The organism is Belnapia mucosa (assembly GCF_016775475.1).
In the GTDB taxonomy this organism is placed as follows: domain Bacteria; phylum Pseudomonadota; class Alphaproteobacteria; order Acetobacterales; family Acetobacteraceae; genus Belnapia; species Belnapia mucosa.
The window spans coordinates 1-48,230 of sequence record NZ_JAEUXJ010000021.1 but is presented as its reverse complement, the minus strand read 5'-3'; the positions used below and the strand labels follow the sequence as shown (position 1 = coordinate 48,230).

Genomic DNA, 48,230 nt, shown 5'->3' with positions numbered 1-48,230 from the left:
GGTCTGAACTTTGGGGGTCTGAACTTTGGGGGTCTGAACTTTGGGGGTCTGAACTTTGGGGGTCTGAACTTTGGGGGTCTGAACTTTGGGGGGTCCGAACCCCCGAAAAGAGGGGGGTTCGGACCCCCTTAAAAGGTTCGAACCGCCCTCTCTTTGGGGGAATTCGAACCAGCTTGCAGCCGGGACATCAGCCAAGACCGCCGTTCTCCCCATAGCCACCGCCACCCGAACCTCGAAGTTCGGACCAGAAGTTCGGGTGCCTGGACTCACGCGCACGCACGCGCGTGCGAAGGGCGCCGCTGCCTTGAATGCCCCGCTTGTGGGGACGGACGATGACCCTGAGAACCAGCCCAGGCGGCGGAGCGGTCATCTGGCCCACCGGCTCAATCACGCTCCCCGCCACCCTGGGTCCGGTGGCAGCCGGCCGGTGCCGGCGGATCGTGTGGACGAGCCAGAAACGCAAAAAGCCCCATGACCTCGTTCTGAGGTCATGGGGCTCATTGGGCCCTCCGCAAGGTAGGGTGAGTGTGGCTACTCGGCCTGGCCGCCAGGCTTGGCCCGCCGCCGGTGTTCGAGCACGGCGCCCTGGAAGGCGCGGAACTCGGGCATCCGCATGAAGCGGACGAGGTAGCCACCACGGGTCAGCTCAGCGTGGCAGGGGGCGCAGATCAACCAGCCATGCTCGGGCCGGTTGAGCCCGCGATGGAAGAAGTGGTCGAACTCGGCGCCAGCCAGCGGCTGGCCCGCCGCGTCGAGGACAGGGGTCTGGTGGCAGCAGGGGCACAGGCCCTCGAAGGGCTCGGTGGCCACGACCGCACGGATGATGACTTGGCTGCGGTCGGAGAAGTTCCGCCGCTTGCCGAGCAGGAGGTCCTGGGACGACAGCAGCAGGAACATCAGGTCCGCCGCATGCCGGTCGACGGTGTCGAGCCGGCGGTGCAGGGCGCGGAACTGCTGCAGGAGGTGCTCCAGCAGCGGGTCCTCGCCCGCCTCCGGGCCGTCGAGGTGCTCCATGGCGGCGCGGACCACGACGTTGCACCAGAGGTGGAACTGCGGCGAGAGATACCGGGCATAGGACAGCGCGAGCTGCCAGTGTGCCCAGGTCCCGCCGAACCGTCCCCGCCAGGTGGCGACTAGGCCGTCGCTGTCGCAGACCAAAATACCGTCCTGGCCGGCATTTTCGGCCTCGGCGCCATCGACCCCGGTCGCATGGGCGTCGGCATAGGCGCGAAACCGTCCTGTCTCGTCGAGCGCCAGCCAGTCGCTGGGGCGCCTGTTCTCCGGGGCACAGGCCGCCTTCTGTCAATGCTGAGGTGGGTCGCCGATAGGCCGACAGGATCGAACGCAAGCGGAACGAGTATGTTTCTCCGCAGCCCTAACAGAATGAGTCGTGTCGAGAAGCGGGTAAGCCGTCCACCCTCTCATGGCGATCCGGCCATCGGTTCGCAGCCATGGCCCCAGCCAGGAGCCCCCATGAGCGACGATCCAGGTACCCCATACGACCCGAGCTTGCGTGTGTTCGCCAGCATGCACCCCGGCGATGACGGCGCCAGACGAGGCCGCATGTTGAAGGCAGACGTCACCACACGGCGGTTGCGAGCCCGCCAGATGAGCGAGCGGGGAGATCGTCATGGCGCCGAGCGTGAGCGCTATGATGCCGCCTACCTCGAGCGCCAGGCCGACCGCCTCAGCGATCCGCTCCTGGCGGTTGGCAGCCCGCTCAGTCCAGGCATTGGCGGCGAGGTGGTCTCGGCCGATCCCGAGACGCCTTCGCTCTACCAGAACGAGGTGCGGCAACCGCCTGATCTCCTGGCCGCCGAAGCCACCGAGCACCGCCTGGCCCTCACGGGCAAGGTGTCTGGCCCTGCGCTGACCCTCGCCCTGGAGATGACCGAGAGCATCGGGGCGGAGAATGCGGTGGAGCGCAACCTGGCACACCAGATCGCGGTGATGCATGAGCTCGGATTGACCTTGGCTGCCCGGGCGAGCGGCTTCGCAGTAGACGTTAAAACCTGGGCCCCCGAACAGCGGCAGCAGGTCCAGAGCATCGAGGCCGCCCGGATGGCGCGGGCTGCGGCACGGGCCCTGGAGGCGTCTCAGCGCGGCATGCTGACCCTCGAGAGGCTGCGGAACGGCGGCCAGCAAGTGGTGACGGTCCAGTATGTGAACGTCCAGGAGGGTGGGGCGGCTGTGGTCGCGGGGCGCATGGACCGGGGGGAGGGTCGAAAGTGAGCGACCCTCTCGCGCCCCCGGCCAAGCCCCGACCCGGCGCACGGACGCCCGAAGGGCTGGAGCGGTGCCGCCGGGCTACCTGGAAGCATGGCGGCCGGAGTGCCGAGGTCATTGCCGGCCAGCGGCTCCGGGGCGAAGCCAGCCGTGCCGCCGCCAAGCTGCGCAGCCTGATCCAACAGGCCGAGGCGCTGCTGGACACCTCGGTCGGTCGCTGATGCTGGGCTCGCCCAGCCGCGCGAGGCCTGGACCCTTTGGCGTATCCGCACCCCGTTCTCGCGTGGGAGGGGGCGGGATGACCGGACACCCGATCAGCGATCGGATGCTGCAATTCAAAAATGCTGAGCTGCCACACTGTTCTGTCATTGAAATCAAATATTTGAATCACCATGTCCATCACAGGAGAGGCGCGCCTCATCGAGCCTCGTCGCTCTCCCTCTGCACCGCGGCTCGGTCTTGCCCTGAGGGGTAGGCCCAGGCTGGCTGTGGATCGGCCGTCCTAAGCCAGCAGCGATGCCGCCCTTGTGCCGTCCTGCCGCGGCCTTGGGGCCCAGGGAGGGCCGCCGACCTCTCGTCATCCTTCGTCATCCGCCCAGTCGGGCGAAGCCCCGCAGCGCCTTACCTGGCGCTGCGGGGCTCCGGCACCGCGCATCCGGCAGTGAGCCGGCTGCTTCTGCAAACCCTTTCCCTGCCAGCGGTGGCACGGGACTGGCGATGACGCGTGCCTACCCGGCGCCGCCCAGGATCGCTCCAAGGCGAATGCGTTGGCCTGCCGCGCCGGCACGACGGCGGGCCAGCACGTCCGCAGGCTGGCCGTGCGAGCCCGGGCCCAGACAGGCCCGGACGGCAGCGTCCGGACGCTGCCCCCAGCAGCGTCGGGGTGGCGGTCCACGCACTGCTATCCAGCCCGCCTGGCCCAGCCGTTGCCTCTTGGCCGGCCGGGCCCAATGCTTGGCCCCTCCCTCCAGCCCGTCTCGGCAGCTCCGAGCCGACCGTTGCGGCCCTTGAGCAAGGCCGAAACCTCGCTGGAGATCACCATGACCCCAACCAGCATCCTCAGCTACCAGGGCAGGCCCATCCGCCTCCGCGGCACCATGCTGAACCTGACCGACATGTGGCGGGCAGCAGGCAGCCCGGAGTACCGGCGCCCGATCCACTGGCTGGTGCTCGATGAGACCACGCGCTTTCGCACCCATGCCCAGGCGCACTGGACCGACCCCGAGGGGGAGGCCCGCCAAAATATCATCCAGGATGATATTATCCGTCTCGACCCTGACGGCTTCGTTGCCACCACCCGCGGCCGCCACGGCGGCACCTGGGCGCACTGGCAACTGGCCCTGTCCTATGCCCGCTACCTCTCGCCCGAGTTCCACCTCTGGTGCAACGCCGTCGTCCGTGCCGCCCTCGCGTGGCACGACGACCGGCCCGCAGCGGACCTCGATCCGCTGCGGCGGCACCTGGCCCAGCAGTTCCGCGACCTGCACGCCAGGCTCGACACGCTCGAGCGGCATGCGGCGGACCTGATGTTCCTGCAGCTATCGGCGCAGGAGCTGGTGCTGGGGAACCGGCTGGAGTTCACCGGGCTGGGGCGGAGCATCATCGTCAAGGCGGTGGCGGCCGAGCCCTTCGGCGGCCGGTGCCCCTGCTGCCTGCGCGAGCGCGTCCTCACCGAGGCCGGCCGGGTTATACCGGGTGCCGAGTTCGACCACTTCTTCCATCGGAGCCTGAACAAGCCCGAGCATGGGTGGTTGATCTGCGCCCCCTGCCACGACGAGCTGACCCATGGCGGCTACCTAGTCCGCTTCATGCGGGTGCCCGAGTTCCGCGCCTTCCAGGGCGCTGTGTTCGAGCACCGCCGCCGGGAGCGGACCGCCGCCGACGAACCGACGACCTAGCCGCCAGCCGCTGCTCCACAGCGGCAAAACTGCAAAAGCCCCATGGCCTCAGACCGAGGCCATGGGGCTTTTCGCGTTTCCGATCCCGGACGGCTTGGATGATTTGGCTGCAGATTGCTTCAAGCGTGACGTCCTCGTCGATATAGATGCCCACAAAACAAATTTGAAAATCAGGAACTTGGGCTGCACGCAGCGGGCCGCCTGCCTCCACGGCGAAGTCGCTCGTCACGCGTTCGGGCCTCACCATTCGGCACAAGGTGAGGCCATCGCAATCAACGCGTCACGGCTGCGACGGCCGCCAACGGCGCATCCACCTCGCAGCGCAAGCCCGAAGGCTCGAAAAACAAGCGCACGCCGGCGCGTAGCCCGTGCGTCAAGCCGCGCTCAATCAGACGCGAACCAAAGCCACGGCGAGCTGGCCGGGGCACTGGCGGTCCATTTTCCTTAACCCAACGGACCTGCAAGCGCTCAGATTCAGGGTTCAAGTTGACCGACCAATGGAGCTGAACGCGTCCATCAGGCCTGGACAAGGCACCATGCCGCAGCGCGTTCGTCGTCAACTCATGCAAGGCCATACCAAAGGCCACTGCGGCACCGGGCCCAAGCCGCACCTTGGGAGGGCGACGAGAACTTCGAAGTCGTTGAAATCAGCGGCAGGAAGGCCGCCCCAAATGTCGGCAATGGCGTTCTGACGGATCAGGTGTGGGGGCACGTATAACCGAGCAGCCCTTGGCGGGCCGACCCATAGGAAGCTCCCTTGGCGGCAGTTCGACAGCGGTCGAGCATCCAGGACCTCGTCCCCTCCCGCAGTGGCTTGCTTGGCGGGTTTCTCGCTCCGGGAGGATGGCGCCGCTGTAGTTCGCCAGTATCCAGCGGAGCCAAGCTAACCAGGGGCACCGCGCTTTGTCGGCGTACGCACCAGCTCCGCGCTACCGGTGTTGTCCTCGGCTGGGCACATGACCTCAAAGCCGAACTGCGCATAATAGCCAAGCAACCGTTCACGGCCGGCCAATACGATGAGGCGCACTGGCCGACCTGTGCGGTCGGCGTAGCCGCAAACTGCGCGCAGCACAGCGGCACCTGCCCCTCGCGGCGCGAGCGGACGGCGCCAGAGCCATTCAAGGTTAATGCCGGTCGGACCGTCATGGACCGTCAACTGAACCCCCAGCCGCTCGGCATAGTCGCAAAGCGCGTCGGCCGCGGTCGCTGCATTCTCGACAGCAACGTCATCCCACCATCCGCCGAAGCCTGATGAGATCTGGCCCGGTTCCGAACTGCCATCTTTCATCCCGGCCATCAGGCGCATCATAGCTTTTCACTACCGCGGCGCGGGCGCGATCTCGGTGTGGCCGCACACAGCCGAATCATCATGGCTTGCCATCTCGGTGAGTGGTGTTCGGAGCTGCTGAGGCAGTCCGCCAAGGCTACGCCGGGCCGCATGGGCCTGAGTGGGAGACCTCAGACATTGCACGGCACGCGGCCGTATCACCCGGCAGCAGAGCGGCCAGCACCGTCGCCAAGAGCGGGCCGATGCAGGTGTCTCTCGCAGACACTGCCCGGTGGCGGCATCCCGAGCGCCGATGCCAGTTTCGTCGCGGGTGATCCACAGATGCCGCCCAGCGAGGGTAAGGATGGCGACTTCCCGGCGATCTCGCCCGATGAGGATGTCGGCCTGCGCACCCGGAACCGTCGCCACAAAGCGCTGCAAGCAATCGCGTTCGACGTCCCGGAGCCTTCGCGGGTAGGGGAAGGAGAGGACGGCGCCGCGGCGCATAGTGCACTTCCTAAACTGCCATACTCAACCATAAGTTATATTAAGAAGCATATTCAAATCCCGGCATGATCACCCGCCGCAGTGATGCAGGAAAACCACACTGTGCAGCGCTGCCACCTCTAGCGGTCACGCGAAGGTAGATTGAGATCTTCTATCTATGGTAGAAGAAAAGCCAGCAAACCTCCGTTTTCGTGGGTAAGTAGCACTATGCAGGTCGCACCGATCGTCACCGAAGCCGATTACACCCAGGCTTTGATGGAGATCCGGCGCCTGGTTGCCGCTGAACCGGACTGTAGGACCCCGGAGGGGGAGTGGGTGGAGGCCCTAACCTCCGCTGCCGAGGTGTTCGAGGCAGGTCACCACCGGCTCGACCTCGCCGATATCGCGGCTCGGTAAGCAGCCGTCGCTAGCACCTCAGCTACCAAGGAGCCCCAGCATGCAGGGCGGTGGAGTCTAGATGGTGCAGCCAGCGGGGTCAGCCCCCCTCATCCATACTGAACCTGCCGACCAAGGGCCTTGCGATCTGCTGGGTCTGGAAGGGGCTGGCGCCTATGAGGTTCAGCCACTCAACACGGGTGTTCCCAGCCTTGCGAGTGGCGGGCGCGATCTGTGGGCCGAGGTGATGTGCCATTGGCTCGACGCGAGGCTGTCGGCCTGATCATCCAACCCGAATACTAAGACCGTCAGTAGTCTTCAATTCAGGCCCATCAACCCCAGTCGGGGTAGGGGTGAGTGCATGCTTCCCTCTCATCGACGCAACACAGCCCTACGCTGCTATCTCCGATCGGGTGCGCGTTCTGGGAGGCGCGTAGCGTGGCGACCGGCCGGTGCCGCGCAGCCGCTGGCGATACACGAGCTGGCCACCAACGCGCTGAAATACGGTGGGCTCTCGGTGCCGGCCGGTCGCGTCGCGGTGTCCTGGTCGCTGCAGGGGGGACCATGGGGAAGGCTGCGGCTGCGCTGGGCTGAAGTCGGCGGGCCGCCCGTGGCCGGGCCGCCACCTCGACGCGGCTTCGGCACACGGGTGATGGACGGCACCGTGCGCGGCCAGCTCGGGGGAGAGATATCACTCGCCTGGGCGGCATCCGGCTTGGTTTGCGAGATGGAGGTGCCGCTCAAGCCAGGACGGGAGCTGACTGGTATCGCCTAAGCTTGGCTTTTCGGTAAACCGCTACCCGGAATAGGGCGACTTGGCGGCTGGCAGGACCATCCGGAGCCCCTACCGGACCGGGGTCCGCTAGGCCAAGTCGCGCTCGACTTGACGGTGTCCTCCCGGCCTTGGCGGTGCGCACGAGCATCTCCAGGCTGCGGACTCGGTCCATGACGGGCTCCCTCGGGACGCCCCTGCGCCGCAGGCTGGCGCAGCATTCGTGAGTTCCGCGCCTGGGTGAAGTGCCGAAGTGTTGTTTGCCCGGCGGCTGGCGTCACCGCCTACCGTCGACGCCGTCCGACGCAACCGGAGGCGCAGATGATACGGACCTTCCGCCGCCCCTTGCCTCGCCGTCACGTGCTCGGCTCGGTCGCGGCTGGCTTGGCGACGCTCGCCCCCGGCCCGGCCCTCCAGTGCGGAGCTGCCCAGGCGCAGCAGGCCTTCCCGTCGCGGCCGATCCGGGTCGTGGTGCCGGTGCCCCCGGGTGTCAGCACGAACGACCTCTCCGCCCGCGCGGTCGCCGAGCCCTTGCGCGAGGTGCTCGGCCAGCCCCTGGCGATCGAGAACCGCCCCGGCGCCTCCGGCATCCTTGCAGCCGAGGCGGTGGCCCGGGCGCCGGCCGACGGCCACACTCTTTTCTTCGGAGGCATCGGCGCGATCGTGGACGCATTCGTCCTCGCGGGGCGGCCGCCGCTCGACCCCTTCAGGGACTTTGCGCCGATCCACCGGCTGACACGGGACCATTGGGTAATCGCCGCGGCGCCGACGCTCGGCGCCAACACGCTGGCGGAGCTGGTGGCGCTGGCGCGGGCGCGGCCGGGTACGCTGACCTACGCCTCCTTCGGCGTTGGCACCGCCTTCCACCTGCACGCGGCACGCTTTTGCCACCGCGCCGGGATCGAGGCGCTACACGTGCCCTACCGCGACAGTTACGCCGCCGACCTAATGGCCGGGCGGGTGTCCTTCGTTGTGCAGCCGGCGGCGCCGCTTCAGGCGCACATCGCGGCCGACCGGCTGCGCGGCCTCGCCGTACTATCCGAGGCGCGGCTCGGCACCTTCCCCGACGTGCCGACCATCGGCGAGGCGGGCTATCCGGACCTGACCTTCAACGGTGGCGCGGTGTTCTACGCGCCGGGCGGCACGCCGGAGTGGGTGGTCGGGCGGCTTAACGCGGCGCTGAACGAGGTTGCCCGCGTCCCTGCGGTCCGCCAGCGCTTTGCGGAGATGGGGCTGGAGGCGCTGGAGAGCTCGCCGGAGGATGCTGCGCGCTACATCCGGTGGACCATGGGCGTGAACGCCGAGATGTTCGCCATCGCCCTCGGCAACGCCAGCCGGTAAGGGGCTCGCGCACGATATCGCAAGACGGAGCCCCGCCCCCGCCGCCGCTGTTGCGGAGGAGGCCCTGCGGGGGGCCACTACCTACCAGGTCTCGCGCACCCTGCACGTCGCCGTCCAGCTCGGCCTGCCAGATCTGCTCGGCGCCGCAGCGGCGCGGCATGCGGACGACCTCGCCCGCACGACCCGCATCGGGGCATCGCCCAGTTGTTGACCTCTGTCTGAAACGAGGCGGCTGGGCCAAGCTGGGCTGATGACGCCCGAGCCCGCCACCTACCCCGGAAATCGCTTACCTGTGGAGATCATCAGCCATGCAGTGTGGCTGTATCATGTGATCAGCTTGAGCCTGCGCGATGTCGAGCTGACCCTGGCCGAGCGAGGCATCAGCGTCACTCACGAGAGCAGCCGGAACTGGGCTCTGACATTCGGCGGCACCTTTGCCCGCAAGCCGAAGCGCCGCCGGCCGAAGCCAGGCGACACTTGGCACCTTGATGAGGTGTATCTCAGGATAAAGGGAAAGCTGCATTACCTCTGGCACGCGGTGGACCAGCATGGCGTCGTGCTCGACATCTTTGTGAAGGACCGGCGGAACGCGACCGCAGCCAAACGCTTCTTCAAACGCCTGCTTACCGGTCTCAAGTTCAAGCCCAGCCGCATCGTCACGAACGGCCTGCGCAGCTGCGGTGTCTTGCCCGAGGTTAAACACCGCACCAGCCGCTATCTGAACAACAAGGCGGAGAACTCCCATCGGCCGACGCGCCGGCGAGAGAGGCAGATGCAACGGTTCAAACACCCGAGCAAGCGCAGCGCTTCTTGTCATCCCAGGCCATGATCTACGGCCATTTCCGCCCGCGGCGGCACTTGATCAACGCCACACAATACCGCCACGCTCGCGACAAGGCTTTCCGGGTCTGGCGCGAGGAGACACGCGTCCAGTTGGCAGCGTAAACCTGCACGCCGCTATGCCGTGCGGCCCCGACGAATGGCTGGCGGAAAAGCACGTCGCCAGGCGGCGGCGAGGGTGGAAGAAGCTTTACCTCGCCACCGATACCGACAGCGGCCACATCGTCGCGTCGGTGCTGACTGGCAGGGATGCCGACAATGGTTCCTAGGTCGGTCTCCTGCTCAACCGGATCGATGGCCCGGCCGCCTCCGTCACCGGCGACGGTGCGTACGATGGGGACGACGTCTACGCTGAAGTCGCGGCCCGCCATCCGGAGGCGGCGGTCATCGTGCCGCCGCGCGCGAACGCGGTGCCGAGCGACACGGCGGAGGCCGCACCGACGCGGCGGGACCTTCATCTGCGATGCACCGCCGAGCACGGCCGGATGGGCTGGCAGAAGGTCTCCGGCTACAACTTCCGCGCTTTGGTGGAGGCCGACATCTCGAGGTTGAAACGCATCATCGGCGACGGGCTGCGAACGCGCTGAACCGTATGCTCGAGCTCGGGCGCTTGGAGTACGTCCGGATCGCATGATCCCCAACGCGGGTGGAACTCCGTGCGTCCATGCCGCCGACCCGTGCAACACGATGGCCAGATAATGCTTCGGACCAACCCTACCAATCGATCTCGGCCTTCCGCTCCCCGAAGTAGGTGTTAACTCTTCACCTGAGAGGTTGGGATTGCTCCGTCGTAACGGGCGCGCGGACGGATCAGCTCCTTGGAGCACGCTTGCTCCATGGCATGGGCGGCCCAGCCGATGCTCCTGCCCAGCAGAAAAATCGTGAAGGGCGCGCTCGTCGGCAGACCGGCCATGCGGACCAGCATGGTCAAGGCGAAGTCGATGTTGGGCAGTGTGCCGGTCGTATCCAGCACGCATTCCTGAAGTTCCCGCATCAGGGAGTCGACTGTCAGCTTTGAGGTCAAGGTGGCTGCGCGTATATCGCCGTTTGGGTAGAGCGGATGGCCGAAGCCAGGAAGGAATCCGTAGCGATCCAGCCAAGCCTGTACGGCAATCCTCGGCCCGACTGCAGCCACTTCGTCGAGCAACCGCAACATCGCCATAGCCGCACCGCCATGCTTCGGTCCCGACAAGGCGCTGAGACCTGCCAAGAGGCAGGCTGAGATCGGTGCGCCAGTCGAGGCGGCGACCCGGGTTGCGAAGGTTGACGCGTTGAGCTCGTGGTCGGCGATCAGAACCAGCGCCTGGCGTACCAGATCAGCCTCGTCCCGGCCGAGCGACCAGAGTTCGGCCAATCCGACATGGAGCAGCTTGGCGCCCGGACGCACTCTGCAAGCGGCGGCGAGGTGCGCAATGGCCACCTGTGCGTCGCGGCACAGGCACTCGCTGCTGCGACCGATCAAGGCTTCGCTCTTCGGCACGAGCGCAGCCAGTGCTAGGAAGCCAGTATCGGCGGCGCTTCTAGGGACGGCGAAGATCACGTCACTCTTGTTGTCCCAAAGTAACTGTGCGGCCGCTTCGGGCGTCGCATTATGTGAGAAATCGGCTGCGTCGAGACCGCGGTAGATCAGGCGCCCGCGCTGAACGGTGGAGATTGCGGTAACGATGGAGGGCTCGCCCCAGGACATCGAACTGGCTGCGATGGCTGAGGGCCTGCGGCTCCGGCCTCGTCGCCTGGCCAGCGTCGCCACATCCTCCATGCGATAAAGGCTGCGCCGGGCGTCGGTCTCGCGCCGTACTTCGATCAGGCCACGGCTGACATAGGCGTATAGCGTCTGCGGCTTGACGCCGAGCAAGCCGAGCGCTTCAGCGAGGCCGACCCACTCCTTCATATTGATAAGATGTATCAAGATTGACCAGCATGTCGATAGTCACGAGCATGAGCGACACTGCAAGGGTGTTGAAAATGCCTGAGACGCTTCAGACCCACTCCCCCTTCGCCACGGTTCTCACGGGAGCCCAGAGAGCCTTGGCGTTGACATCGGAAGCTCGGAGCCAATTGCTAGTCACGGGGGATGAGAGCCTACCGTCTCGCTTTCCTGTGACCGACCTGGCTGTGGCAGCAATCGGAGCCGCGGGGTTGGCGGTTTCCGAGCTGTTGGGTCTCGATGGCGGATCACAGCCCCGGATCACAGTCGATCGGCATCTAGCCTCAGCCTGGTTGCTGTCGTCACTGCGGCCGCTGGGTTGGAAACTGCCTGAACCCTGGGATCCGATTGCCGGGGACTATAAGACGGTTGATGGTTGGATCCGCCTCCATACCAACGCGCCACACCATCGTGCTGCCGCTTTAACAGTGCTTGGCTGTCCGGGTGAGCAGGCTGTAATCGCTGCCGCGGTCGCAAAGCGGGGCGCCAATGAGTTGGAATCCGCCATCCTGCGCGCCGGCGGCTGCGCCGCGGCCATGCGCTCGCTGGCGGATTGGCGGGATCATGAGCAAGGTCGGGCGGTGAGGGCCGAGTCTTTGATCGCTTTAGAGCACTTCAGCACCGACGCCTCGCGATGGCGCCCGCAACCGGTCCGACCACTCGCTGGGGTGAGGGTGCTCGACTTGACGCGCGTGCTGGCGGGGCCCGTCGCAACGCGCTTTTTAGCAGGCTTGGGTGCCGATGTACTGCGGATCGACCCCCCTGATTGGAACGAGCCAGCGGTAGTGCCCAGCGTCACGCTCGGCAAGCGCTGCGCGAGGCTCGACCTTCACAATGCCAACGACCGGTGCATTTTCGAGGCGCTGCTCGCCGAGGCGGACATATTGGTGCATGGCTATCGACCGGGCGCGCTGGAGCGGCTTGGCTATGGCGCGGCGCAGCGCCGTGCGCTGAACGCTGGACTGATCGATGTTTCCCTCTGCGCCTATGGTTGGACTGGGCCATGGGCAGGCCGGCGTGGCTTCGACAGTCTCGTCCAAATGTCCTCGGGCATTGCAGCGGCGGGTATGTGTTGGAGGCAGGCTGATCGACCGGTACCACTGCCAGTCCAGGCGCTCGATCATGCCACCGGCTATCTGATGGCGGCGGCAGCGGTCCATGGCCTGATCGCCCGCATCCGTAATGCCACCGCAGTTTCGGCCAAGCTTTCGCTCGCACGAACGGCCGCGGTGCTGTTGGACAGTGGCGGCATCCCCTCGGGGCCCGCCTTCAGCGAACCTCGTGATAACGATTATGCGCCTGATTTTGAGCACACGACCTGGGGACCTGCCCTGCGGCTGCGGTCTCCCATTCTGATTGGCGATATGCCTTTGCACTGGGACCACCCCGCGTCGGCACTCGGCTCGGTGAATGCGTCATGGTAAAGAGCGTCAGCCGGTGAGCTTGGTGCATGGATGGGCCTAAAGCGGGCGGCACACCGGCTGGGGCATTGTCACGTTGTCCAGCTCTGGCCGGAACGAAGTGATTGGGCCAAACTGGCGGGATGGCGTCCGAGCCCACCAACTACCCTGGCTACCGCTTCCCGGGAGTGTGGTGCACGGATGGGCCCGACTGGCACTGCCGGGGTAGGATAGGGCCAGGGCCATGCCCGATCTCATCGAGGGTCGCCCCGCTTTCCATTCAAAGCCAATGCCGACCGGCGGCACCACATTCCACACCAGCACCACAGGGTGACGAACTGGCCTGCCTACGAGGCTGGTCTGCGGGCACGCGGCAGCCTGACCGTGTGGTTCACGGCCGAGGCGATCAAGGCGTGGCGGGCTGAGCGGCGGACCACCCGGGGCGGGCAGCCGCGCTACTCCGCCCTGGCGATCACCACGGCGCTGAGCTTGCGGACGGTGTTCCACCTGGCGCTGCGCCAGACGGAGGGCCTTATGGCCTGCATCATCGGCCTGCTTGGCCCCGACCTCGCCGTACCCGACCACAGCACGATGAGCCGCCGAGCGGAGACGCTGGAGGTACCACGCCCGCGTCGTGGGCGTGAGCCCGTGCAACTGCTGGTGGACAGCACGGGATTGAAGCTCTGCGGCCGTGGCGAGTGGCTTGTGAGGAAGCACAGCACGAGGACACGGCGTGGGTGGCGCAAACTTCATCTCGCCACCGACGCCGATACCGGGTTCATCGTCGCATCGGCGCTGACCGACAAGGATATCGACGATGGCTCGCAGGTTGGCCCCTTGTTCGACCAAGCGGAGGGGCCGGTGGCGTTTTTCGCCGGTGACGGTGCGTACGACAGGGACGACGTTTACACCGGGGTCACTACGCGGCATCCGGGTGCCGACGTCATCATTCCGCCTCGCTCAAGCGCGGTGCCGAGTGACAAGGCTGAGACTGCGCCGACCCGGCGCGACCGACACCTGCAACTCATCGCCGAGCGCGGGCGCATGGGCTGGCAGAAAGCATCGGGGTACAACCATCGAGCTCTGGTAGAGTCCGACATCTCAAGATGGAAACGCGTCATCGGTGATGGCCTGCGTTCGCAAACCGACGGGCGCCAGAGCACTGAGGTGGCTGTCGCTGCCAACGTGCTGAACCGCATGCTTGAGCTTGGCCGCCCAGAGTACGTCCGCGTCGCATGACCGGAAACCCGGGTCGGGCTCACCGGGCCCAATCCGTCGACTGGTGCACCACGCTGAGTCCACGTGGCTATCGGTCGTGTCCCAGGTGCTGGTGCAGAGCGGTGGGCGGGGCTAGTCGGTTCGGTCAGCCCTGGCGCCCGGCGCCGTTCTGCACTGGCAGGACGTAGGCTGGCGGACAGGCGGTGACAGCCCCACCCGCGGCGAGGAAGGCATCAACCATCCGGCTGATCGTCGCGCTGTCGGGCACACCCGCGTCGCGGCAGCGCCGCTTATGGGCGATCATGGTGTGAAGCGAGCGCCGGCGGCTATCGGCGGCATCGGCTGTCGCCAGGGGCAGGCGGCGGGTCTTGCAGGAGGAGAGTTTGGTCTGCATGGCCATCCTCACGTTTGCGCGATGATGCATGGTATACACTTCACGTATCCGAGAGAAAAGACCCTTTCGCAATCCGTATGCGCAGCGGCGGACAACCTGGGCGAGTGGAGCGAGTTCGGCATCACCGGGTGTTTGGAGACCGCAGTAATTTTTAGACAAAAATCTCATGTCAGTGATTTGTAAGTTGTTATCTCAACCTATAGACGATTTATCGGGCCAAGATGTGGCCCTTTCCTCCTCTTCTTGGAGACCACGATGTCCGCCCTTCGCCAGATCCTCATCATCGAGGATGATGCCGCGCTGCGCGCCACCTTGGCGGAGCAGATCCTGCTCGGCGGCGAGTTCAGCGCCGATGAGGCGGAGAGCGCGGCCGAGGCGGAGGCCAAGCTCGCCAGCGCCGATGCGCGCTACGATGCCATCCTGCTCGATATCGGCCTGCCCGATGCCGATGGCCGCGACTTCTGCGCCAAGCTGCGGCGCGACGGGCGGCGCATGCCGGTGATCATGCTGACCGGCCAGGATGCCGAGCAGGACGTGGTCCGCGGCCTCAATGCCGGGGCCAATGACTACCTGGCCAAGCCTTACCGGCTGCCGGAACTGCTGGCCCGGGTTCGCGCCCAGCTCCGCGTCTTCGACAACTCCGAGGACGCCACCTTCCTCATCGGGCCTTACGTTTTCCGCCCCAGTGCCAAGCTGCTGCAGGAGACGGCGCGCAACCGCAAGATCCGGCTGACCGACAAGGAAAGCACGATTCTGAAGTTCCTCTACCGCGCCGGCGGCAAGCCGGTGCCGCGCCAGGTGCTGCTGAACGAAGTCTGGGGCTACAACAGCGCCGTCACCACCCACACCCTCGAGACCCATGTCTACCGCCTGCGCCAGAAGATCGAGGCGGATCCCGGACAGCCGCGCCTGCTGCTGACCGAGCAGGGTGGCTACAAGCTGGACGCCATGTTCTCCCCCGCCGACGGCCGGTAGTAGGGCCTTCCTGGGCGGCAGGGTCCGTTCAAGGCTGACACCGTAGCCGCCAGGGCCGTCGGATCGAAGGGTTTGTAGAAGACCCGCTCCCAGGAAGAGAAATTACGGCCGGCCAGGGTCTCCGGGCTGCCGGTCTCGTAGATGACCAGCAGCTTCGGCCGTCTCTGCCGCGCCTTGGCCGCCAAGGCCAGGCCGCTATCGCCTGTGCCCAGGTTGATGTCGGTGACCAGCACATCGACAGGTTGTGACGGGTCGTCGAGGATGGCCAAGGCGTCCTCAGCATTGCTCGCTTCGAGAAAATCGAGCCCAGCCGCGTCGAAGAAGTCGGCGAGGGTGAGACGCACCATGGTGTCATCTTCGACCAGCAGCACCGTCATTGTAGGTTTCCTCTATCCTGAGTTCCGACACCTCAGGATGAGAGCGTGCTCCCGCTTCAGCGATATGTAACATCGCGAGAACAGGAAGTTACGTCGAAGTTACCCGCATAGGTTGTAGAAAGCCATTAAAACAACCCGAAGTTGTGTCAACAGCTAGAGTTTCTGCTTTGAGGCTGATTCAGCAGGAAGCCGAGGACAGGCAGCCAAGCCAGGATCTACAGTTGTGCCAGCGGCGCTTCATCCAGTTGCTAAAAGAAACAGGATTTCAGATGCCACCGCTCTCAATCAGGCCCGTAAGGTTTGTGGCAGTGCTGATCCCAATGGTTGCTGCACTGAGCCCATCGACTGCGCAAACTGTTGCACCACCCTTGGCCGGTCTCCCGGCCGCTCCTGGTTCAGCGACACCACAGCAGGTACAGGCCATCGCCGTGTTCCGCCCGCATGTCGAACAAGTATGCCAAGCCCTCTACGTGCGTCCTGATGCTTCGGAAAACTGTGTTCAACGCGTTATCGACGCCACGCTGCCGCTGGCAATGGAGCCTGCGGCTATCCCATCACCCACGGCTACACTGCCCGCCGGGAGCAGAGGCAACACTGTGGCGCCTGACGGGCGTGAGTAGTGCGTAAGCGGTCAGGGTGGTTGCGTTGGAACAACCGAGTTCAGACAGGCCCACGCTGCGAGACGAGATCGGTCCCACCACGATAGGCTCCCCAAGGCTTCGAGAGGGTGCCATCCGGCACCAGCCTGCCCTGACCGCAATGGCCGGGGAGGAGCATTTCGAGTCAACAGGCTCCTTCCGGCTCTCGCCAAGGCTGATAATCGCTTTGGGTTAAGCGATACCTAGCAAACAGCACATCACCCGTGATGGGTTCCGGCATGAGTGTGGCGGGAGGGGACCATCCGGCCCCGGCAGTCCACAACTACCCTTGGCAGGCGTTCCAGTCGCGCGTCAGCGATGCACGGGCCGTAGGCTACCCGGTTCCAGCTGGCACCGAGTGCGAACAGCAATGCGATGGCGCAGCGCCGGACAGGACCTCGCGTCTTGCGCTCGCGGTATGCGACGTTCAGTGCCCCAAACAGCTGCAACGCGGCAGCTGTGACGCTCCAGAGCGCGGCGGTGGTGAGGGCGCCAGCCAAACCGACGCGCCCCCTGCCCACGGCCCCATTGCCCCCAAGGCGTCCTGCGCCACCTCCGCCGCTCCGGCGGGCAGCATGTCGCCAGCGGCTGGAAGGATTCTGCCGTCGCGGCGGGGTCGACGAACAGGCCGCAAAGCGGTTGAGGTGCTGCGGCAGGTGCAGGGCCATAAGATGATCGAGACCACGATCGGCAACTACATCGCTTTCGAGGCTGCCGTCGTCAGGCACCCTCGGTGATCCGTTAACTCTCCGACCACACAACGTGACCGCGGACCTTGCGGTTTCCAATTGAACCTATGGTTGAGGTAACTGTATGTTTCACTCCAGGCATCACGAATATGTGATATCGCGAAATCTGGAGCGCCGTTCCCATGGCTTCATCAAGCGCGTCTTTGACGACCAGCCAGACCATCGACTGGAATGCGATCGGCTCGCTGGTGAATGCTTATCATGACGCTACCGGTCAATGGCTCGGCTACGACCAGATCGTGGCCCTGAACTGGACGCCGACCTCGACCACCAGCCCCGGCCCGGTCACGGGCTCCGCGAACGCCACGACGATCGGCACCGGCACCGACCGCTTCGTCATCAAGCTGAGCGAGGACGCCTACAACGGCGATGCGCAATACACCGTCAGCGTGGATGGCAAGCAGATTGGCGGCACGCTGACCGCCCATGCCAGCCACGCCCTTGGCCAAAGCGACACGCTGACTCTGCTCGGCAACTGGGGTTCCGCCGCGCACAAGGTGACCGTCAGCTTCCTGAACGACTCGTACGGCGGCTCGGCGGCGACCGACCGCAACCTGCATGTCGATGCCGTTTCCTACAACGGCAAGGCGCAGGCGGGCGGCAAGTTCGACCTGCTGGCGAATGGCAGCCACGACGTCGCCATCGCCGCCACCGTGGTGTCCCACGCCCCATCCAGCACGACGGTCGGCACTGGCGCCGACAGCCTGGTTATCAAGCTGAGCGAGGATGCCTATAACGGCGACGCGCAATACACCGTCAGCGTTGATGGCAAGCAGGTCGGTGGCACGCTGACCGCCTCGGCGCTGCATTCCTCCGGCCAGAGTGACACGCTGACCCTGCACGGCAACTGGGGCGCCGGCGCCCATACCGTGACGGTCACCTTCCTGAACGACCTCTATGGCGGCAGCTCGGCGACCGACCGCAACCTGCATGTCGATGCCATCTCCTACAACGGCAAGGCGCAGGCGGGCGGCTCCTTCGACCTGCTGTCGAATGGTAGCCACGACTTCGCCATCGCCTCGACCGTCACGCCGCCCATCTCCTCGGGCGTCACGACCAGCGGCGAGAGCATCCTGCCCTCCGGCTACGATCTGGTCTGGCGCGAGACCTTCGACGGCGGCCTCGGCAAGTTCAGCCACAACTACGGCCATGTCTGGGCGCATGACGGCCAGGTCGACATTGGCTCCTGGGCTGGCGACGGCTTCGGCCAGTCGGGTGCGATGATCGCGCCGAGCGGCTCGAGCGCCGGCTTCGGCTACGGCCTCTTCTCCTGGACGGTGAAGGGCAACCAGGACAGCGCGCCGGGCGCCTTCATGTGCCTCTGGCCGGCATCCGACCAGTGGCCCGGCCCGGAGCTGGACATGGCCGAGGTGGCGCCGGATGGCAGCGTCTACTCGACCATCCACTGGAAGGGCGCCGACGGGTCCGACCAGTTCCAGTCCTACAAGCTGGACGGCATCAAGTTCACCGACAAGCACACCTATGCCTTGGATTGGCAGGATGGCCGCCTGACCGGCTATGTCGACGGCGTGCAGAAGTGGACGACGACCGAGCATGTGCCGAAGGACTTCGCCCATGGCGGCGAGAACTCGGTGCCGGGCGTCGGCGAGCAGGCAGCCTGGGCCGCGGCCTACCAGAATGGCGACAACCTGGTCACCCTGTACGAGGCGACCTACTCGACCCATGCCGTGATCGCCTGATCGCGGCCAGGTGCCCGCCCCGGTTGGGGCGGGCACCTCAGACGGAGGTGTGTTCAGGCGCCGCATCCTAAGCGGCTACGCATAGCAGGATGCAACAATACTTATAGGGGGTTGCGCTTTCGCCGTGATCCGTGCGGCATTCTGCCCCACTTCAGCAGAAAAAGCCGATGACCCCGGATCCGACCAGACCACCTCTGCAGCAACGTGATCGGATCAGCGAGCTTCAGGGCGAGGTTCACGCATTGAAGGCCGTCCTTGCGGTCTTGATCTCCCACCTTGCCTTGCTGACGCGCGCACCGCTCGCCAAACGGGAGGAGATCCTGCACCATCTCAGCGCTATGTTGCCTGCTGCGCTGGCGCAGATTGAACGCGACGCGAACTCTGCCTCAGCAGCCGGCTTTGAGCAGGCGATCGAGATGGTGACGCACATGGCACGCAACGCCGTCCGCATCGAGCCGGTGCGGCCAATGCAGCCTAACTCACCGGATCCCGATCGCTAGCTCTACAACCGGATTTCCGGTTCGTCTGGGCTCGGCGGAGAAGGCTTACCAGGGCATTCCCGGATGATGCGTGCCACCTCCTCCGGGTGGGTGAGGGGCGACATGTGCCCGGCGCCCGGAATGGCCACGCACCGGCTCCCCGGCACCGTCGCGGCCAGCACCTCCGCCGTCCGACGGTCCGCCGGGGTCGTCTCGGCGCCCAGGACCACCGTGGTCGGCACGGCGATCCGGCAACAGTCGACCAGAGTCGTCGGGTTCGCCAGGTTGGCCCGCAACGTCTCCGCGCCAAGGGCCGTCTGGGCAACGAGGCGCGCCCTGGCCTTCTCGCCAAGCGCAGCCCACGCGCCCGGCCCGTTCCGGTAGTCCATAAAGCGCGCCCAGGCGGCGGCGGCGTTCTCAGCTTCCGCGTGCCGCAGGAAGTCCCGCGCCACCGCCTCGTACTCCGCGAAGAGCGGGTCGCCCGCCTCGCCGAGCAGCGACATCAGCAGCGGCTCGATCAGCACGAGGGAGCGCACCAGCCCTGGCCGCCTCAGGGCGAGCCGGACCGCGCCCGCGCCGCCGTAGGAGTGCCCGACCACGTCCACCGGATCGGGACCGGCAGGGCCTCGCTCGATCAGGGCAGCGAGCAGGTCGGCCTGGAGGTCATGGGTGATTGCCACCCCAGCCGGCGCGCCGGTCCGGCCATGGCCAAGAAGGTCGGGGGCAACGCACCGCCGACCATCCAGGAAGGCCGCGACGCGTTGCCACTGCGCGCCGGAGCCGACGCCGCTGTGCGCCATCAGCAGCGCACCCCCGGCGCCCCAAACTTCGCAGTGAACCGACATGCCGGCAAAGTCGAAGACGTCCATGGCGTCGTTCTCCTTCCGGGTTCCGCCCTACAAGCGTGCAATGGGCATACAGGGCGTTGACGATGAAACAGGCAATCCGCCAACGCATCGTGCCTCAAGGCTTACGACCAACCACGCAATGGTGTGGCGAGGTCATGAACAGCACGCCCGCGTCCAGCGCTGCCTGCCGCGCCGCCTGCCACACCGGTTTCTCCTCGGCGTTTAGTTGCGCAAGCACGCGCCCCTCTCCGAACCGGAAGAATGGGCCTTCGATCCGGTCGAAGGAGGCCAGCATAGGGAAGCAGGTCAGCCGCTCGAAGCCGGCGGCGGCCATGCGGGCGTAAACGCTGCGGTCGGCCACGCCCCGTGGGCTCACCATGGGGGGCTTGTTCTCGACTTTATAACGGAGCGCCTCGGGCAGCTCCACATTCCAAGAATGCGGCAACTCGGCAGCCCGCACGACTACGCCGGCGCGCCCGCCCGGCCGCACCACGCGCCGGAGTTCCCGCAGCGCGAGCTCGGCATCGCACTCTTCCAGCACCGTGACGCTGTAGGCGTGGTCGAAGCTGGCATCCGTGAATGGCAGGCGCTCCGCGTTGCCCTCCCGGAAGGCGATCCGATCCGCCAAACCGTCCTCCTCAGCCAAAACTGCTGCCTCTCGCAGCAGGAATGGGTTGAGATCCACGCCCGTGAGGGAGATGGCACTGCCGAGATACCGCGACGCCATGCGGAGCAGCGCCCCAGAACCGCAACCAACCTCCAGGATCGTCTCGCCAGGAACAGGGGTTATAATCTCGAGCATCGTTCTCACCATGCCGGCGTAGCTCGGGCTCATGGCTCGGTCCTCGAGCAGTGCGACCCCGCTCAGGTAACGCCCACCCAACACAACAACCGAATAGCGCTGCGCCAAGTCCGGAAGGACAGCGTCCCACTGCGACGGGGCGAGCAGGAGCGGCAGCAGCACGAGGGCAGGGCCGGCGCCATAGACACGGTAGGTGATGCCGGCGTGGCTGCCGCGGTCGGAGGCGGTAGTTGGCACCGAGGCCTCGCCGGGCAGATCACGCAGCGCCGCGACGATCTCCCCTGCCCGGTGGGACACGCTATCAGCCCAAATCTGCTCGCCGTAGCCGGCTAGTGTGACCCGACGACATCCCGGAAGCTGCGGCGCAGCGGCCTCGGCGACTTGCCCCGAAAGGCCCGCATCACCCGCGACCAGCGTCACCCGTGAGGCCAGGGAGGCGAAAGAAACAGGGTCGATGCCCGGCGCCTCGCATAGCAGTAGACTGGCGATCCTTTCTGGGTGCCGGCCCACAAAGCCGCTGAGATCGGCTGGAATCTGCGCCCCCACGTGCGCGGTCTTGAGACCGAGATGGTCCCAAAGGGAGGCGAGGCGGTCAGTGAGGGTTGTTTCCCCGGTCATTCTGTCCCCCCTGGAGCTTGGGACCGCTACGATAACACTCGAGCTCCCGCCCGCATCAAGGCCGGGGCAGCCGGTCGTCAAGGGGAACCAAAATCAGGCGGCGGCAATGCTCAAGGTTCTTACGGCCGGCCAATAGGTCGCCCAAGGTGGTTGCCCGCCACGCTGCATTGAGCTTCTACCCTGATGTCTGCCGTGAAACAGCGGGAAGCAAGCTCCGAATGTCCGGTATTAGGTAGCAAGCACACCAAGAGCGGCAAATCGCTCTTATATGAAACGATATCGGCGGCAAGCGCCCAAGCGGCCAAGTTATCCACAGTTTATCCACAGGGCACCAGCGGCTTCGAAATCGCAAGAGATGTGCGGCGCTTGCGTTTCAGGTTAGTGCCGTGGCAGTGTTCGGCATGGCTACCGCTTCGAGTCGCGTTGATGCTGCTGGTCTCGTGCCCCTTCTCGGGGTCCACGAGGCTTTAATTCGGCGCCGGGAGGACCGGCTTACCGAAATCGCAGCACTTCAAGAAAAGGCCGAAGCCGTGATCGCTCGGTGCAATGCTGAGCGGGAGAAGCTTCGTGTCGAGTTGGAGGCGCTGTTCGCCACGGTGAGCCTCATCCAGGCAGATTTACGGTCGCTTGATGAGGGCAGGCCGTTGTTTTCGGACCAGGCGGACGAAAACCTGATCGTTGATGACGGCGAGATTAGCCAGAAGCCGAAAGCCCGCCTTGGTGATCAGCACTATTTGATGCTGTGCGCCCTGCAAAACGCGGAAAGCGTTTCATTAGAGCAGGTCGTGAGAGCAACCCGGCTCAGTGCTCGGCGGGTAAAAGAACAAATGGTTGCTGACGTTGGCAACGGGGTCGTCAAGAACGACAACGGCCTACTCAGCATCACACCAAAAGGCATCGACCTCCTGACCCGCTTTCAACAACTCAAGCGGTCACAGGGCGTGCCTCTCCCTACTCTCGACAGCCTCGAAAATGAGGGTGATCGAGACGAAGCGGAGCCTGAAACCCAAGATGAAGAAGGAGAGGATGCATGAGAGCGATCCGTTCGGATCGCAGCAGTCCCCGCATGTGTGACTGAACCGGGGCTCGCGGCTGGAACCCGCGAGGCACCCCCGGTTCAGAACACGACTGTCGCCCACCCACTACAGTTTGCAGACAGCGTTCTCTCGCGAGAACGAGAGAAGGATGCCATGCATCCAAACCGTCTGCAAGCTGGATGCCCCCTCAATCTCTTCACAAGAGAGAGTCCAGTATGCGCGCGTATCCAATCTCCTCCCGGCTCCTTCGGCACGAACCCTATGCCGAAGCGAAGCTTCGCAGCGGAGTGTATGTGTTCGGCCCGAGGCGCCGGAAGCGGACTACGTTCCGTCAAGCCTGTCATGCTCTTTGGGCCGTAGGCACAATGGGATGGACGCAGGCTCAAGCTGCGGATGTGATCGGGCTACACCCCTCGACCGTGAATGCCATTCTTCACGGCAGGCTGTTCCCACCGGCTTATCCGATCCCGCTGCCGAGGTTCCGGCTCCGGACTTATGCCAACGACAACCAACCTGACTTCGGGTTCTAGTCAGGTTGCCGGCCAGCGTCTCTACATCCGACGCCGGCCGGCTTTCCTGCTTCATCGAAGAGCAGGCCGACCCCGCCATTTTCTAGCGCGCTTCGTAGTGCAGCGAGGTTGTTAGGGATCGGCGCGCGCCGCCCCTTCTCAAAATCCCGCACGGTGCTGAGCGAGACGCCGGCCCTCTTGGCCAACTCCTCTTGGGTCCAATCCAGCCAGCCGCGAGCGGCACGGCTCTGTTCGGGCGACAGCATGGGGTCACGCTAAAGGGATCAACGACAGAAAGCAAGGTCAACGGAAAGCGTGGACGCCACCGCTTAGCGTGGATATAACTTACCTCAACGGAAATCGTTGAGGCGCATCGTGGGCCAGCACTTCCTCCTCTCTGCCAAAGCACGGACCCTGAGCCTCAAGGGCATCTGGCAGATGAGCGACGACCAGGCGCATGCGGCTTTCGTGGCGATCCGGTTCGCTGACAATGGCGGTGAGGCTTTCTGCCCCCGCTGCGGATGCACGGCGGTTTACACCTACGCAGCCCGGCGCATCTGGAAGTGCAAGGCATGCGGTCACCAGTTCAGCGTCACCAGCGGAACCATCTTCGCCAGCCGCAAGTTGGCCATTCGGGACTACCTGGCCGCCATCGCCATTTTCGTGAACGCCGTGAAGGGCATCTCTGCCCTCCAACTCGGCCGTGACCTCGACGTGCAGTACAAGACTGCCTTCGTCCTGGCGCACAAGCTGCGGGAGGCGATCGCCTCCAAGCAACTCGGTGCACAGCTCTCCGGTGTGGTGGAAGTGGATGGCGCCTACTTCGGCGGCCACGTTAAGCAGGAAAACGAGAAGAAGGACCGCAAGGATCGGCGGCTGCTGGAGGAGCAGACCGGCAAGCGTCAGTCCGTGGTGATCGCCCGCGAGCGGGGCCAAGCCGGTCGGACGCAGCCCTTTGTGGTGGCCAAGGAAGCGGATGCCATCAACCTGATCCGCCAGACCGTGGCGCCCGGCTCAGTGGTCCACGCGGACGAGGCCGGCGGCTGGGACAAGCTGCACGCCTATTTCGACGTGAAGCGGATCAACCACTCGGTAGCCTACAGCCTAGACGGTGCGTGCACCAACCAAGCGGAGAGCTACTTCTCCCGTCTGCGTCGTGCCGAGTTGGGCCAGCATCACCACATCAGCGGGAAGTATCTCGCCGCATATGCCGTGGAAATGGCTTGGCGGGAGGACAATCGGCGGCGGGCGAACGGGACGCTGCATGAGATGGCGACTGCGGCGGCAGTGGCACACCCTGTTTCGCGGGTCTGGGCAGGATACTGGCAGCACGGGCGTGCGCGAGCAGTGTGAGACCGCCCGAAGAGATGATGGTTAGCGCCAGCAACTAGCAATGATGGCAGGATCGCAAAAAAAACGCCGCTCGATTGAGCGGCGCTTGTCCGGTAGCATCTTTAAACGACGGGGCGCATGACGTTCTCCCATGCAGTTCAGTAGATGAACCTTACCTAGCCGCGAAGCATGGCTAGCACGTTTCCAGCGCGCATCGCACCTGAAGGACGCGCTGGCGTCAAGAGCAATTACGCGAGATGGCGGTAGACCATCACCTCGCGAGCCGCCGCTGCTATAGGCGCAACCCATGGCTGTATCAACTGAAAATTACCCACAGTCGGTGTTATCACCGCTGACATACGCGCTTCTCGGCCGTGCGAAAGCGCGTTGCGGATAGCACGAAGGGCATCAGGGAAAGCCGGGGTGAAATGTATTTTAAAATCTGAACTCGTCCAATTTTTGGCGCAAGCCGCCTTTAGCGAAAAACCTCCATCGAAAACAACTGGCCTCGAAAAATAGTCAATCTGCCTCTCGATTTCTGCCCATACAATCGAAGGGTCAACCACACTTTGGATCAAATGGGAGAGCTTCTGTGGATCCCCCATTTTGCTGGCGGCTGTAAGTTCGAGAATTTCTTCTGTCAATTCGTCAGGCCTTGTGGCCGCGTGAGGTGCAGACAACAATTTTCGCACAGACCGCTTTATGTTCTCTTCGATAAAATAAAATGAAGAATATTCGAGTATCTGATAATTGTAAAGAAATCGACGAATGGGGTCTCCGCTGCGCGACGCAGTCCAGAAGTGAAGCAGGTTATCATCAAGTGGGCGTGCGGTTATGTGGGATGGGTAAGTTTTAAACGGATAACGCAGAACTGCCTCTCGGTTCAAGCTTTCGGCTTTGGGCGAATGAACCATTATGACGGGCGAAAGTTTGTCGTAATAAGCCATATAAAAATTCAAATGATTTACGACGTCAATAACCAAATCATCACTCCACACTATGCCGTCAATCCAAAATGAAATCGGGTCAAGATGCATACCGATTGAAGCCAAATCGGGCTGCTTCAATGTCACCATTTTGAATGACTGCAGATTTCGGTATGATGTAGCCGAGGGCTGAGCTTGAACGAAACGGCCTGCTATTTCCAGAAGCCTTTCGCTTGACTTTCCAAACGCGCACTTATAGAGAACATCATTGTGTTCAAAATCAAACGCCCGGCCTTTCAAGTCGTTTGACGCGCTGCCTAGCGGAAAGGCCGTAAAAATAATTTCGAGGCGATTTGTGTCACGATGCCAGATGGCGGTGAAACGCTCAGGTAGCGCCACGTAGTTTAGAGTGTCGATGATTTTTGTGTCGTCTTCGTCCAGCTTTAGATCGACTGAGGGGTCACCCCAGAGTGCCGTTATCAGATATTTGCCGTCATTCTCACCGTCAGGAACCAAACGGGAAGCTGGATTGGCATTGAAGAATGGAGCGAGTTGCTCCTCAAGTCTGGGCCTGACCGCTGGACGCATTTCTGTAGCATGCTCATTCAACTCAGTTAAGCTTTCCACTTGAACTTATCTCCACATTCGGGTCCGGCCAAGAGCCACGTGCTTAGCTCCTGGGCCCCGTCATTATGCTGCGCGCACGCACCCAATCTCTACTCTGGTCAGAGCCGCTTTACCGAGCAATCCCCCAGGCCATTGCTACACCTTCAGTAGCTACCTCATGCACCATCCCGTTCGTCCGCTGATACCGCAGCGCCATTCCCACGCGCTTAACCATCAGCCGACGCAGCCCCTTGTCGCTGGCGTCCAGCGCCCGCTCCGCTATCACCCTGGACGCAATCTCCGTCGCTGACAGCGGCTCCCCAGCCCGCCGCAGGATGTCCAGCACCGACCGGCTCATGGCCCCGTGCTCGGCTGGCGTCTCAGCCCGGCGGTATTTCGGCCGGATGCTCGCCACCGGGTAGTCGGGATCGAACTGGCGGATCACCGCGTCGAGGCTAGCGAGGTCCGCATGAAGCTGCTGGACGTGCCCTTGGGCCTTCTGCAACTCGCCGGCCAGTTCGGCGCGGCGCTGCACCAGGGCAGGGAGAACTTGGTCGGCCATCATGCGTCTCCAGACGAGAACGTATATGATACGACCAACGGTATTCGTTTACATCAGTGGTTTTGGTGTGGATGCTACCTAATACCGCGAATGTCCAGGATGGCCGCAAAGCTCCGACTTCGACTACTGACCAGAGACACCCGCTTGCCCACCAACACCGGACGTAAGGCCAGTGGCCACAAGGGGCGTCCTGGCCAAGCAAGGCTGTAGCTCTGAGCCGTACGGAGCAACCGGTTCTGGTAGGCGCTCAGTTGCAGCAGGTGGGACTTACCGCTGGTCAGGATAGGGGACGGCGTACTTCCAAATGGAACTCGGGCGGTAGTCCCATTTCCATCAACTCCCTCACGCGCTACCCCCGGTTTTGCCTCGCTGACCACCGGCAAGCCCATCAACGCTCGCCGAGGCCAGACCGCCAAATACCGACCGGTGTTCAAGGGTGACGTCGGCCCCGCTGGTCGGTTCCGCCCGACGGGATGACGGCACTGACCAGCCCAAAAGCTGCCAGCTGAGCCGCCATGACGAGAAAGGCGAGATCGTAGCTGCCACTCCAGCTCACCATTACCGTGAAGGCCAGCGGTCCGAAGATCGACCCAACAAAGCCCCCTGAAGGCTATAGGAGTGGAGTGGCTGGGGAACGCCTTTTAAGGGGAACGAAAACGATAGCTGTACCAAGCTGACCCCTTGCCAACCGGCTGCAGTCCTTGGGCCTGAAGGTCGGCTAAGAATTTAGCGAGGATGGCGCGGTTCTCAGCGTTTTCCACAAGAACAGCAGAACCGGGCCGATTGGCCATGATGAGTTCAACATCGCGGTCCGTGAGACCAAAGCTTGGGCTTGTTTCTCGCACCAGTCTGGCGCTCCTGCTTAATTGGAATCGTGCCATGCGAGCGGGGATATAGGAGGGCATGCCGGGCATCGGCATCATGATGAGCGTTGCCACCACCTCAGTGAAACGCTCTTCCGATCCCGGCCGTTGCTGTGCCTGTGTATCAGTCGTGCGCTGAAGCCTTGCCTGCCCCAACAGAGCAACACGATTATTAGGATCTAGCTGGAGAGATTTTTGAAAATCTGCAGATGCTTTGGCGATATCGCGCTTGCGTTCGTAGCTAAGGCCACGCAGTGCATGGGTCAAAGCTGGATTTTCAATATTGAGCCGCAAGGCGTGGGTAAAGTCAGCGATGGCCTTATCGTATTCGCCCATAGCCTTATGGGCCATACCTCGACTACCATAGGCATATGGTTCGTCTGGTTTTAGCCGAATGGCGCGATTGTAATCAGCAATAGCTTTCAAATGCTGGCCGGACCCATCGTAAGCACTACCTCGGCCCATATAACCAAGTGCGTCGTTCGGATGCTGCTGAATGACTCGACTAAAGTCATCGATGGCTAGACTGTGCTGGTTTTTAGCTGCGTAAGCGTAGCCTCTCTGCACCAGAGCCATTTTCAATTGCTGTGGTTCACTGTTTCTAGCTATGACGCGACTACACCCGTTTATAACCTGATCCGGCTCGCTTGTGGTGCTGGACTTGGTGCAGGTCACCCAGTCTCTATCATGGGCCGAACTTTGAGCGAACCCCGGCGCTAACATGGTATAAAAAATTGCTGCCATTACTAACGTAACCATTTGCCCTTTTTGATGCAGGCCATACATCATATGATTTCCCATTGCCCAACCCATGGTCATGCTGATCTGTATCACTATTCATAGGCAATAATGGCAGCGATGGGCCGCGCTTTACCAGCCTGTTGACGAAATCGGCCTGGCCTGATCCCGTCAGCCTGGAACGTGACCAGCAGGTGCAACATGGCGTCACCGTGTTGCACAGGTCAGTCGCCTGGACGCACTGATCCTGCGCACGTCTGAGATCATGCGATCCGAATGTATTTTGGCCGCCCAAGCTTGAGCATGTAGTTCAGCACCTTGACGGCAATGGCCACCTCGATCGCCTAGCGCCCATCCGTCTGTGAGCGCAGCCCATCACCGATACGCGCTTCCACCTCGAGATGTCGGCCTCCACCAGGGCGCGCCAATTGTATCGCGACGCCCGCTGCCAGCCTATGCGGCCGCGCTCGGCAATACGTCGCAGATGCGCGTCCCGCTGTGTCGGAGCGGTCTCAGCTGTGCCGCTCGGCACCGCGTTCGCGCGCGGAGGAGCAATGACGGCGACATCTGGATGTCGCGCCGTGACTTCAGCGTAGACGTCGTCGCGGTCGCAGGCACCGTCACCGGTGAGGGATGCCACGGAACCGTCGACCCACTCGAGCAAAGGGCCGACCTGCAAACCGTCATCGGCATCCCTGCGGATCAAAACCGAAGCGATGATCTGGCCGGTGTCGGCGTCCGTGGCGAGGTGGAGCATCTTCCAGGTTCGGCGCCGCTTGCTGCCGTGCTTCTCCTACGGACGGTGTTCAGACTGACTTGGCGCTGCTCGGCGGTCTGCCGGAGCGTGGCACCGTGCAGCAAGGCCTGGGCCACGGCCGCTTCCGCTACCGTCAGGCTGAAGGCCTGCCGCAAGACCTCCGTAGCCGGGCGGAGTATCGCTTCGGGGTCGTGCAGCAGCACCAGGGCGCCCAGCGGGCCAGTGGCGGCCGAGACCAGCGGCGCTAGATGTTTGGTCCCGGCATTTGGTGGTGCGGGTTTGCGGTGAACCTGTGGGGCTCGGTGGCCCATGATCGGCAGATGAACTCGTAGGGCGTGAGGCCCTTCAGCGTCTTGAGCCGCCTGGCGTAGTTGTAGGCGTCGAGGAACAGAGCGAGGTGGCTGCGGAGCTCGTCGTGGCTGGCGTAATGGTAGCGCCGGACGGTGGCCTCTTTCAGCGTCCTGTTCATCCTTTCGACCTGCCCATTCGTCCACGGGTGATGAGGCTTGGTCAGGCGATGCTCAATGCGGTTCTGCGCGCAGGCGAGCTCGAAGGAGTGGGCGCGGAAGAGTTCGCCACGATCCATGGCCTCGCGGATGAGTGGTGCGGCTGACGCGATGTTGCCGAGGGTGGTGAAGTGGATCCCGTTGTCGGTGAGCACGGTGTGCACTCGGTAGGGCACGGCTTGCAGGAGAGCTCGGAGAAAGTCGCCCGCGACCCGCGTAGTGGCACGCTCGTGCAGCTGGGTGAAGGCGAACTTCGAGGTGCGGTCGATGGCAACGAAGAGATGGAGCTTGCCCTGCTCGGTCCTGACCTCGGCGATGTCGATGTGGAAGAAGCCGATCGGGTAGGTCTTGAAGCGCTTGCGGGCTGGCTTGTCGCCATCGGTTTCGGGCAGCCGGGAGATGCCGTGGCGCTGGAGGCAGCGGTGCAGCCCTGAGCGGGTGAGATGCGGAATGGTAGGCTGGAGGGCGTAGAGGCAGTCGTCGAGCGGCAACAGCGTATGCCGCCGGAACGCGACAACCATCGCCTCCTCCTCAGCCGAGAGGATGGTAGAGCGGGCTGCGGCCGGGCCGGTGCGCTGGTCGGCCACATCGGAGCGGGCGCGCCACTTGGCCACCGTCTTCGGGTTGACCCCATGGCGCCGGGCCAGGGCTCTCAGGCTCTCTTGACTATGTTGGATCGCCCGACGGACTGCCTCAGTCGTGCGGGCGCAACCGTGAAGAACCTGGCCCATAGCGCTCCTCCGCCCCACGGTTGATTGGGACACCTCGCAAGCGGACGGTATCCGCAGATGGGGTGCATGATGACGACAGAGACGATGGACGCGGCCGGTCCTGGCCGGGGTGGTCGGATGTCACGGCAACGCAAGCGGGATGCGGTGCTGCGGCTGCTCCGGGGCGAGGACCTGGAGACGGTTTCGCGGGCGCTGGGTGTGACCGCGGCGGCGCTGAGCGGCTGGCGCGACGCCTTCCTGGCGGCTGGTGAGGCGAGCCTGTCCACGCGACCTGCTGATGGTGAGGCGCTGGAGAGCGAGCGGCTCAAGGCCAGGCTGGGCGAGATGCTGCTTGAGCGCGAGTTGCTGGAGGCCAAGGTTGCAGCCCTGGAGGGCGGCCGCCCTTTGGTCTGGCGGAGGTCACGGCCATGAGCCTGGCCGCCTCGCCCAGCAGCGGCAGGCCGTACGGCCTGGCCCGGGTGTGCCGGGTCTGGCGGGCAGCCCGGGCCACGATCTACCGCCATCGCCTGCCGCCCCGGACGGAGCCGCCCAGGCGACCGGGGCCGACAGGGCCGATGCCGGATCCGGAGTTGGCGGAGGCGATCCGGGCCGTCCTCGCGGCCAGCCCCTTCCATGGCGAGGGTCACCGCAAGGTCTGGGCAAGGCTGCGCATGCAGGGCCACCGGACCTCCCGCCGCCGGGTGCTGCGGCTCATGCACGAGCACGGCCTTCTCGCCCCGTCCCGGGTGGGCAGCCCCCGGGGCCCGCGCAACCACGACGGCACCATCATCCCCGACACCCTGGACACCATGTGTGCGACCGACATGACCACCACCTGGACCGGCGAGGGTCAGGCGGCGGTGTTCGTCGCCGTCGACCACCACGGCGCCGAGTGCGTCGGCCTGCATGCCGCCCGGCGCGGCACCCGCTTCGAAGCCCTCGAACCCCTCCGTCAGGGCGTGCGCCAGCACTTCGGCGGCTTTGCCAAGGACATCGCGGCGGGCCTGTCGCTGCGCCATGACCACGGCTCGCAGTACATGTCCGACGCTTTCCAGAGCGAGCTGAAGTTCCTGGGCATCGAGAGCTCGCCCGCCTTCGTCCGGGCGCCCGAGGGGAATGGCTGCGCGGAACGCTTCATCCGGACCCTCAAGGAAAACCTCCTGTGGGTGCGGACCTTCAACACCGTCGAGGAACTGCGTCAGGCGCTGCTCGAGTTCCGTCGGACCTACAACTCGACATGGCTCATTGAGCGGCACGGCTTCAGAACGCCCGATGCCGTCCGACAGGATCGGCTTTCAACCAAGGCTCTTGCCGCTTAGGCTTCACTCAGGTGTCTCAAAACCGCGGGCGGTACAGCGCGTCCTTCCATGCCTGGGAAAAGACTGCACCATCAAACCCTGGGATCAAACATCTAGGGTGGCGATCAGCGGCAGCTGGTCACGCCAGTGCACCAACACGGTCCGCAGCGGGCCGGGAGGGTGTCTTCTGTGGGTCGGCAAGGGTGGCGCGGACCGCCTCCTCGAGCCTTGGGCCGCCCTGGCGCCCGATCAGCCGGTCATTGCGTGTCGTGAGGCCATCGCCGAGAAACAACAGCGCAGCCACGCCGTCAGTGGCGAAGCTGTCACCCCCGTTCCCATAAACCACGAAACGCAGCCTGTAGATCCTGGCAAAGGCCTGTCAAACAAATTCCCCTCAGCGCTCAGCTAAAAAACGGATCCACGCCTAGGGAACAGCAGTCCCCTGCGTCCCCGCCCGGCCGAGGGTCAGGAGAGCGGCTTGGTGACCTCACGGGCGCACTGGACAAACAGCTCCGCGAGCGGGCTCAAGGTGCGTCGCTTGAGCGTGATGACGGAAACGCTGATCCGCGTGTCTGGCAGCTGGACTGGTAACCCCTTCAACGACAGCCGCTTGGCGCTGAAGTGCAGCACGGAGCTGGGCAGCAGGCCAACGAAGTTGCCGGTGCCCACCAGCGCGGCGCTCAAGTTCGCCGATTGGGTGACAACGCTGGTGCGTGGCGGCTCCAGACCACTGGCACGAAAGATGCCGGCGATCAGCACGCCAGGCACGCTGTCGTAGGGCGGCAAGGTCCAGGCCTCGCCCATGAGCTCAGCAAGCGCGATCCGGCGCCGGCGCGCCCACGAGCTCCCCATTGCAGCGAAGGCTAGAAAGGGCTCGTCGAACAGGCACTCCACCGCGAGATCCTCCTCGGTGGAACTCATGGGCAGGCGCCCGACCAGCAGGTCGACGCGGCGCTCGCGCAAAAGTTGAAACTGCCCAGCCCCTGTCTCGGCGTACAGGACGTGCAAGCGCACCTTGGGCCAACGGCGCAGGAACTCGTCGACGAGCGGTGGTATCACCCCGGCGTTCATGATGTCAGGGCAGCCAATGCGTAGCTCTCCCTCCCCAGGGTCCGCCAAGTGCTCGATCCGCCGCAATCCCTGCCGCAGCTCGTCAAACACCATTGCACCGCTGTCCAGCAGGATCTGGCCGTAGGCGGTCAGCTCAACACCCTTGGCGCTCCGGTCGAACAGTTGCACGCCAAGCGTCCGCTCCAGGTCGGAGATGGTCTTGGATACCACCGGGTGAGTAATGGCCAAGCTCTCGGCAGCCTTGGCCATGCTGCCGCATTCCACCACGGCAAGCAGCACGTGCAGATCCCGCAGCTTGATGCGCCGGCCAATGCGGTCCGTCCAATCCATCGTTCACCATTAGCCTAACAGCGACAGGGATGTCGAAAAAAGAAGCTGTTTGGCTACGCCGGCACGAGGCAGGGTCGCGCCATCAGGATGATTTGGGGATTACATCCGATGCGAGTCATCATCGTCGGAGCTGGCATTGGCGGATTGACCACGGCCTTGAGCCTCCGCGCCGCCGGCATCAACGCCACGCTTTTCGAAGCCGCGCCACGGATCGGCGCCCCAAGTCTGGGCATCAACCTGCAGCCCACCGCGGTGCGCGAGCTGGCCGAGATGGGTCTCCTCGAACGACTTGCGGAGGTCGCGGCGCCGATCGAGGCGCTGCGTTTCTTCAACAGGCACGGCCAGGAAGTCTGGGCAGAACCGCGCGGCTTGGCTTGCGGCTTTCGCTGGCCACAATACGCCGTCAACCGCGGCGCCCTGCAGGCCCTGCTCCACCAGGCCGTCTGCGACCGGCTCGGCCGGGACCGCGTCATCGTCGGCCATGCCCTTGCGGGCTTCGAGCAGGACGGAAATGGCGTCCTCGCCCATTTCATCGATCCGGCGAGCGGAAAGCGCGTTCACAGCGAGCGGGGCGATGTGCTGGTCGGCGCGGATGGCCTGCATTCGGCGGTGCGCCGGCATTACTACCCGGACCAGGCCCTGCGCTTCGCTGGCCAGCTGATGTGGCGCGGCCTTTCCGAGGGACCGGCCTTTCTCGGCGGCCGTACCATGGTCATCGCCGGGCACCGGAACCAGAAATTTCTCGCGTACTCGATGGGGCCCGCCGGGAACGGCAGGGAGATCATCAACTGGGTGGCCGAGCTCGGGCAGAGCGGCGGTGCGCCGCCACGCGAGGATTGGAACCGGAGCGTGGACAAGAGCGTCTTCTCCTCCCACTTCGCCGGCTGGCGCTTCGGTTGGCTGGATGCTCCGGCCATCATCGACCGCGCCGAGGTGGTTCTCGAGTTCCCCAAGTTTGACCGCGATCCAGTGGATCGCTGGAGTTTTGGCCGCGTGACCCTGCTGGGAGACGCGGCGCATCCGATGCAGCCAGCCGGCTCGCAGGCCGGCTCGCAGGCTATCCTGGACGCGCGCGTGCTGGCTTGGCACCTAGCCAAGGCAGCGGACGATGTCCAGGGCGCGCTGCGGACTTATGAGGCAGATCGGCTGCCGGTCACCCGCGATATCGCCCTGCAGAATCGTGCCATGGGTGCCGAGGCCATGATGGACATCGCCGAGGAGCGGGCGCCGCAGGGCTTCGCCGACATTGAGCCCGTGCTGCCGCGCGCCGAACGCGAAGAACACGCGGCCGCTTACCGCAGGCTGTCGGGACTGGAGGTGGAGGGCGTGAACACCCGCCCGTCTTACGACGTGCTTGCGATGTCGCTCTCGCCGCCAGCTTGACCTGACGGCTCGCTCCGACTGCTACGGGTCTGGCCATTATGGCCGCTGCCCACGATCAGAAAGGTATCACTATGCGCTATTTCCCAAGCCACAGCCGTCGTGCCCTGGCGTTGGCGACAGCGAGCCATGCCTTCGGCAGCACGGCGCGAGCGCAACCCGCCTGGCCTGACCGCGCGGTGCGGCTGGTAACACCCGGTGGGCCCGGCACCTCGCCGGATGTCGCGGCGCGGCTCTATGCCGAACGTCTCGCCGCCCGTTGGGGCACGCCGGTAACCGTAGAAAACCGCGCCGGCGCCGACGGTACGCTGGCGGTTGAGCATTTGACGCAGCAGCGCGACGGGCATGCCCTGCTGTTCACCTTCATCTCCGCTTTGACCGTCGCCCCGCTGCTCTATGCCAGGCTGCCCTTCGACCCGGCGGAGATTGCGCCGGTCTCAATCGGCGTATTCGATTGGATGGCGGTCGTGGCGCCGAACTCGCCGGCCTTGACCAACCTGGCGGAGGTTGTGGCAGCCATCCGCGAGCAGCCGGGAAAGCTGAATTGGGCCTCGGCCGGGGGCGACCCCTACCTGGCGATGGTGGGCTTTGTCCGTCAGCAGAACCTTGACATGCAATATGTCTCGTACCGCTCGCCTGTGCTCGCTTTGCCTGACCTGACGCAGGGCCGCCTGCAGTTGCTCATGCTGCCGTTAGCCGCTGTCCTGCCGCAGGCGCGCGCCGGAACGCTGAAGCTGCTGGCGGTCACCAACCCCGTGCGCTCTCCCGCCACCCCGGACGTTCCGACCGTGACCGAAGCCGGCTTTCCTGACCTGACCTTCCAAGGCACGTTGGGGTTCTTCGCTCCACGCAGCATGCCTGCCTCTCTACGCGAGCGGATCGCCGGCGACGTTCGTGCGGTGGCCGGAGAGCCGGACTTTGCCGAGAAGGTCAGGCCACTTGGCATGGTGCCGCGCGCCGGCACACCCGATGAATTGGCGCGCGTGGTTGATGAGAACAGCCAGCACTGGGCAGAGCGCGCCCGGATCTATGGCGTGCGGCCGATGCACTGATCGCCCAACTGGTTCTGTCAGCACTCACGTCAAACCTGGCGTCACGAGTTGGACGGCGAGCTCCGTCTATGCTGCCTCGAGCATTACGAGCGCAACAGTAGCACGACGGAGATGCGCCTGGCTCGGCATCCAGTCGATGACGAGCTGCGGGCCCACCGCGCTTGGCAACAGCAATGTTGTCGCACCTAAGGAATTGGATCGCGCGCCTCGTCTCAACAAATGCAATCCTACGAGCGGCGGCTACCAGCAGACAGCTGCTAAGTAGAACTGCAATGGGGTCAATCAGTGCAATTCGACGAAATCATTGTCGGAGGTGGATTCTCGGGTGCTGTGTTGGCAGCGCGCCTGTCTGAGGATGCCAGACGAACGGTGCTGCTGATCGAGGCTGGCCCGGACTACAAGGATATCGAGACCACTCCGGCCACATTACTGAACTGCCGTCGTGTTGCTCACGATCATAGCTGGGGCTGTGAGGCCGAGATAGTGCCAGGTCGGTCAGTGCCCTATCCGCGCGGCAAGGTCATCGGCGGGTCTTCCAGCGTCAACGCCTGCTTAGCCCTACGTGGCATGCCGTCCGATTACGATGAATGGGCAGCACTGGGCGGTGTCGACTGGACTTGGGCCAAGGTCCTACCCGTGTTTATGCGCATGGAGCATGATCTCGGTGGCAGCCGGGATGTTCATGGCATTGGCGGCCCAACACCGATCCGTCGTTACGCCGATTCCGAGCTATGGCCAGCGCAAAAGGCATTCCTTCGTGTTTGCGAACTACTCGAATTTGTAACCATACACGATCATAACCACCCAAGTAGATCCGGTGCCGGTTCAGGGCCGTGGAACATCACGAGCGACAATGTTCGGATGTCGACGGCAATCGCCTATTTGCTTCGGGCGCGAGGTCGCGCCAACTTAAAAGTCCTGCCTGACACCCTGGTCGACCGGATGCGTGACCGAGCGAGTTGGAAGCGACTGACGCAAGTCATGGCCAAGCGTTTCGTAGGCTCTGCGCAAAAAAAATCGACGAGCGCAAAATTGGAATGGCTTGGTATCGCGCGGTGAGTCTGATGCAGTGACATAAGAAACATTGGGGGGCGACAATGCGGATCTTGGTGATGGGCGCCGGTGCGGTCGGTGGATACTTTGGCGGCCGCCTGGCGCAGGCTGGCGTTGTCAAGGAGGTAGCTTTCCTGGTCCGGCCCGGGCGCAAAAAGCAGCTCGACCGAGATGGACTGGTGATCGAGAGCCCAAGCACCGGCGACTTTCGCAGTCCCGTGACCGCGCTGCTTGCGGAGGAGGTTGAACCTGGCTGGGACGTGGTGCTCCTGACCTGCAAGGCTTATGACCTCGAGGCTGCCGTCGCCGCGATCCGCCCGGCGGTCGACGAGCGCACGGCGGTGTTGCCACTGCTCAACGGTCTGTCGCACATCGACACGCTTGAGGCTGCTTTCGGGAAGGGGCGCGTGCTCGGCGGGCTGGCCAAGGTGCAGGCGACGCTAGCGCTCGAGGGCGTGGTCCGGCACCTCGCCCCATTCACGGCGCTCGAGTTCGGTGAACTGGATGGGCGGACCACGGAGCGCGTCCTGGCCTTGGAGGCTGCCTTCGCCCGCACGCCGATCAAGGTTGAAGCAGTGTCCGATATCCGCGGCCGGATGTGGGAGAAGCTCACCTTCCTCGGTGCCTTGGCTGCAGCGACCGTGCTGATGCGCGCAAACCTTGGCGAGATCGCCCACGCGCCTCAGGGTGGTGCGTGGCTGGAGCGGCTCCTCCAGCGCAATGCGGCGATCGCTGCCGCGCACGGTTACCCGGTGCGGTCCGAGGCGATGGAGCGGGAGTTCTTGCCCTTCTTCCGGACCGCAGTTCCGGGCAGTGCCGGCGCTACCGCCTCGATGCTGCGCGACCTGGAGGCCGGCGGTCGGATCGAGGCCGACCACATCCTGGGCTTCTTGCTTGACGCAGCGCGCCGCGCGGGCCTGCCCGATGAACTGCACGAGGCTGCGTATCTTCACGCCAAAGCTTATGAAGCCCGTCGCGAGGCTAGACGGTTCCCAGGCAGTTAGTGAGTAACACCTGAAGTTTGGTGCCCTAATAGCTGCGTGGTTGCACCCAATATACAGTCACGCCTTACAATCGAAGCTACCAATTAATAGTATTTATTATCGGGAGGAGAATGGACATGAGTGGCTATCAACTTTCGGGTGATGCACCAGAGGCATACACTCACTATCTCCAACCTTTCATGGCACCGTTTACCGACGAACTTATCCGAGATGCGCACTGTAGTGACGGAGATCGAGTGCTCGACGTTGCCTGCGGCACTGGATTTGTCGCGAAGCGCATCACCGCCGTCAGCGGCGCTCAATGCAAGATTGTTGGCCTGGACGTGAACGAGCCGATGCTCAATGTCGCGCGGCAGGAACCCGGAATTGAATGGCACCTCGCCAGCGTCGCTGAGATGCCCTTCCCGGATCGCAGCTTCGATGTCGTGTTGTGTCAGCAAGGACTTCAGTATTTTCCTGATCGTAAACTAGCGATGAAGGAAATGGCCCGCGTCCTGGCGCCAAGCGGTCGGCTGTCGCTTAATGTATGGGGCGCTCGAGAGCGCCAACCATTCATCGTCGCTCTGGCGGACGCCATCAGTAGGTTCCTCGGTTCTGAAGCGGGAGAGTGGATTCCCCTCGCCTATTCGCTGAACACGGTAGAAGAGCTTCACAGCCTCGTACAGGATGCTGGCCTGAAAGACGCGAAGGTTCGATTTGAAACTCGGACCATCCGTTATCCCGATGCCGCCAAGTTCGCCGTCGGCTTCATACAGGCGACGCCCGCGGCTGGTCTGTTCACCGCCCTGTCCGAGGACGACAAAGCCAAATTTGGCGCCCATGTGGCCGAACAGCTGAAAGGCTACATTGACGACACCGGCATGGCCGTTCCGCAGGAAAACCATTTCCTTTCTGCCGTCCGGTAGCCTGACCTCGCCTTGTTGCAGCGGTCGCCGGCCTGGGCGGCTTTGGGTAGGGTGAGGCCTGGGCGAGGCCCCCTCACCCTGCATGGCCACTCCTCATGCCGTTCAAACTGAAGGCCGCTCGGCGCCATCACATTCCGAAGCAGCAGTACCGGGTGACCAACTGGGCCAAGTACAACGCCGGCCTGCGGGCTCGCGGCAGCCTGACGGTCTGGTTCACGCCGGGGGCAGTGGATGACCCGACCCCGTAGAAGCGATCCGCCGGTATGTGAGGCTGGCGAGGCGCGGAGGGTTTTGGGATGACGAGGAAGCACCACAATCCGGAGGAGATCGTGGCAAAGCTGCGGCAGGTTGAGGTGTTGCTGGCGCAGGGAAAGACGGCGGCCGAGGCGGTGCGCACGATCGGGGTGACGGAGCAGACCTACTATCGGTGGCGGAGCGAGTATGGCGGCTTGAAGCTGGACCAGGTGAAGCGCCTGAAGCTGCTGGAGTAGGAGAATGGCAGGCTGCGGAAGGCGGTGGCGGAGCTGACGCTCGAGAAGCTGGTGCTCAAGGAAGCCGCCTCGGGAAATGTATGGTCCGCCCCTCCCCAGCAAGGGACGAGTTGGTGATCACGACAGCACTTGCGTCAATGTATCCGGCCTCTCGCGCGTGAGCCGCTGTTGCGACCAGGCCATGATGAGATCCGCGCGCGCCGTTCCCAGATACTGGCAAGGGCACGGAGCCCGTTTTCCCTGAAAGGGCTTACGGCGCGCCGATCGTCTGCTTCGTCATCACTCCCTCGAGCCTCGCAAGCTGCGACCAGGGGCGCTTAGGCGAAGGCGGGATCACGCCGTTCGTACAGTGCCCCGGGCCTGTTCAGGATCACCCAGGCGACGCGTGCCATCTTCGCCGCTAGCGCGACCACGACCTTGTTGGGATGCATCCTTGCCCGCAACTGATCCAGCCAGGCTCCAAGCCGGTCGCGGCTTCGGTCGAGATGCATCAGGCACGAGCAGGCACCGTGGATCAGCAGGCGGCGGATATAGGGATTACCCCGCTTGCTGATGCCGAGGAGGGTGGTCTTTCCGCCGGTCGAGTGCTGCCTCGGCACGAGGCCGATCCAGGCAGCGAGATCGCGCGCCTTCCTGAATTGCCGTCCCTCTCCGACGGCGGCGATGATGGCCGTGGCACCGAGGGGGCCAATGCCGGGGATGGTGGCAAGACGCCGTGCGACATCGTGGGTGGTTGCCGTGGCCTCGATTCCGCGGGAGACGTCAGCGATGCGCTCTTCGAGCGCGCGCAGTTCCTCCCACAGCTCGGACAGCAGCCGCCGCATCGTCGGCGTGAGGTCGTTCTCCTCGTCTGCGATCACCCCCGCCAGGTCGAGCTTGAACGCCCCGGCGCCCTGCCGCATGGCGACGCCGTGCTCGAGACAGAAGGGCCTGTTAGCTTCTGATTAGAGCAATGGCTCTGGCCCGTTCAGGTCGGCCCAGGCAGCCAACCGGACTGCGCAGATGACTGGAATGGCCAAGGGGTGCCCATCGTCGCCCGGTCCCGAACCGCGAGCCTTTGGTTGCGGCCGGCGCGTGCCCGGGCAAGACTGCAGCGCTGGGTAAATTCGCGGATGGCCGTGAGGGAGGGCGCCTTGTCGGACGAACCGGAGGTCGTAATCGTCGGCGCGGGAGTGGCGGGGGGCGCCATGGCCACGGTTCTCGCCCGCAGCGGTCTGGACGTGCTGGTGTTGGAAAAGTCGCTGGTCCACCACGACCGGGTCCGGGGCGAGTTCATGGCCCCTTGGGGGGTGGCCGAGGCGAGCCAGCTCGGTATCCTCGACCTGCTCGCCGCCGCCGGCGCCCACTACACCGTGCGCTCTGTCCCCTACCGCGAGGGCCTCGACCCCGAGGCGGCGCGGACGCGGGCCTTCGACCTCGGGGCCATGCTGCCGGGCGTGGTGGGCGCGCTGAACATGGGCCACCCCCGCCTGTGCGAGACGCTGGACGCCGCGGCACAGGCGGCCGGGGCGACGCTGCTGCGCGGCGTGGCCGACCTCGCTGTAGAGGCCGGCGAGCGCCCGCGGGTGACCTTCACGCACGACGGCCGTCGGCACGAGGTGGCGCCGCGGCTGGTGGTCGGTGCGGACGGTCGCGGCTCGGCGGTGGCGCGCCAGGTCGGCGCGCCTGCCGAGACTGACCCCGTCCATCACATCATGGCGGGCCTGCTGGTCGAGGGGGCGGAGGCGTGGCCGGAAGGGGAACAGACGATGGGCGCCCACGGCGAGGCCACGCTCTACGTCTTCCCGCAGGGCGGCGGCCGCGCGCGGCTCTACCTCAACCACGCCCTGAGCGAGCGCAGGCGCTTCGCCGGTCCTGAGGCGGCGCGGAACTTCCTCGCCGCCTTCCGCGTGCCCTCACTCCCACACGGCGAGGCCCTCGCGGCGACGCGGCCGGCCGGCCCCTGCCATGGCTACCCCAACGCGGACAGTTGGGTCGATGTGCCGGCCGCGCCGGGCGTAGTGCTGGTCGGGGACGCGGCCGGGCACAACGACCCCACGATCGGCCAGGGGCTGAGCATCACGCTGCGCGACGTGCGTCTTGTCGCCGAAGTCCTGCTCTGCGGGGGCAACTGGGAAAGCGGCGCCTTCGCGCCCTACGTCGAGGAGCGCCGCGAGCGCATGCGGCGCCTGCGCTTCGCCGGCAGGCTGGTGTCCGCGCTCAATGCCGAGTTCACGGAGGAGGCGCGCCAGCGGCGCCTGCGCGCCTGGGGGCGCATCGCGGCCGACCCGACCCTGGCGCTGCCGATGGTCGCCATGTGGAAGGGCCCCCACGGCCTGCCGGCGCACGTCTTCGAGCAAGGGGCATGGGATCGGCTGCTCGGCTGAGTGCGCACGGAAGGCCGTCTGCGGCGTGTGCCCGCCCCTTGGCGCCCCGGCTGGCCGAAGTCCTGCTGGCCCATGAGAACGACACCCATCTGCGCGGATGACCATGAATCCAGGCATCCACGTCCTAACCGATGCGCGGTGGGCCTCACTGGAGCCGCTGATCGACGAGGTCCGGCCGCACTGCAAGGTGCCGCACGGCAACCTGCGGCGCACGATTGAGGCGATCCTCTGGCGGTACCAAAACGGCGCCAGGTGGCGGAGCATCCCAACCGAACTGGGTCCCCGGTGGAAGGCGGCGCAGACCTTCCTCCGCTGGGCCCGGCTCAGCGTCTGGGAGCGCCTGCTCGACTTGGTCCAGCGGCGCGGCGTAACCCTCGGCATGGCCTCGACGGCACCAACATCCGCGCCCACCAGAAGGCGGCGGGTGCCGGAAGGATGGGGGCTGACGCCGAGGAGCGCGACCGCCGTGGGGCGCTCGGCCGCTCCCGTGGCGGCTACGGCACCAAGGCGTGCGTGATCGCTGATGGCCGCGGCCGGGCCTACCTGCGCGACCCGTATGACTATGCCGCGTCACGGATCAAAGGCGAAAGCGCGTTTGAGACCTGCCTCGACCGCGCCGGCATTCTTGGGGCTCGGATCACCGAACTGGGCGGTGGTGCGCCCTCAGGCCCATCCGAGCACGAGCGCACACGCGGGTTAATCCTGGACGGCCTCATGGTCGGCTTTCGGACTGCCCGCAAGACCAGCGACAGCGTGAGACCGCGGCAGGAAGTGCATCCTCTGAGGGGATGAGCACCACTCCTGGCTGCTCGGCCTACATCTCTCCCTACTCGGCAACTTCGCTGTGCCGGATAGTGCCGCCCGTGACGGTCAGGCTGACCTTTGCTGAAGACCCCGCGGCTCCGGGTTCCGGCATTAGGAGCCAGAACAGCACACCACCCAGTGCAGCAATGGCAGCCCCTGTTAGAAAGGCTGCATCATAGCCCGCCCAAACCACGACCGAGCTGGCGAGAAGCCCGCTCAGGATCCCACCAACTGAGTGGACGGTGCCAACACCGCCTTGCGCCGCATTAAAATGCCCGCTGCCGCGCGTCAGGTTGGCCACCACGACCGGGAACAGCGCCCCAAATACCCCGACCCCTACCCCGTCGAGCAGTTGGACTGCCACTATCCACGTGAAATCATTGGACAGAGGGTAAAGTGCCCCGCGCAACGCCAGTGCAGCGAAGGCGATCAGGAAGAAGGGCCGGCACCCCCAAACGCTGGCCCGTGCCCCAGCCAGCGTTGCCGTTGCCACCATGGCCAGTTGAGCAGCAATCATGCTGGCCGCCGCAAGAGGAATGGCGTTTGATGGATCTGCCCGAGTTGCACGCTGCACAACTAGCCCCAGCATGGACGCATTGGCCAAGTGGAACAGCGCCCCGCAGGCGGCAAAGACCAGTAGCGGTTGGCTCGTCAGCAGCACGCCCCAGGATGATGGCCGATAGCCAAGTTCTCTGGCATCGGACGGGAGGCCGCGGGCGACCTCATGATCGATGGCCCGTGCCGGAATCGCCAGCACCACCACAGCGCTGACCGCGGCGGCGGCGGTCAGTATCCAGAAAACGACGGCGATGCCGAAACTAGGTGCGGCGGCCAGGACCGCCAGGTTGACTGCGGCGCTACCGGCATGGAACAGGGCTTCATTGCGCGCGGCACGCTGGGCAAAGCGGGCAGGCCCGACGATGCCGAGCGAGATCGCCGCCATGGTTGTGCCCACCGTGGAGTTCGCCAGCGCCCCTGCAATCCCCGCTGCGGCAACGGGCCAAAAGCGCGGCGCGAAGACCATGGCGAAGGCTGCTGCCGTAGCTACCGCCAAAGCGCCGATGAGTAGCGCGCGCTTGGCCCGCACCGTGTCCACGAGGGCGCCAATAGCGACCTGCGACACCAAGCCGGTCACACCACCGAAGGAGAAGGCGAGGGCGATGCCTGCCTCATCCCAAGCGTGCTCCGTCATCAGGTAAACGATGAGAAAGGGACCGAGCCCGTAACGCACGTCCGCAAGGACGAAGTTCAGGAGGTCCAGGGCGCGTTCGGCGCGAGGCAAGGGCGGACGCATGCGCTGCTACACCTGACCCAGCGTCGGCGGGGCGTCATGCGCGTCAATCCAGGCGTCCTCCGCGTTCTGAAGAAACGCTTCTGGCTGCCGGGCAACGATCTCGGATCCGCTGCGGTGAATGTTCAAGCCCCATATATTGGGTGAGCGCGACCGCACCTCTACCCTAGCACAGTCGCGAATCTATCTGCCAACTATTGATCGTGACTTGCTGCCACCCATAAAACTCAGAGAGCTTAGCTCTAGGGCCCGTTAGCGCCTGAACGACGCAGAATGGACATGTTCTGCGCCGCGAGGTCGGGAGCATCGCGGGCCGGCTGGGTAGTCCGCCCAGCAAAAGGCCACGCGGGCGTCACATGAAGCCCGGGTTGCTCGGCAGGTAGCGCGACCAGTCCCCGAACGGCCGGGCGGAGAGCAGGACGAAGGGCTCGTCGATCCGGAAGCCGAGCCCAAATGCCACGTCCAGCATCCGGTCGGCCCTGCCCGGGACCACCATCGAGACCTGCTTCGGCTGCACCTCCAGCGCGCCGCGCACGGCCGCTTTCAGGGCCTCCCCCGCCTCTGCGCCCGGCGAGACGGCGAGCGGGCCGACATGGCCGGCTCCCGAGACGTAGGCGTAGCCCACCGGCCTCCCCGCCTGCTCGATGCGCAGCGCGCGAGCCGCGACGCCGTCGAGCTGGAAGGCGTGGTGCGACTCCCGCCGGAAGCCCAACACCGCCTCGTCGATCCGGCCCAGCCACTCTCGCGGGCCAGGCCAGGGCTCGATCGGCACCGCCTCCAGGCGCGGGGTGGCGATCCGCTCCGCCACGAGCGGCGCGGGCGCGACCAGCCGTAGCAGCGGTTCGCGCGGGTACAGCCCGTTGCGGATGTAGAGCCCCGTCGAGGCCGTGTTATAGGCCATGGTGATCAGCGCCCGGTTCTCGGCGCCGTTCTCCTCCGCGTGCCGCATGATCCTGGAGAGCATGGCCTGGCCGATGCCCTTCGACTGCGTACCGGGCTGGACGAAGAGCTGCGCGAGGAACCAGAACCGCTGCCGCATCCAGGCGAAGGCGAAGCCCTGCAGCGCGCCGTCCGCCTCGGCGACCCACAGGCTGGATGAGGGCTCGGCGAAGGAGAAGGTTTGGAACAGCGGCGGGCCCAGAGCGATGCTGGGCGGGAGGCCGTGTCGCACCCGCAGGTCGTTATAGGCGTCCTGGACGATCCTCGTCGCGGGTGCGAGGTCCTCGCCCCTCGCAGGACGGTAGGTGATGTGCATGCGCCACCTCGTCTCGGAGCAGATCTGCTCGGGACCCACATTCTGCCGATCGTCATGGCGGGAAAGCAAACCTCCCGGTGCCGCCCCTCGACCCAGTGATGGCCCGTTCGCCCGAACGGGAATGCCTGCGGGCGTTTTGCCGCCCTTTGGGAGGGCGGCGCTCGTGCTGACGGACGAACAGTGGGCGGTGCTGGAGCCCCTGGTGGAGGCCTGCCGTCCCCCAGCCAAAGTGCCGCCGAGCAACTTGCGGCGGACGATCTCGGCCATCCTCTGGCGGCACCAGAACGGGGCGAAATGGCGCGCCATCCCCGAGGGGCTTGGCCCGTGGTGGATGGCGGCCCAGACCTTCATCCGCTGGTCGCGGCTCGGCGTCTGGGAGCGGCTCCTTGCCACGGTGCAGCAGAGCGGCATCGAGCTTGGCATGGCGTTCCTCGACGGGACCTCGATCCGCGCCCATCAGAAGGCGGCGGGGGCGGCCAAAAAGACACGGCTCCGATGGAGCAGAGGGTTGGTGAGGCGCTCGGCCGCTCTCGCGGTGGCTATGGCACCAAGGCCTGCGTGATCGCCGACAGCGCAGGACGGGCGGTCGCCTTCGCCCTGGCACCCGGCCAGGCGCACGAACTACCGCAGGCCGTCCCGCTGCTGGCCCGCCTGCCCGACGTGCCAATGTGGGTGGTGGCCGATCGCGGCTACAGCAGCCATGCCTTCCGCGAGCACGTCTTGGCGCCCGGCCAGCCATTCCGACCCGCCGCGACGAGGCCCCGGTCGCCTGTCCAGAGCCGATCTACAACAACCGCAACCGCGTTGAGCGCCTTTGGGCGAGGCTGAAGGAGTGGCGGGCTGTCGCCACCAGATACGAGAAAACCGCCGCCTCTTTCCTTGGCGTCCTCTCCCTCGCCGCCCTAGACTGGCTGAGGCGCTGCGCCGCACCCGGGCGGTAATCTTCGGGACTGGCTGGCGCTATCCATTCGGAGCTAGGCACACTGTGCTGCTCGGGCCAGCATCAGGCCTAACGCTCAGGGAGGCGAAGCATGCAAGCGCATTGGCGGGCGCTCACCGTGCTGACGGTCGCCCGCACCAGCATGGGATTCCAGTTCCAGTCCATTGCCTCGGTCTCCCCGGAGCTTGTGATGCAGCTCGGCCTGAGCTACGCCGATCTCGGTACGCTTATAGGTCTCTACTTTCTGCCAGGCCTGGCCTTGGCCTTACCAGGTGCGGCACTCGGCCGACACTTCGGAGACAAGCGCGTGGTCAGCTTCGGCCTGCTGCTGATGGTCGCTGGCGGGCTTGCGACGACATGGGCCTCGGACTTCGCCTCGCTCGCAGCAGCCCGATTGCTGTCTGGAGTGGGCGGCGTGCTGCTGAACGTCCTCATGGCCAAGATGGTGACGGACTGGTTCGCCGGGCGTCGTGAGATCGTGCTGGCCATGGCCGTCTTCGTGAACTCCTTCCCAATCGGCGTGGGGCTCGCCACCCTCTCGCTAGGGACGCTGGCGGGCCTTGCTGGCTGGAGCGCGTCCTTCGCGGCCACTGCGGCACTTGCACTCGCAGCGTTGCTCCTTCTTACCCTCGCCTATGCGAAGCACCCGAACGACGGCATAGGCACCACGGCGGGTGGCGTGATCTCTGCGTCAGAGGCGATGCTGGTCTGCTTAGCGGGCGCGGTATGGGGGATCTTCAACGGCGCCTTCGCAGTGATGTTCGGCTTCGCGCCGACCTTCCTTGCGGGCGAAGGACTCAACCCCACCCAGGCGGGCCTGCTCGTCGGCATAGCGACGTGGCTGGTCGCGGCCTCCGCCCCGGTTGGCGGAATCGTCGCCCAGACCTGGGGACGGCTGGCTATGCTCATGGCTGTGGGCGCCCTGGGCTGGGCCGCTTGCCTCGCTACACTGGCCTTGGCGGTTGGGTTTGCCGGTCCTGCCCTCATCAGCGCAGGGCTGCTAATGGGCCTGCCCATTGGGGTCATCATGTCGATGCCCTCGCAAGCGCTGCGGCCGGAGAGCCGGGCCGTCGGCATGGGGCTGTTCTACACTTGGCTTTACATCGGACACGGCCTTATGCCGCCCACGGCGGGCTGGCTGCAGGACCTCACGGGTAGCGCGGAGCTGCCATTGCTCCTCACGGCGATGCTCGTCGGCGGAATGCTACCACTATACGGGCTGTTCCAGGCTGTTGTGCAGCGCCGTGCTGCCGCTCCGGCTGCCTCAGACGCTAACGGACCCTTCTGTAATCGGGTCGGTCAATGACCGGCGTAGGGTGTCACGTCGCGGGTTCCTCGCTTCTGTTCGTGGTCGGCGTGGAGCCGCCACAGGCTACGGCCAGGCAGGCGGGGCGGACCAATCTAGAACGCGGGCTCGGTGGGTGCCGGCACCGGGTCTGTTGCGGTCTTGCCCTGCCGCGTCCCCGCGACGGGACGTCGGACGCTGAGGTCGGGGATGGCGAGCGGCTATGCCACAGCCTTCTCCCCACCCCAGCGGAACTCGGTACCGCGGCGCCACATGCTCAGCAGCACTACGGCGAGCTTACGAGCGACCGCTACCTTGGCGCGGCGCATGCCCGAGCGCTTGGCAATCGCTATGCCCCAGGCCTTCAGCGACGACCAGCGCGTGGTCCTGGTGAGCAGCACGTTCGCTGCCTCGTAGAGCGCCTGGCGGGCGAGACCGTCGCCTTGCTTGCTGATGTGGCCTACTCGGTCCGTTTCGCCGGACTGATAGCGCCTTGGCGTCAGGCCGAAGTGGGCGCCAACCGCGCGGGACCGGCTGAACCGAGCCGGGTCGTCCACCGCCGAGCAAAAGGTCAGGGCGGTCACCGGCCCAACACCGGGCACCGTCATCAGCCTGCGGCAGACGGCATCGTCGCGCGTGGCGCGGACGACCAGGTGGTGTAGGCGCTCGCGCTCGGAGAGGAGGGTCTCTCGCACCTGCAGCAGGGGCTCGATCACCGCGGCGAGGCTGCGGCGGTCTGCCGCGAGCTCACGGGCACGACTCGGGAAGGCGCGCTCGCCGATCGGGCCAACCTTCAGCCCGAAGCCGCGCAGCAGGCCACGGATGCCGTTGTCGATGTCCCGCAGCTTGCCAACCAGCAGCTTGCGGGCGGTCAGCAGCGCCCGAAGTTCCTGCGACAGCTCCGACTTCACATGCACCGCTCGGAACCAACCGGTCCGCACCATCTGGGCGATGGCTCGCGCGTCGGTCCGGTCAGTCTTGACCGGCATGGCTTTGGTCGCCGCCCGCAGCTGCCGGGTCTCAAGTAGCACTACCGGCAGGCCCGCCGCCTTCAGCCCAGCATGAAGCCACTGCGACAGCGGCCCAGCCTCGAGGCCAACACGAGCGAACCCCAATCTCATGCCCGTCAGAGCCGCAGCCAGCGCCTCCGGCTCGCTCTCCACCTTCAGCTCCCGCAGCATGGCGCCGGAGCCGTCAACGATGCAGATGCTGCTCGTCTCCAGCGAGACGTCGATCCCGGCATAGTGGGCCATCTCGATGCCTCCCTCTGCTGAGGCCCACCTGGGCCTCCCGGAAGAACAACCGGTCATGGCAGCCTGCGCTACCAGCCGACCCGATTACCGTATCTAGGGGGCCAAAAAGAGTGCATATGAAATAGAAGCGATGCCGGGTCGATTAGGGGGCCACTGAATGGCGGATTGAGATCCTGGAACGGGACGTGGCAACTAGCGATCGCTTCGTGCCACACACGTTCTTACACCGGCGAACAAAGGGCGCGGCTATGATGCAGCAAAATTCCACCAGCACGGTTCAGTCAGTGCCGGAGATGCCCCGAAGCGTCTCGCCTGCGGATCTCACCAGGGCCGCCGAACCGACCCCCCTGCCTGCTCCGCCTGGTGCTGGTCAGGTTGGAGGGGCGGATCCGTTTCCAGGATTGGCCGATGCTGTCGAACACGTCCCCCCTAAACGCGACAACGGCAAGGCTACCGGTTCTCAGGGGAATAAGGGCGCCTAGGAGCCCGTCCCGGTAACCGCATTTCGGGGCTGATGCCGCTGGGGGCGGAGCGGCACTGATGGCGTGCACGCCG

36 protein-coding genes and 9 pseudogenes are annotated in these 48,230 nt (G+C 65.0%); 27 read left to right on the top strand and 18 right to left on the bottom strand.

Going from position 1 to position 48,230, the window contains the following annotated elements:
- Positions 1 to 531: 531 nt before the first annotated feature.
- A pseudogene (locus JMJ55_RS26565) lies at positions 532 to 1,281 on the bottom strand (KilA-N domain-containing protein); the annotation flags it as partial.
- Positions 1,282 to 1,608: 327 nt separating this feature from the next.
- Here JMJ55_RS26565 and JMJ55_RS26560 point away from each other — a divergent pair.
- From JMJ55_RS26560 to JMJ55_RS26550, 3 genes are all read left to right on the top strand, one after another.
- Positions 1,609 to 2,232, top strand: a complete 624-nt coding sequence (locus JMJ55_RS26560) for a hypothetical protein (protein ID WP_202828636.1) — start codon at positions 1,609 to 1,611, stop codon at positions 2,230 to 2,232.
- The gene (locus tag JMJ55_RS26555; RefSeq protein WP_202828635.1) at positions 2,229 to 2,447 is read left to right on the top strand and encodes a hypothetical protein; all 219 of its coding nucleotides are present in this window, start codon (positions 2,229 to 2,231) and stop codon (positions 2,445 to 2,447) included. The genes JMJ55_RS26560 and JMJ55_RS26555 overlap by 4 nt, the downstream gene beginning before the upstream one ends.
- A gap of 819 nt (positions 2,448 to 3,266) precedes the next feature.
- The gene (locus JMJ55_RS26550; RefSeq protein ID WP_202828634.1) at positions 3,267 to 4,124 is read left to right on the top strand and encodes a KilA-N domain-containing protein; all 858 of its coding nucleotides are present in this window, start codon (positions 3,267 to 3,269) and stop codon (positions 4,122 to 4,124) included.
- 883 nt (positions 4,125 to 5,007) lie between these two features.
- Here the strand turns inward: JMJ55_RS26550 and JMJ55_RS26545 are convergent.
- Positions 5,008 to 5,433 (bottom strand): GNAT family N-acetyltransferase, encoded by a 426-nt coding sequence (locus tag JMJ55_RS26545; protein WP_202828633.1) that lies wholly within the window; start codon positions 5,431 to 5,433, stop codon positions 5,008 to 5,010.
- 672 nt (positions 5,434 to 6,105) lie between these two features.
- On the opposite strand from JMJ55_RS26545, the gene JMJ55_RS26540 reads away from it, so the two are divergent.
- The 5 genes and pseudogenes from JMJ55_RS26540 (at position 6,106) to JMJ55_RS26520 (ending at position 9,813) form a co-directional block, all read left to right on the top strand.
- On the top strand, positions 6,106 to 6,294 hold the full coding sequence (locus tag JMJ55_RS26540) for a hypothetical protein (RefSeq protein ID WP_202828632.1): 189 nt from the start codon (positions 6,106 to 6,108) through the stop codon (positions 6,292 to 6,294).
- 496 nt (positions 6,295 to 6,790) lie between these two features.
- Positions 6,791 to 7,048: a hypothetical protein gene (locus tag JMJ55_RS26535; protein WP_202828631.1), complete on the top strand. Its 258-nt coding sequence runs from the start codon at positions 6,791 to 6,793 to the stop codon at positions 7,046 to 7,048.
- Between the two features lie 318 nt (positions 7,049 to 7,366).
- Positions 7,367 to 8,386 carry a Bug family tripartite tricarboxylate transporter substrate binding protein gene (locus JMJ55_RS26530; protein ID WP_202828630.1) on the top strand — a complete coding sequence of 340 codons (1,020 nt, stop codon included), beginning with the start codon at positions 7,367 to 7,369 and terminating at the stop codon, positions 8,384 to 8,386.
- A 250-nt stretch (positions 8,387 to 8,636) separates the two neighbouring features.
- Positions 8,637 to 9,331: pseudogene (locus JMJ55_RS26525) on the top strand (IS6 family transposase).
- 284 nt (positions 9,332 to 9,615) lie between these two features.
- Positions 9,616 to 9,813 carry a hypothetical protein gene (locus JMJ55_RS26520; RefSeq protein WP_202828629.1) on the top strand — a complete coding sequence of 66 codons (198 nt, stop codon included), beginning with the start codon at positions 9,616 to 9,618 and terminating at the stop codon, positions 9,811 to 9,813.
- A 167-nt stretch (positions 9,814 to 9,980) separates the two neighbouring features.
- Here the strand turns inward: JMJ55_RS26520 and JMJ55_RS26515 are convergent, their stop codons facing one another.
- Positions 9,981 to 11,135 (bottom strand): citrate/2-methylcitrate synthase, encoded by a 1,155-nt coding sequence (locus JMJ55_RS26515; RefSeq protein WP_202828628.1) that lies wholly within the window; start codon positions 11,133 to 11,135, stop codon positions 9,981 to 9,983.
- Between the two features lie 230 nt (positions 11,136 to 11,365).
- Between JMJ55_RS26515 and JMJ55_RS26510 the strand changes: the two genes are divergently transcribed.
- Together JMJ55_RS26510 and JMJ55_RS26505 are read left to right on the top strand one after the other, a co-directional pair.
- Entirely contained in the window at positions 11,366 to 12,577 is a 1,212-nt protein-coding gene (locus tag JMJ55_RS26510; protein WP_236034087.1) for a CoA transferase, read from the top strand.
- A 285-nt stretch (positions 12,578 to 12,862) separates the two neighbouring features.
- On the top strand, positions 12,863 to 13,792 hold the full coding sequence (locus JMJ55_RS26505; protein WP_202828640.1) for an IS5 family transposase: 930 nt from the start codon (positions 12,863 to 12,865) through the stop codon (positions 13,790 to 13,792).
- 124 nt (positions 13,793 to 13,916) lie between these two features.
- Here JMJ55_RS26505 and JMJ55_RS26500 read toward each other — a convergent pair whose 3' ends face one another.
- Entirely contained in the window at positions 13,917 to 14,165 is a 249-nt protein-coding gene (locus tag JMJ55_RS26500; protein WP_202828626.1) for a hypothetical protein, read from the bottom strand.
- Between the two features lie 255 nt (positions 14,166 to 14,420).
- Between JMJ55_RS26500 and JMJ55_RS26495 the strand changes: the two genes are divergently transcribed.
- Positions 14,421 to 15,140: a response regulator transcription factor gene (locus tag JMJ55_RS26495; protein ID WP_202828625.1), complete on the top strand. Its 720-nt coding sequence runs from the start codon at positions 14,421 to 14,423 to the stop codon at positions 15,138 to 15,140.
- On the opposite strand, the gene JMJ55_RS26490 is transcribed toward JMJ55_RS26495, so the two are convergent.
- On the bottom strand, positions 15,098 to 15,517 hold the full coding sequence (locus JMJ55_RS26490) for a response regulator (RefSeq protein ID WP_202828624.1): 420 nt from the start codon (positions 15,515 to 15,517) through the stop codon (positions 15,098 to 15,100). The genes JMJ55_RS26495 and JMJ55_RS26490 overlap by 43 nt on opposite strands.
- A 1,530-nt stretch (positions 15,518 to 17,047) precedes the next feature.
- Between JMJ55_RS26490 and JMJ55_RS26485 the strand changes: the two genes are divergently transcribed.
- Positions 17,048 to 18,604 carry a carbohydrate-binding domain-containing protein gene (locus tag JMJ55_RS26485; RefSeq protein WP_202828623.1) on the top strand — a complete coding sequence of 519 codons (1,557 nt, stop codon included), beginning with the start codon at positions 17,048 to 17,050 and terminating at the stop codon, positions 18,602 to 18,604.
- A 167-nt stretch (positions 18,605 to 18,771) separates the two neighbouring features.
- Positions 18,772 to 19,104: a hypothetical protein gene (locus JMJ55_RS26480; RefSeq protein ID WP_202828622.1), complete on the top strand. Its 333-nt coding sequence runs from the start codon at positions 18,772 to 18,774 to the stop codon at positions 19,102 to 19,104.
- A 2-nt stretch (positions 19,105 to 19,106) separates the two neighbouring features.
- On the opposite strand, the gene JMJ55_RS26475 is transcribed toward JMJ55_RS26480, so the two are convergent.
- Entirely contained in the window at positions 19,107 to 19,952 is an 846-nt protein-coding gene (locus tag JMJ55_RS26475) for an alpha/beta fold hydrolase (RefSeq protein WP_202828621.1), read from the bottom strand.
- A 94-nt stretch (positions 19,953 to 20,046) separates the two neighbouring features.
- Positions 20,047 to 21,351 carry a class I SAM-dependent methyltransferase gene (locus JMJ55_RS26470; protein WP_202828620.1) on the bottom strand — a complete coding sequence of 435 codons (1,305 nt, stop codon included), beginning with the start codon at positions 21,349 to 21,351 and terminating at the stop codon, positions 20,047 to 20,049.
- Between the two features lie 386 nt (positions 21,352 to 21,737).
- Between JMJ55_RS26470 and JMJ55_RS26465 the strand changes: the two genes are divergently transcribed.
- Positions 21,738 to 22,385, top strand: a complete 648-nt coding sequence (locus JMJ55_RS26465; protein WP_202828619.1) for a hypothetical protein — start codon at positions 21,738 to 21,740, stop codon at positions 22,383 to 22,385.
- Positions 22,386 to 22,914: 529 nt separating this feature from the next.
- On the opposite strand, the gene JMJ55_RS26460 is transcribed toward JMJ55_RS26465, so the two are convergent.
- Positions 22,915 to 23,163 carry a helix-turn-helix domain-containing protein gene (locus tag JMJ55_RS26460; RefSeq protein ID WP_202828618.1) on the bottom strand — a complete coding sequence of 83 codons (249 nt, stop codon included), beginning with the start codon at positions 23,161 to 23,163 and terminating at the stop codon, positions 22,915 to 22,917.
- Between the two features lie 109 nt (positions 23,164 to 23,272).
- Between JMJ55_RS26460 and JMJ55_RS26455 the strand changes: the two genes are divergently transcribed.
- The gene (locus JMJ55_RS26455; RefSeq protein ID WP_202828639.1) at positions 23,273 to 24,250 is read left to right on the top strand and encodes an IS1595 family transposase; all 978 of its coding nucleotides are present in this window, start codon (positions 23,273 to 23,275) and stop codon (positions 24,248 to 24,250) included.
- A 227-nt stretch (positions 24,251 to 24,477) separates the two neighbouring features.
- Here the strand turns inward: JMJ55_RS26455 and JMJ55_RS26450 are convergent, their stop codons facing one another.
- The 5 genes and pseudogenes from JMJ55_RS26450 to JMJ55_RS26435 all read right to left on the bottom strand — a co-directional run bounded on the left by JMJ55_RS26450 (position 24,478) and on the right by JMJ55_RS26435 (position 29,918).
- Complete coding sequence (locus JMJ55_RS26450; RefSeq protein ID WP_202828617.1) at positions 24,478 to 25,764, bottom strand: hypothetical protein; 1,287 nt, start codon at positions 25,762 to 25,764, stop codon at positions 24,478 to 24,480.
- Between the two features lie 127 nt (positions 25,765 to 25,891).
- Entirely contained in the window at positions 25,892 to 26,326 is a 435-nt protein-coding gene (locus tag JMJ55_RS26445; protein ID WP_202828616.1) for a hypothetical protein, read from the bottom strand.
- A gap of 638 nt (positions 26,327 to 26,964) precedes the next feature.
- Positions 26,965 to 28,005 (bottom strand): tetratricopeptide repeat protein, encoded by a 1,041-nt coding sequence (locus tag JMJ55_RS26440; RefSeq protein ID WP_202828615.1) that lies wholly within the window; start codon positions 28,003 to 28,005, stop codon positions 26,965 to 26,967.
- Positions 28,006 to 28,234: 229 nt separating this feature from the next.
- Positions 28,235 to 28,702 (bottom strand): annotated as a pseudogene (locus tag JMJ55_RS32180) (transposase); the annotation flags it as partial.
- 223 nt (positions 28,703 to 28,925) lie between these two features.
- Positions 28,926 to 29,918, bottom strand: coding sequence for an IS481 family transposase (locus JMJ55_RS26435; protein ID WP_202828614.1), 993 nt, complete (start codon positions 29,916 to 29,918; stop codon positions 28,926 to 28,928).
- A gap of 69 nt (positions 29,919 to 29,987) precedes the next feature.
- On the opposite strand from JMJ55_RS26435, the pseudogene JMJ55_RS26430 reads away from it, so the two are divergent.
- Positions 29,988 to 31,216 (top strand): annotated as a pseudogene (locus JMJ55_RS26430) (IS3 family transposase).
- A 444-nt stretch (positions 31,217 to 31,660) separates the two neighbouring features.
- Here JMJ55_RS26430 and JMJ55_RS26425 read toward each other — a convergent pair.
- Positions 31,661 to 32,596 (bottom strand): LysR family transcriptional regulator, encoded by a 936-nt coding sequence (locus JMJ55_RS26425; protein ID WP_202828613.1) that lies wholly within the window; start codon positions 32,594 to 32,596, stop codon positions 31,661 to 31,663.
- A gap of 108 nt (positions 32,597 to 32,704) precedes the next feature.
- Between JMJ55_RS26425 and JMJ55_RS26420 the strand changes: the two genes are divergently transcribed.
- The 7 genes and pseudogenes from JMJ55_RS26420 to JMJ55_RS26390 all read left to right on the top strand — a co-directional run.
- Positions 32,705 to 33,979 (top strand): flavin-dependent oxidoreductase, encoded by a 1,275-nt coding sequence (locus JMJ55_RS26420; RefSeq protein WP_202828612.1) that lies wholly within the window; start codon positions 32,705 to 32,707, stop codon positions 33,977 to 33,979.
- A gap of 71 nt (positions 33,980 to 34,050) precedes the next feature.
- Positions 34,051 to 35,028, top strand: coding sequence for a Bug family tripartite tricarboxylate transporter substrate binding protein (locus JMJ55_RS26415; protein WP_202828611.1), 978 nt, complete (start codon positions 34,051 to 34,053; stop codon positions 35,026 to 35,028).
- Between the two features lie 285 nt (positions 35,029 to 35,313).
- Positions 35,314 to 36,087, top strand: a complete 774-nt coding sequence (locus tag JMJ55_RS26410) for a GMC family oxidoreductase N-terminal domain-containing protein (RefSeq protein ID WP_202828610.1) — start codon at positions 35,314 to 35,316, stop codon at positions 36,085 to 36,087.
- A 38-nt stretch (positions 36,088 to 36,125) separates the two neighbouring features.
- Positions 36,126 to 37,085, top strand: a complete 960-nt coding sequence (locus JMJ55_RS26405) for a ketopantoate reductase family protein (protein WP_202828609.1) — start codon at positions 36,126 to 36,128, stop codon at positions 37,083 to 37,085.
- A 116-nt stretch (positions 37,086 to 37,201) separates the two neighbouring features.
- Complete coding sequence (locus JMJ55_RS26400) at positions 37,202 to 37,990, top strand: class I SAM-dependent methyltransferase (protein WP_202828608.1); 789 nt, start codon at positions 37,202 to 37,204, stop codon at positions 37,988 to 37,990.
- Positions 37,991 to 38,085: 95 nt separating this feature from the next.
- Positions 38,086 to 38,220: pseudogene (locus tag JMJ55_RS26395) on the top strand (IS5/IS1182 family transposase); the annotation flags it as partial.
- A gap of 66 nt (positions 38,221 to 38,286) precedes the next feature.
- Positions 38,287 to 38,568, top strand: a pseudogene (locus JMJ55_RS26390) (transposase); the annotation flags it as partial.
- Positions 38,569 to 38,798: 230 nt separating this feature from the next.
- Here the strand turns inward: JMJ55_RS26390 and JMJ55_RS26385 are convergent.
- Positions 38,799 to 39,395, bottom strand: a pseudogene (locus JMJ55_RS26385) (IS110 family RNA-guided transposase); the annotation flags it as partial.
- A 219-nt stretch (positions 39,396 to 39,614) separates the two neighbouring features.
- Between JMJ55_RS26385 and JMJ55_RS26380 the strand changes: the two are divergent.
- Both JMJ55_RS26380 and JMJ55_RS26375 read left to right on the top strand, forming a co-directional pair.
- Positions 39,615 to 40,847: an FAD-dependent oxidoreductase gene (locus JMJ55_RS26380; RefSeq protein WP_202828605.1), complete on the top strand. Its 1,233-nt coding sequence runs from the start codon at positions 39,615 to 39,617 to the stop codon at positions 40,845 to 40,847.
- A gap of 103 nt (positions 40,848 to 40,950) precedes the next feature.
- Positions 40,951 to 41,387: pseudogene (locus JMJ55_RS26375) on the top strand (IS5 family transposase); the annotation flags it as partial.
- 286 nt (positions 41,388 to 41,673) lie between these two features.
- Here the strand turns inward: JMJ55_RS26375 and JMJ55_RS26370 are convergent.
- Positions 41,674 to 42,945, bottom strand: a complete 1,272-nt coding sequence (locus JMJ55_RS26370) for an MFS transporter (RefSeq protein ID WP_202828604.1) — start codon at positions 42,943 to 42,945, stop codon at positions 41,674 to 41,676.
- Positions 42,946 to 43,294: 349 nt separating this feature from the next.
- A complete protein-coding gene (locus JMJ55_RS26365) occupies positions 43,295 to 44,197 on the bottom strand; it encodes a GNAT family N-acetyltransferase (RefSeq protein WP_202828603.1) in 903 nt (300 codons plus the stop codon).
- 163 nt (positions 44,198 to 44,360) lie between these two features.
- On the opposite strand from JMJ55_RS26365, the pseudogene JMJ55_RS26360 reads away from it, so the two are divergent.
- Both JMJ55_RS26360 and JMJ55_RS26355 read left to right on the top strand, forming a co-directional pair.
- Positions 44,361 to 45,138, top strand: a pseudogene (locus tag JMJ55_RS26360) (IS5 family transposase).
- A gap of 90 nt (positions 45,139 to 45,228) precedes the next feature.
- On the top strand, positions 45,229 to 46,443 hold the full coding sequence (locus JMJ55_RS26355; RefSeq protein WP_202828602.1) for an MFS transporter: 1,215 nt from the start codon (positions 45,229 to 45,231) through the stop codon (positions 46,441 to 46,443).
- A 200-nt stretch (positions 46,444 to 46,643) separates the two neighbouring features.
- Here JMJ55_RS26355 and JMJ55_RS26350 read toward each other — a convergent pair whose 3' ends face one another.
- A complete protein-coding gene (locus JMJ55_RS26350) occupies positions 46,644 to 47,675 on the bottom strand; it encodes an IS110 family RNA-guided transposase (protein ID WP_202828601.1) in 1,032 nt (343 codons plus the stop codon).
- Between the last annotated feature and the right edge of the window lie 555 nt (positions 47,676 to 48,230).

What these genes read in the sequence shown, in the direction of transcription:
- JMJ55_RS26560 (WP_202828636.1), top strand. Translation starts at nt 1,609, where the DNA reads ATGAGCGAGCGGGGAGATCGTCATGGCGCCGAGCGTGAGCGCTATGAT.
- JMJ55_RS26550 (WP_202828634.1), top strand. Translation starts at nt 3,267, where the DNA reads ATGACCCCAACCAGCATCCTCAGCTACCAGGGCAGGCCCATCCGCCTC.
- JMJ55_RS26545 (WP_202828633.1), bottom strand. Translation starts at nt 5,433, where the DNA reads ATGATGCGCCTGATGGCCGGGATGAAAGATGGCAGTTCGGAACCGGGC.
- JMJ55_RS26540 (WP_202828632.1), top strand. Translation starts at nt 6,106, where the DNA reads ATGCAGGTCGCACCGATCGTCACCGAAGCCGATTACACCCAGGCTTTG.
- JMJ55_RS26530 (WP_202828630.1), top strand. Translation starts at nt 7,367, where the DNA reads ATGATACGGACCTTCCGCCGCCCCTTGCCTCGCCGTCACGTGCTCGGC.
- JMJ55_RS26500 (WP_202828626.1), bottom strand. Translation starts at nt 14,165, where the DNA reads ATGCAGACCAAACTCTCCTCCTGCAAGACCCGCCGCCTGCCCCTGGCG.
- JMJ55_RS26495 (WP_202828625.1), top strand. Translation starts at nt 14,421, where the DNA reads ATGTCCGCCCTTCGCCAGATCCTCATCATCGAGGATGATGCCGCGCTG.
- JMJ55_RS26490 (WP_202828624.1), bottom strand. Translation starts at nt 15,517, where the DNA reads ATGACGGTGCTGCTGGTCGAAGATGACACCATGGTGCGTCTCACCCTC.
- JMJ55_RS26480 (WP_202828622.1), top strand. Translation starts at nt 18,772, where the DNA reads ATGACCCCGGATCCGACCAGACCACCTCTGCAGCAACGTGATCGGATC.
- JMJ55_RS26475 (WP_202828621.1), bottom strand. Translation starts at nt 19,952, where the DNA reads ATGGACGTCTTCGACTTTGCCGGCATGTCGGTTCACTGCGAAGTTTGG.
- JMJ55_RS26470 (WP_202828620.1), bottom strand. Translation starts at nt 21,351, where the DNA reads ATGACCGGGGAAACAACCCTCACTGACCGCCTCGCCTCCCTTTGGGAC.
- JMJ55_RS26460 (WP_202828618.1), bottom strand. Translation starts at nt 23,163, where the DNA reads ATGCTGTCGCCCGAACAGAGCCGTGCCGCTCGCGGCTGGCTGGATTGG.
- JMJ55_RS26445 (WP_202828616.1), bottom strand. Translation starts at nt 26,326, where the DNA reads ATGATGGCCGACCAAGTTCTCCCTGCCCTGGTGCAGCGCCGCGCCGAA.
- JMJ55_RS26440 (WP_202828615.1), bottom strand. Translation starts at nt 28,005, where the DNA reads ATGACCATGGGTTGGGCAATGGGAAATCATATGATGTATGGCCTGCAT.
- JMJ55_RS26435 (WP_202828614.1), bottom strand. Translation starts at nt 29,918, where the DNA reads ATGGGCCAGGTTCTTCACGGTTGCGCCCGCACGACTGAGGCAGTCCGT.
- JMJ55_RS26425 (WP_202828613.1), bottom strand. Translation starts at nt 32,596, where the DNA reads ATGGATTGGACGGACCGCATTGGCCGGCGCATCAAGCTGCGGGATCTG.
- JMJ55_RS26420 (WP_202828612.1), top strand. Translation starts at nt 32,705, where the DNA reads ATGCGAGTCATCATCGTCGGAGCTGGCATTGGCGGATTGACCACGGCC.
- JMJ55_RS26415 (WP_202828611.1), top strand. Translation starts at nt 34,051, where the DNA reads ATGCGCTATTTCCCAAGCCACAGCCGTCGTGCCCTGGCGTTGGCGACA.
- JMJ55_RS26405 (WP_202828609.1), top strand. Translation starts at nt 36,126, where the DNA reads ATGCGGATCTTGGTGATGGGCGCCGGTGCGGTCGGTGGATACTTTGGC.
- JMJ55_RS26400 (WP_202828608.1), top strand. Translation starts at nt 37,202, where the DNA reads ATGAGTGGCTATCAACTTTCGGGTGATGCACCAGAGGCATACACTCAC.
- JMJ55_RS26370 (WP_202828604.1), bottom strand. Translation starts at nt 42,945, where the DNA reads ATGCGTCCGCCCTTGCCTCGCGCCGAACGCGCCCTGGACCTCCTGAAC.
- JMJ55_RS26365 (WP_202828603.1), bottom strand. Translation starts at nt 44,197, where the DNA reads ATGCACATCACCTACCGTCCTGCGAGGGGCGAGGACCTCGCACCCGCG.
- JMJ55_RS26355 (WP_202828602.1), top strand. Translation starts at nt 45,229, where the DNA reads ATGCAAGCGCATTGGCGGGCGCTCACCGTGCTGACGGTCGCCCGCACC.
- JMJ55_RS26350 (WP_202828601.1), bottom strand. Translation starts at nt 47,675, where the DNA reads ATGGCCCACTATGCCGGGATCGACGTCTCGCTGGAGACGAGCAGCATC.